We start from the raw sequence: 46,674 nt of genomic DNA on the forward strand, positions 1-46,674 counted from the left end.
GCCGGAGCAGATCACCAACCCCGAGTACGCCACCCTGGCGTTCGAGAAGGGCCTCAAGCAGATCGACGGCTGGCAGGACATGCCCCTCACGAAGGCCGCGCAGACGGTGCAGGTGTCGGCGTACCCGGACGCCTACGCCCAGTGGGAACAGCAGGCCGCCGACCTGGTCGCCCAGTACTGGAACAGCTGACCCAAGCTGACCAAGCAGACCAATTGAAGAACACGCACAACGCCGCTGGCCGGTACCCGAACACGGGTGCCGGCCAGCGGCGTCTCCAGACAGCGCCGTCTCCAGGCAGCGCCGCCTCAAGAGAGAGCCGTCCCCAGAGGCCGCCGTCTCCAGAGCGCGCCGTCTCCAGAGATCTTGAAAGTTGCCGTCTGCCGCGAACGGAAACTGTCCAAGATCGGAAAACGGCACGGGCTCGTGCCAGAGCAAGAACCGCGACCGGCGGCAGTTACCCGTCCGCCGTGAACGGCAACTGCCCAACGTCGGAAGACGGCGCGGGTTCGTACCGGAGGATGAACCGTGACCGGCGGGTGGGCAAGGCGCACGACGGGCTGGGGGCGAGGGTGACCGGCGCAGGGATCAAGCCTGACCGCCCGGAGCCGGTCACCCTCGCCCCCAGCCCCCAAGCGCAACCAGCGCCGGCCCACAAGCGCAACCACCGACCGGGACGTAGCCGACAAGCGCAACCAGAGACCGGGCCAAGCCCACGAGCGCAACCCCCAGCGGCGACCCGGCCGCGAACCCGGCGACCGCCGAGGAGAGCTGAGCGTAGAGTCGGGCGGTGGACCGTACCGAATCACTGCCGGCGCAGACCGTCCCACCTGGCGCGGCGCCCGTCGACCCGGGCAGTGTGCTGCTGCCGGGCCACGACGTGCCGCTGGGCCGTTACACCACGGTGCGGCGGCTGCTGCCGCAGCGGCAGCGCCGGATGGTGGGCGCCTGGTGCTTCGTCGACCACTTCGGACCGGACGACGTCGCCGAGCGGCCCGGCATGGAGGTGCCGCCGCACCCGCACACCGGGTTGCAGACTGTCACCTGGCTGCTCGACGGGGAGATCCTGCACCGGGACAGTCTGGGCAACGTCCAGCCGATCCGCCCGGGGCAGCTCAACGTGATGACCTCAGGGCACGGCATCGCCCACTCGGAGCGGTCGCCGGCGGCGCACCCGCCGGTCATGCATGGCGTCCAGCTCTGGGTGGCGCTGCCGGACCCGGCCCGGGCGGGCGGGGCGGACTTCGCCCACCACGCGGAGCTGCCGCGCTGGCGCGACGGCGACCTGGACGTGACGCTGCTGGTCGGCGAGGTGGGCGGCGAGCGTTCCCCGGCCGTGGCGCACACTCCGCTGGTGGGCGCGCAGCTCGAGGTCCGCGGTCCGGCGCCGGCCACCCTGCCGCTGCGCCGCGACTTCGAGTACGGCCTGCTGGCGATGTCCGGCTCCGCCGAGGTGGACGGGGTGCCGTTCGCGCCGGGAGCCCTGCTCTACCTGGGCTCCGGTCGGGCCACGCTGACCCTGCGCGCCGCCCCGGGCAGCCGACTGCTGCTGCTCGGCGGTACGCCGTTCGAGGAGCCGCTGGTCATGTGGTGGAACTTCGTGGGCCGCTCGCACGAGGAGGTGGCCGCCGCTCGCGAGGACTGGATGGCGGGCCGACGTTTTGGCACGGTCGCCGACGATCCGGCGCCCCCGCTGCCCGCCCCGGCGCTGCCCACCACCCGGCTGAAGGCGCGGGACCGCAGCGGCGGTGTCCTCGGCTGAATGTCCGGCCCCGGCGCGGGTAGACGCGGGTATGCCGACCAGTGCGATTTCCAGCATCGAGGACAAGAAGCGGCTGGTCCGCCGGCTCGCCGGGGACGGGCGGGGGTTCGCCGAACGGTACGGGTTCCGGGTCACCAACAACCCGGCCCAGCTGTTCCAGGTGCTCTACCTGTCCGTTCTGCTGGCGCGCCGGGGGGACTACCGCAAGGCGGTCGACAGCGCGGTGGCGCTGCGGGACAGCGGGTGGGAGAGCGCCGCCCGGCTGGCCCGGTCGTTGCACACCGACCGGGTACGCGTGCTGCGCGAGGCGGGGCAGCGCGGCGACGTGGACCAGTTGGCCACCGTGCTCGGTGACCTGGCCCGTGCCGTGGTGGACCGGTACCGGGGCGACCTGCGCCGGTTGCGGACGGCGGCGCAGCAGGATCCGGCCCGGGAACGGCGGTTGCTCGGTGACCTGCCCGGAGTGGACGACCAGGTGATCGACCTGTTTCTGCGCGAGGTCCAGGCGGTGTGGCAGGAGGTGGCGCCGGTGGCCGACAAGCGGGCGCTCGTCGCGGCGCGCCGGTTGGGGCTGGGCCGTTCCGCCGACGACCTGGCCGGGCTGGCCGGCGGACGCGAGTCGGAGCGGCTGGCCTGGCTCGTGGGTGCACTGGCCCGGGTGGACCTGGAGAAGCGGTACGCCGAGCTGACCGGGTGACCGGCCCGTGTGGCGGGACACAATTCTGCGATAGTCACCCGTTCGGCTGACGTCGCGTTGTATGGTGATCGTGGCAGCGATGCCCGCCCGGTTCGGGCGATCATCCACCGCTTGGCGGTCGCGACCCGGTTCGGGCGTGGACCATCAGGGACAGGTGTTGCGTGGCGCCCCAGGTCGCGGTTCGTGACCCGGGGCGCCCGCCTGTCGCCCCCCTCATTTCGTCAGGCTGGCCACGAGGTTGACGGTCGCCGCGATGATGATCGCTCCGAAGAGGTACGCCAGCAGTGCGTGCCGCAGCACGCTGCGCCGCATCTCGGAGCTGGTCAGGTCGGTGTCGGAGACCTGGAACGTGGCCCCGACGGTGAACGCCAGGTAGGCGAAGTCCGCATAGCACGGCGGTTCCGTCTGGTGGAAGTTCACCCCGCCCGGCGTGCCGGCGTAGTAGAGCCGGGCGTACCGGATGGTGAAGACGGTGTGCACCACGAACCAGGAGACCACCACGCTGAGCACGGCCAGCCCGGCGTACGCGTCCAGCGGCAGCCCATGGAGGGCGTGCGCGCTGATCAGCACCACCCCCACGGCGAGCAGGCTGGCCACGCAGGCGCCGAGCACCAGCACGTCCCGCATCGCGCGGTTCGGGTCCTCGAACACCGCCAGCCGCGCGGTCCGGTCGGCATCCAGCCGCCCGAGGCGAGCCCACACCAGAGCCAGCCAGCTCAGCGCGGCGGCGTCCCAGCCCACCAGCGGGGCGAGCGCCGGGGTGAAGAGCGCCGCGCACAGTCCACCGCACACCACCCCGACCACTCCCATGAGGACGAGCTGCACGGAAGCCGGAACGTGTCCGTGCAGATGGGGGTGTGCGCTGCGCACCGCGGCGGGGGTCAGATGCCGCGTACGTGCTGCGAGACCCGCTGGTGCTTGTCCCGGGCCTGCGCCGCGCGCTGCGACCGGTCGACCTCGGGGGCGGCTTCGATGCCCGCCGAGCGGGCCACCTCGTTGCCGTTGGCGTAGTCCACCGGGGGCAGCGCCCGCAGCGCCTTCAACACGTCCGGCGGCGCGCCCTCCCGTTCGGCCTCCCGGATGACGTCGTCCTTCCCGGCCGGATAGTCCAGCGCCGACAGGTAGTCAAGGACGTCGGTGTAACTCGCCATGAGTCGGGCTCCTCGCGCCTCGGTTGCGGTCACGACCGGCGGCGGTTACCCGCCGGGCCGCCGGTCACGCACGGGGCGACGGAAAATCCGCGTCGTTTCCGCCGCCCGTTGGCGGGTAGGCGGGTTCGCGCACCGAAAGGGGTACCACCGATGCAATACCTGACCTTCGTCGACCGCGTGGCACGGCGTACCGGGGCGTCCGAGGAGCGGGCGGCGGAGCTGACCGGGGCCACGTTGGAGACCCTGGCCGAACGGTTGACCGGCGGCGAGGTGCTGGATCTCGCCGCGCAGCTGCCGAAGGAGCTCCAGCGGATGCTCAAGCCCCACCCGCGTACCGAGGCGGCGGAACGGTTCGGGGCGGCCGAGTTCGTGGCCCGGGTCGCCCGCCGGGCCGACGTCGACGAGAACGCCGCGCGGGACACCATCCGGGCCGTGTTCACCACGCTGCGCGAGGCGATCAGCGGCGGGGAGTTCCAGGACGTGGCGGTGCAGTTGCCGCGCGACTACCGGGACATCGTGGAGCCGGCGCTCGCGCCGGCCCCGGCGCGGCGCGCCTGAGCCGGGTGGCCGTCAGGCGACCGTGCCCTCGGCACGCAGGGCCGCGATCCGGTCGGGGTCGAAGCCGGCCTCCGCGAGCAGTTCGTCCGTGTGCTCACCGGGGTGTGGGGGCCTCCGGCGTACGGAGGTGGGGGTGGCGGAGAAGCGTGGCGCGGGCGCCGGTTGGGTGACCCCGTCGTGGTCGACGAAGACGCCCCGGGCCGCCAGGTGGGGGTGTTCCGGTGCCTCCGCCCAGTCGAGCACCGGCGCGAGGCAGGCGTCCGACCCGGCGAGCAGCTCCGCCCACTCGTCCCGGGTCCGGGTGCGGAACAGTCGCGCCCACGCCGTACGCAACGCCGGCCAGTTCGCCGGGTCGGTCCGGTCCGGGGCTTCGTCGCCGTCCAACGGGAAACCGGTGAGCCGGACCAGCTCGTCGTAGAACTGCGGTTCCAGCGCACCCACCGCGAGGTACCGCCCGTCGGCGCACTCGTACGTGTCGTAGAAGGGTGCGCCGCCGTCGAGCAGGTTCACCCCGCGTGGGTCCTGCCACCTGCCGGACCGTCGGAGCGCGTGGATCTGGGTGGCCAGCACCGACACGCCGTCCACGATGGCCGCGTCGACGACCTGTCCGGGCGCGCCGGCGCGGACCGCGTACAGGGCGGCGACGACGCCGAGGGCCAGCATCATCCCGCCGCCACCGAAGTCGCCGAGCAGGTTCATCGGCGGTACGGGGCGTTCGCCGGCGCGGCCGACGCCGTGCAGCGCGCCGGTCAGCGCCAGGTAGTCGATGTCGTGGCCGGCGGTGGGGGCGAGCGGCCCGTCCTGGCCCCAGCCGGTCATCCGCCCGTACACCAGTCGGGGGTTGACGGCGAGGCAGTTGTCGGGGCCGAGGCCGAGCCGCTCGGTGACGCCGGGCCGGAAGCCTTCCAGCAGCGCGTCCGCCCCGGCCACCAGGGCCAGCACCACCTCCCGTCCCGCCGTGGACTTGAGGTCGACGGCGAGCGAGCGGCGGTTGCGGGTGAGCAGGTCGCCGGGGATGCCGAGGCCGGCCGGGGCGGTGCGGTCGACGCGGACCACGTCCGCGCCGAGGTCGGCCAGCATCATCGCGGCGAACGGGCCGGGGCCGATGCCGGCCAGCTCGATCACCCGGACGCCGGTGAGCGGGCCCTCGTTGGTCACCGCGTCACCATAGGGCGCGGGCCCGCCGGACACCATGCCTCGCCGGCACACTCAGCGGTTGACCAGGGCAATCATCCGATTCCGGACTTGGCGGTCGAGCTGAGGTTGCCCTAACCTGGAGCGCGCGAGGGGAGTACTTCCCACGAACCATTCCGGTCAGTACGGCGTGCCCGGCGCGCCTCGGGTGGTTGCCCACTGAGGGTGGGTGAAGGAGACCTCGAACATGACAGGGTGTTCGAGGAGACTCCATGACCGAATTGTCGTACCTGTCCGCGGCCGAACTGTCGACGGTCGGCACCCCCGCCCTGTGGGCGGTGACCATCGCCGGCGTGCTCGCCCTGCTGGTGCTCGACTTCCTGGTCACCCGCCGCCCGCACGAGGTGTCGCTCAAGGAGGCCCTGGGCTGGTCGGCCTTCTACGTCGCTCTGCCGCTGGCCTTCGGCGCCTGGGTCTGGTCCCGGTACGGCTCTGAACTGGGCGTCCAGTACCTGACCGGCTACCTGGTGGAGAAGTCGCTCTCGGTCGACAACCTGTTCGTCTTCATGTTGTTGCTGGCGGCGTTCGCGGTGCCCGCGGTGCTGGCCCAGCGCGTCCTGCTCTACGGCATTGCCGGCGCGCTGGTGCTGCGCGCGGTCTTCATCGCGCTCGGCGCCGCCGCCCTGCAGACCCTGGACTTCGCCTTCCTGCTCTTCGCGATCATCCTGATCGTCACCGCGGTCAAGCTGCTCCGCGACGCCCTCTCCGGGCACGAGCAGGAGGTCGACATCAACAAGATGCGGTCGGTGAAGCTGCTCCGCCGGGTCATGCCGGTGGTCGACGAGTACCAGGGCACCAGGATGACCGTGCGGCAGAACGGCCGCCGCGCGCTCACCCCGCTCGCCCTCGTGGTGGTCGCGGTGTTCGCCACCGACGTGGTCTTCGCCGTCGACTCGGTGCCGGCCGTCTACGGCATCACCGAGGACCCGTACCTGGTCTTCGCCACCAACGCGTTTGCCCTGCTCGGCCTGCGCGCGCTGTACTTCGTGCTGCACGCCGCGCTGAGCCGGTTGGTGCACCTCAGCTACGGCCTGGCCGTCATCCTCGCCTTCATCGGCGTCAAGCTCGGCCTGCACTGGGCGCACGGCATCTGGCCGGGCGTGCCGCAGATCCCGACCCTCGCCTCGCTCGGCGTGATCATCGGCATCCTCGTGGTGGTCACCCTGACCAGCCTGCGTGCCACCCGCGACCGCGAACCGGGCGACACGGGGGTCGTCGCCGAGCGCCACTGAGCCCACCGGGCGGGCCGGCCGCGGTGGTCACCCAGCGCGGCCTGTCCGGCCGAACCCCACGCCCGGTCCACCCGTCGGGTGGTACGACTGACGGGTGGGAATCGTGTCGCCGGGCTTCCAGGGCCGGCCCCGCTCGGCCGAGCCGGCCCTGCCGCCCGGGCAGTACCTCACCGAGGACTGGCCGGTGCTCTCCGCCGGCCCGACCCCGAAGGTGTCGCTGGACACCTGGGAGTTCGTGGTCACCACCGAGACCGGCGTCGAGTTCCGCTGGTCCTGGACCGAGCTGATGGGTCTGCCGCAGGAGACGCCCACGGTGGACATCCACTGCGTCACCCGCTGGTCCAAGCTCGGCACCAACTGGCAGGCCGTCTCGCTGGACACCCTGCTCGAAGGCATCGACACCGACGCGCGGTACGCGCTGGCACACTCGTACGGCGGGTACACCACGAACCTGCCGCTGGAGGACCTGCGCGGCGGGCGGGCCTGGGTGGCGCACGCGTACGAGGGCGGCCCGCTCCCCGCCGAGCACGGCGGTCCGGCCCGGCTGCTCGTGCCGCACCTCTACTTCTGGAAGTCGGCGAAGTGGGTGCGGGGCATCCGGCTGCTCGTCGACGACCAGCCGGGCTTCTGGGAGACCGCGGGCTACCACGACTACGGCGACCCGTGGCGCGAGCAGCGCTACCAGGGCGACTGAGGTGTCCGCGCCCCCGGCCGGCAACCGGGTCGCCGCGCCGTTGACCTGGCGGGTGGCCCGTCTCGCCGAGCGCCGGACCGAGACGCCGACCGCGCAGACCCTGGTCCTGGACGTGCCCGACTGGCCCGGGCACCTGCCGGGGCAGCACGTCGACGTCCGGCTCACCGCCGCCGACGGCTACCAGGCGGCCCGGTCGTACTCGCTGGCGGAGCCCGCCGACGCGGGCCGGATCGCGCTGACCGTGCAGCGGGTGCCGGACGGGGAGGTGTCGCCGTACCTGATCGACGTGTGGGCCGAGGGTGACCCGGTGGAGGTGCGCGGGCCGGTCGGCGGCTGGTTCGTCTGGCGTACCGAGGAGACCGCGCCGGTGCTGCTGGTGGCCGGCGGGTCCGGGGTGGTGCCGCTGATGGCGATGGTCCGGGCCCGCCGGGCCGCCGGCAGCCGGACGCCGTTCCGGCTGATCTACTCGGTCCGCACCCCTGACGACGTCTTCTACGCCGAGGAGTTGCGCCGGCGCGCCCGCGACGACCAGGGCTTGGACGTGGCGTACCTGTACACCCGCCAGGCGCCGGAGAGCTGGCGGGGTGAACCGCACCGGATCAACGTGGCCGACGTCAACACCCACGGCTGGCCGCCCGACCTGGATCCGCTCTGCTACGTCTGCGGCCCGACCGGCTTCGTGGAGACCGTGGCGGACCTGCTGGTGGGGCTCGGCCACCCGACCCGGCGGGTGAAGACCGAGCGCTTCGGCCCGACCGGGTGACCGAGGAGGACGCATGACCGACATGTCCTACCTGGACGGCAACATGCTGGACGGGCCGCTGCGGGAGATCTTCGCGGTGGACCTCAGCACGGCCACCGGGCGCTGCGCGTCCTGCGGCACGGCCGGCCCGATGGCCGGGCTGCACGTCTTCTCCCACGCCCCCGGCCTGGTGGGCCGCTGCCCGGTCTGCGGGCAGGTGATGCTGCGGCTGGTCCGGGCGCCCGAGCGCGCCTGGCTGGACCTGCGCGGGGCCACCGTCCTCGAGTTGCCGATGCCGCTCGACCAGCCGCATCCGGGCCCGCTGTAGCCCGGGTGCGGACACGGCCGGATCGCCGAGGTGGCGCGATCACCTGGGGCTCGACCGGCCCACCTCGGCGACGTGACCGCAAGAACCTCGGGCCGCGGGTGTGGCGCTGCTGACCCGACGCTGAGCCGTGCGCGGTTGCCGAGCCGGTCCGCGAACGGAGACGGGGCTCAGCCGGCCGTGTCCGACAGGCGCCGCCAGGCCAGTGTGGTGAGCGCCGCCAGCGCGGCCGCGGCCAGCCAGAACGGCGCCAGGATGCTTCCGGTCAGCTGGGCGACGAGGCCGCCGGTCACCGTGCCCACGGCCGCCCCGCCCAGATCGGCGAGGGAGTAGATGCTGTTCACCCGGCCGCGCAGCCGGTCCGGCACGAGGCGCTGCCGTAGCGACACCACGAGCACCCCCCACACCATCGCGTGCACCCCCCACACCGCGAGGGCGGTCCCGGCCACCCAGGGCTGCCGGGTGGTGGCCAGCACGACCTGAAGCCCGATCTCGACCAGCAGCCCGGCCCGCAGCAGCGTCGGGGTGCCGAACCGGGCCCGCAGCCGGGTCGCCAGGGTGCTCCCGGCGAGCCCGCCGAGCGCGGCGGCGGTCAGCAGCACCCCGTACCCGACCTCGGCGAGGCCGAGCCGCTGGCGGGCGTACAGCACGAACGCGGCGAACGCCGCGCAGAACGCCACGTTCATCACCGCGATGCAGCCGGCGAGGGTCCGCAGCACCGGTACGCCCCACAGGGCGCGTACCCCGGCGGCGATGTCCGCCCGCAGCGAGCGTCTCGGGCCGGCGTCCGGGGCGGCCGGGGGCGGGACCGGCCGCCAGCGCAGCAGGGCCAGCAGCAGCGCGGCCAGCCCGAAGGTGGCCGCGTCGAAGCCGAACGGCAGCGCCGCCGCGACCACGAAGAGGTACGCCCCGAACGGCTTCGCGGCGAACTGGTTGCCGATCACGAAGGTGGCGAAGAGGCGGCTGTTGGCCTGCTCCAGTCGCTCCGGCGGGACCACCGAGGGCAGCAGCGCCCCGGCGGCGGTGTCAGCCAGGGTCTCCCCGACGCCGGCGAGGAAGAACGCCAGGCAGATCAGCGGCACGGTGGCCACCCCGGCGAGCACCGCCCCGGCCAGGGCGGCGAGGACCAAGCCCCGGCCGAGGTTGACCCCGATGATCAGCCGGCGCCGGTCCAACCGGTCCACGAGCGCCCCGCTGACCAGGGCGAACAGCAGCCAGGGCAGCTGCGGGGCGAGGGCCGCGGCGGCCACCGCGGCCGGGTCCGGGGTGAGCGAGGCGACCAGCAGCGGGCCGGCGACCAGGGTGACGCCGTCACCCAGGTTGGAGACCGCGCTGGCGGTCCAGAGGTGGACGAAGTCCCGGCCGAGCCGGCCGGTAGGAACGGTGGCCGTCATGCCGGCCACCGGGCAGGGGTACGCGGTCCGGGCGCGACGGGGCGCCCGGACGGGTCGTCCGGAAACACGAGGAATCTCCCTCGGAAGCGATGTGTGGCGTACGCACGCCAGGACGGGGGACCCGCGCAGGGTCACCTGATCGCTTCGCGGCGAGAGGGTGGTGTCGAGGGGGCGGCCCGGGGAACCCGGGCTCGGGTCAGGACACGGTCCCCAGCGGCGAAGCGGAAACCAGCACCGTGCCGACCAGAACCTTCGCCATGACCGACCTCCCGTCGTCGGGCCTCACGCTAGGCGATCTCGATCCGCCGCGCGACCCCGGTTGGACAGCGGGTCGGCCGGTGGCCGAGAGTGGGGCACCGTGAGATACCTGCGTACCGACGGCCGGGTGGGCATCCGGCGACCCCGGCCAGCCGACGAGGCCGAGTTCATCGCGGCCGCCCGGCGCAGCCGCGAGCTGCACCACCCGTGGCTGTCCGCCGCCGATGACCCCGAGGCTTACGCCGCGTACCTGCGCAAGATCCGGGGGCGGGACAGCTCGGGTTACCTGTTCTGCGACGTGGCCACCGGGGGGATCGCCGGGTACGCCACCATCAGCGGCATCGTCATGGGCGCGCTGCGCGGCGGCTACCTGGGCTACGCCGCCTTCCTGCCGTACGCCGGCACCGGGCACGCCTCGGCCGGGATCCGCCTGGTCATCGGGCACGCCTTCACCGTGCTCGGGCTGCACCGGCTAGAGGCGAACATCCAGCCCGGCAACGAGCCGTCGAAGCGGCTGGCCCGCCGCCTCGGCTTCCGGTTGGAGGGCTTCTCCCCGGACTACCTCTTCATCGACGGAGCCTGGCGGGACCACGAGCGGTGGGCGATCACCGCACCGGAGCCCGGGCACGCCTGATGCCCCGGCGCGGGCGGGCGGCCGGACTGGACCAGATCCCGCGGCAGCGTGGAGGCGTGGGCTCTGGCCCGGCCAGCAACCACCTGAGCCCGCCAGCCACGAGGGGGCGGCCGCCGTCCCGGCGACCGCCACCGTTGTTGCTCGACTCAGCGCCCCGGGCCCCGCGCCTGCGGGCGCTGCCCGGTCGACCGCTCCAACTTCGCCTGCTTGTGGTCCACGCGCCGGCGCTGCCGCGCTGTGAGCCGCGGACGGCCGCTCTGCTGCTGGTAGTTGGCGATCCGTCGGTCGGTCGGCAGCATGCTCATAGCGGGTTCCCTCCGATGGACTTGACGGCCAGCGGGACGTCCCGCAGCGCCGGCACCTCCTGGCGCTGCGGCTCCCGGGTCAGCGTCGCGGTGCCCCGGTCCGCCCGTACGTCCAGGTAGGGCGGGCTGTCGCCGGCGGCCTGACCGGCCACCGCGACGGCGACCGGGGCACGGCACTGCCGGTCCGGCCGGACCTGGATGGTCTGCCCGGGGCGGACCAGGTACGAGGCCCGGTTGACCTTGCCGCCGTCGACGGTGAACGTGTTGTGCGCGACCAGGTCGCGGGCCTCGTTGATGGAGCGGGCGAAGCCCGCGCGGTGCACCAGCGCGTCCATCCGCTGCTCCAGCTCGCCGACCAGGTTCTCCGCCGAGTCACCGGGTTGGCTGACGGCCGCCACCAGGGCCCGGGCGAGTTGTCGGTCCCGCAGTTCGTAGCGGGCGCGTACCTGGTGCCGCGCGATGTCGTCCAACCACGGGCCCCCGGGGGCGGGCCGCGGCCCGCCGCGTACGCCCACCGGATGCCGTTGCCGCCGCATCCGGTAGCCGTACGCGGGGTGGATCGGGAACACGTCCTCGGGCGAGGGACGTACCGTGGTCCGGACCGCCATGTCGTTTCCTCCCTCGGCTCTCGCGGTCCGTCCACCCTCCGTCGCCACCGGGTGAGGCCGCCCCACCCGATTCGGGTGACCCTCAGCTGCCCGGCTTCGGGAAGGCGACCGGGCTGCGGTGCCCGTCCCGGTCCACCGCCCGGACGCCGAAGAAGACGTTGTCCTTGGACAGGTCGACGGTCACCTCGGTTACGTCACCGACCGGGAGCACCTTCTGCCACTCGGCCGCGGTGGTCTCCCGCCACACCACCTCGTAGCCGGCGAGGTCCGGCTCGGTGCCGCGCTGCCAGCGCAGAGTGGTGTCGTTGGTCAGGTTGGTGGTGACGATGGTGACCGCCTTCGGGGTGCCCGGCGCCTGGGCCAGCGACCAGAGCGTGGCGCCGTTCACCCGGGCCACCCGGGTGATGTAGTCGAAGTCGCAGAACTCCGGCAGGTCCCCGTACTGGACGCCGTCCACGACCCGGACGTCCTGGTGCTGGTGGGCGAAGTCCTCGTTCGGCTCGGTGAACCGGCCGGCCGGCCAGCCCTCGCGCAGGAACGAGATGTGGTCGCTGCCGCGCAGGTAGCGGTCCCGCCGATAGACCACCCGGACCTGCATCCCGGTGGCCCCGTTCTCGGCCACGTCGCTGACGAACCGGGCGAGCTGCCGGGACGGGGAGTCGTTCTCGCCGCCGACGGACTGCCGGGTGCTCGCCTCGGCCGGGGTCTCCGCGGTCGGCACCCCCTCGGCGAAGAGTCGGACAACTCGCGGGTCGCGGGTGCCGTCGTCGGCGGTGCTGCTGCCGACGATGTCGTTGCTGACCATGCCCTGGCAGTCCACGCCCGCCGCCTTGAGCTGCTTCGCCAGGTAGGTCGAGCCGTACAGGTTCTGCTCCTCGCCGGCGACCGCGGCGAACACGATGGTCGCCTCGGTGCGCCGGGTGGCCATCACCCGGGCCAGCTCCATCACCACCGCCACGCCGGAGGCGTCGTCGTCGGCGCCCGGCGCGTCGCTCACCGCGTCCATCACGTCGGTGGCCCGGGAGTCGTAGTGGCCGGTGATCACGTAGACCCGGTTCGGCGTGACGTCGCCGCGCAGGGTGGCCACCACGTTGGTGATCCGGGTGGCGGTGGGGATCCGGGAGGCGGGCTGCTGGACGTACGACTGGAGCTCGACGGTCATCCGGCCGTCCGATGCGGCGGCGTATCCGGAGAGCTGCTGGTGGATCCAGTCCCGGGCCGCGCCGATGCCCCGGACCGGGTCGTCCTGGCTGGAGAGGGTGTGCCGGGTGCCGAAGGCGGCGAGCCGGCGTACGGTGGCCTCGATCCGGTCCCGGTCGACCTCGCGCAGCAGCGCGGACAGCTCCCGGCCCGGCGGCTGGGGCAGGACCGGGTGGCCGGGGCCGGGCGGCGCGACCGCCTCCTCGGCGGCGGCCGGCGTGGCGGCGGCGAACGGTGCGGCGACGGTGGCGGCGGTGGCCGCGGCGGATGCGGTCAGGAAGGTGCGCCGGGTCGACCTCGTGGGCCGGTCGCCGGCGGTCTCGTGCGATCCCATCCGCGCATCCTCGCCGTTGACCGCGAGGTTTGTCTATATCGTCTGGAGTGGATGTGCTGGGGTGCGGATCCCGTCCGGGTCGCCGCTTGCCGGCCCGCCGTCGGCACCGACGGGCTGTCGGTCGCCGTCCCCGGGGAGGGGTCCGCTGCCCGTCGGCGCGTCGCCCGCCTCGCCCGGATCGCCGTCTGTGGGGGGCCGGTCCGTGGTGGCGGGTGCGGCGGTCGCCGTGGCGTGCCCTCGGCGGCGCAGCGCGACGACCCGGTCGGCGAGCCAGGCCAGCACGGCCTCGACCGCGGCGGCCGCCAGGATGACCAGACCGACCCGCAGCAGGACGGCCTCCTGGATCCCGAAGCGGGTGTACTCGCCGGCGGAGTACATCATGCCGGCCACCGCGCTCGCCGTGCTCGCCAACGCGACCACCGCACCGGCCGCCGCCAGCCAGCGGGCCCGCTTGAACGCCCTGGCCAGCAGGCCGACGCCGAGCGCCAGCAGGAAGACCAGGCTCGCCTGGGGCAGCACCCGGTGCCGGTCCGGGAAGAAGAGCTTCTCCGGGACGGCGGGTACGCCCGGCACGGCGGCGGCGTACCGTCCCTCGGTGCCGGCCAGCGAGATCGGCAGTACGGACAGCACCTGCTCGGTGTATTCGCTCGGGTGGGCCCGCGCGTACCGGTAGCCGACGGACCCCTGCTCCCGCGCCGCCCACGCCCTGAGCGCCGGGCAGTCCCGGTAGGCCTCGATGAACGGGCCCATCGACCAGGTCGAGCCCGCTGCCACCTGCTCCGCCCCGGCGCACCCGGGCATCCCGAACTCGTCCTGGTACGCCGCTTTGACCTGCGGGTTGTTCAACACCTGGAACCGCAGGCGGTAGACGAACGTCGCCTCGGAGAGGCTCAGGCCGCTGCCCCAGGAGCGGTAGCTGTGGTCGACGACCGGCACGATGGCGGCCTGCCAGCCGAGCGCGCCGAGCAGCACCACGGTGGCGAGCAGCGCGTGCCACCGGTGCCGCCGCAGCACCGCGTGGCCGGCCAGCACGACGACGAGCAGCAGAAGGTACGGCAGCACGTCCTGCCGGGTGAACGTCCACCAGAACGCGACCAGCGCCAGCGCGCCGAGCGCCACCCGGGAGCGGGTCGTGACCCAGATGGTGAGCAGCGCCAGCGCGGCGATGCCGAGGCTGATGGACAGCGACTCGGAGAGCAGGGCGTGGTCCCATGAGTAGACCGACCGGCTCAGGGCCAGGCAGAGCAGCGCGGTGACGGCCAGGATCCGCGCCGGCAGTGAGCGCAGCCGCGCCCAGCAGGCACCGGCCAGCAGGCACCAGGCCAGGGTGCTGATCGTCCACTGCAGGGCCACCCGGGCCGAGTCGCTGCCGACCAGCGCGTAGAGCAGCGGCACCCCCCACGGGCGCGGTGCATGGCCGGTGAACGACAACGTGTCGATCGGCACCTCGCCGGGGCGGGGGGCGTACGAGCGGGTGTCGGGCGCGGTGAAGAGGGTGTAACCGGTCAGGATCCGCACCCGGGCGGACAGGTAGCCGGCGAGCAGGACCACGAGCGGCAGATGCCGCCAGGGCAGGCGCCGCACCGACCAGCGGGGTGCCCGGGCCCAGGTGCCCAGATCGTCCGCGGCTTCGGGCGCCTCGATGGCCATGCGAAGTTCCTCACGTCCGTCGCGTTGATCATCGGAACCGTAGCGACGGGGCCTGGATCCTGTGTACCCCGGAGCGCCCCGGCGACCGAGAATGGGTCGCTTGGGCCGCCCTGACACGCCGTACGGGCGAGTGCGCCACTCCTCCGTACGGTGTTCGGCCGTCGCGGACCGGATGCCCACGTTTGTCGGGCGTGTCGACGGGAACGGCAATGGGCATGACGAAACCTCGTGTGGTGATCGTGGGGGCCGGGTTCGCCGGTTACCACGCGGCGAAGACGTTGAGCCGGCTGGCCAGCAAGCGGGCGGAGATCGTCCTGCTGAACACGACCGATTACTTCCTCTATCTGCCGCTGCTGCCCGAGGTCGCCGCCGGGGTGGTCGAACCGACCCGGATCTCCGTGCCGCTCGCCGGGACCCTCGACGGCGTCCGGGTGGTGATCGGCGAGGCGAACCGGGTCGACCTGCACAACCGGTGGGTCGGCTACCGGTCGCCGGAGGGCGACGAGGGCCAGCTGGCGTACGACCGGCTGGTGCTCTCCGTGGGCAGCGTCAACAAGCTGCTGCCGATCCCGGGGGTGACCGAGTACGCGCACGGCTTCCGCGGCCTGCCCGAGGCGCTCTACCTGCACGACCACGTGGTCCGGCAGATCGAGTTGGCCGAGGTGACCGACGACCCCGCCGAGCAGCGGGCGCGGACCACCTTCGTGGTGGTGGGCGCCGGCTACACCGGCACCGAGGTCGCGGCGCACGGGCAGCTCTTCACCGATCGGCTCATCGCCCAGCGACCGCACCTGAAGGTACGTCCGCGCTGGATGCTGCTCGACGTGGCGCCCAAGGTGCTGCCCGAGCTGGACCAGCGGATGTCGATCACCGCCGACCGGGTGCTGCGCCGCCGCGGCGTCGACGTCCGGATGGGCACCTCGGTCTCCGAGGCCACCCCGGACGGCGTCATGCTCACCGACGGCGAGTACGTCCCGACCTGCAGCCTGGTCTGGTGCGTCGGGGTACGCCCCGACCCGTTCGTCGCCGAGCTGGGCCTGCGTACCGAGCGGGGGCGCCTGGTGGTGGACGAGTACCTCAACGTCCCCGGTTATCCGGAGGTGTTCGCCTGCGGTGACGCGGCCGCGGTGCCCGACCCCAGCCGCCCCGGGCAGATCTGCGCCATGACCGCGCAGCACGCGCAGCGGCAGGGCAAGTTGGCGGCGCGCAACATCGCCGCCTCGTACGGCCAGGGCACCCGCACGCCGTACAAGCACCACGAGCTGGGCTGGGTGGTGGACCTGGGCGGCAAGGACGCCGCGGCGAACCCGCTGAACGTGTCGATGTCCGGCCTGCCGGCGAAGGCGGTCACCCGCGGCTATCACCTGTTCGCCATGCCGGGCAACCGGGCCCGGGTCGGCGCGGACTGGCTGCTCGACGCCACGCTGCCCCGGCCGGCGGTGCAGCTCGGGTTGGTCCCGGCGAACGCCGTACCGCTGGAGAGCGAGTCGCCCGAGGTGGTCCGCCGCCGGTGACACTCACTGGGCGGGGCGGCGGGCCGGGCGGCCGGCGACGCCAGCCCGCGTGGCGGGTTGGTCAATCCGGTCGTTTCTCGCCCGCGTCCTGCCCGCCGGGCGGCCGCCCGGTTGTGCCGTCCGTTCCGGCGGTTCGGCGGCCCGCCGACCCGGAGGCCCCGGGCGGGGCCGAGTCGGTGCCGTTGGCCGGCGCGTGGAGCGTACGCCGGCCGGCGGGGACGAACTCGCGGAGCAGGATCTGCACGATCCCGGCCACCGGGATGGCCAGCAGGGCGCCGAGCAGGCCGGCCAGTTCGGCGGCGAGCAGTCCGCTGACCAGCACGGTGAGCGGGTTGAGCCGGACCGCGCGGGCCATGATCACCGGTGCCAGGAAATGGTTCTCCGCCTGCTGATAGAGGATGAAGAAGACCAGCACCACCACGCCGGTGGTGGGCGATTTCAGGAAGCCGGCGCCGATGGCGAGAATGGCGCCGATCGTCGCCCCGACCAGCGGGATCAGGTCCGCGAGGGCGACCAGCAGGGCGATCACCGCGGCGAACGGCACCCCGGTGAGCAGGAGCAGCACGAACGTCATCCCGCCGAGGAGCACGCTGATCAGCAGATTCCCGCTGATGTAGCCGGTGATGGTGCGGGAGGACTCGCGGCCGATCCGGCGCAGCCGCTCCGCGTGGCCGTCGCCGGCCAGGGCCAGTGTCGCCCTGATGATCTTCGGAGCCTCCAGCACCATCAGGTACGCGAGCACCACCACGAGGGCGACCCCGGCGAAGGTCTCGACCACCCCCCGGAGCACCCCGAGGACCGGTTGGCCCAGCCGGGAGGCGTACTGCTCGAGCTGCCCGGCGTGGGAAGTGACGTACTGGAGGACGTGGAACCGGTTCAGCAGCTTGCCGACCGGTCCCTGGCCGGCCTTGGTCTCCCGCAGCAGCTCGGGCGCCCGTTCGGCGAACCGGCTCACCTCCTGGACGAGCGGCAGCACGATTGCCGCGAGTAGCGCGGCGACCAGCACGAAGGCGGCCACGAAGACCAGCAGGGTGGCCAGTGCGCGGCGCCGGACGAACCGGCGTTCCAGCCGGTCGACCAGCGGCTTCAGGGCCACCGCGAAGAACGCCGCGACGGCGATCAGGATCAGCACCTGCCGGGTCGCCCGAATCAGCGCCAGGGCGACCAGGGTGGCGAGCACCAGCCCGATGACGATCAGTGTGCGCCGGGCCGTCGACCGATCGTCGGCGTTGCTCATCCGGCGCGCCTACCCGGCCTGGTTGCGGCGAAACCCCGGCGGGTCAGTCCTCGGTGAGGTCGGCGTCGGTGGCCGGGCGGGTGCCGGCGACGAACGCGTCGAGCGCGGCCCGGTGCAGCACGCTGCCGGGCACTGGGTCCCCCGCGGCGCGGGCCACGAGCCGGCGTACCGGCAGCCCGTCGGGGCGCGGGGCGGCGGCGAGCACCAGGTTGCCGTACCGCCGGCCGCGCAGCATCCGTCGGTCGGCGATCAGGCACACGTCGGCGAAGACGGCGCGCAGGTTGGCCACCTGCGTGCGGGAGAAGACCAGCGGCGGCAGGTCGGTGACGTTCACCAGGTAGATGCCGTCGGGGCGCAGCACCCGGGCCACCTCGGCGACGAACTCGACGCTGGCCACGTGCCGGGGCATCCGGGCCGCCCGGTAGACGTCGGCGAGCACCAGGTCGTACGCCTCTGCCGGCGCGGCGGCCACCGCCTCCCGGGCGTCCCCGATCTCCACGGCGACCTCGGGCGGCACCGGGGGCAGCTCGCGGTGGACCAGTTCGATCACGGCCGGCTCCCGCTCGACGACCCGCTGCGTGGAGCCGGGGCGGGTGGCGGCCAGCCAGCGCGGCAGGGTGAGCGCGCCCCCGCCCAGGTGCAGGGCGGTCAGCGGACGTCCGGCGGGGGCGGCCAGGTCGACCACCGCGGCCATCCGCCGGACGTACTCGAAATGCAGGTGACGCGGGTCGGCGACGTCGACGTAGGACTGCTCGACCCCGGCCGCGAGCAGGGTACGCCCGCTCGGTCGGGTCCGGTCCACGACGATCTCCAGGCCCTCCGCGCCGCTGCCCACGGCGGGCAACGGTACCCGTACGGAGTGGGGCCGGCGGGCGCGGTGCCCGCCGGCCCTGCGGCGGCTCAACCGGCGTTCATGCCGGCGCCCGCCTCGTCGATCGCGGCGTCGACCCGCCGGGCCAGGTCCACGTCCTGCGCCGTCACCCCGTCGACCGGTCGGCTTCGTACGGTGATCATGGCGCTGTCCGGTTCCGGTCGGCCGATCTGCGGGCCGCGCCCGGTCTCGACGCGGAGCTGGTCGAGCTGGTCGAGCACCCGGTCCAGGTTGCCGGCCGGCAGCTCGATGGTGCGCACCAGCGACTGCCGGTCGCTGGACCAGTACGGCAGGCTGGCGAGCGCGTCGCGCAGCTCCTGCTCGTTCAGCGGCGCGGTGGCGGACGTCGGGCCCACCAGGCCGCCGCCGGGCTCCGGCGGCGCGAGCAGATCCCGCAACCCGTCCGGTACGCGCAGCGACTCGACCAGGTCACCGTCGGCGTCGGCCAACGCGGCCAGGGTCGCCTCGGCCTGGTAGCGCGCCTGCTCCGGGCTGAGCCGGCTGCGCCGGCCCACCTCGGCCAGGAAGCCGGGCAGGTCCCGGTGTCGGCCGATGCCGTCCACCGGCACCACGTCGTGCAGCTTCACCGGCACCGCCGCGAGCAGCCGTTCCCGCTCGGCCTCGTCGAGCGCCCAGGCCAGCGCGAGCACGGTCGCCTCCGCCGCGACCTTGGCGGTGGAGAAGTCCACCCCCGCGCGCCGGCTGACGTTGTCGACCAGATCCCGGTAGCCCACCGTGGTTACCCCCGGGGCCTCCGGGGTCCGCTCCGGCAGGGGCCGGGGACGCTCCGGCACACCGCCCGGCGGGGGCGCGGGACCGCCCCGGGTGGTGTCCGGCTTGTGGCGCCCGGCCGGCGCCGGCCCGGACCGTTCGCGCTGGTCCAGCGAGGTGATCTGCTTGGACGCGCTCAGGCTGGCGCCGGTCTGGCTCGGCCGCCGGCCGCGTTCCCGGGCCTCCCGGGCCAGGGTCCGGCGGCGCTGGTTGTCGCCCTCCATCTGCTTGCGCATCGTCGCACCTCGTTCCTCTTCGGGTTGCGCCTTCCGCCGCCCGCCTTCCCGGTGCTCCCAGGAAGGAAACGGGGGCGTTCCGGCGGCCGGCCGGGCTGGCCGACGAGCTTCATTCGCTGGGGGTGAGGGTCGCTCACCCGGTGCGGTTCCACGATCGGGATGGACCGAAAGACTTCCGACGCACGCGGAAGGGAAGGTCGCCATGAAGAGGATCGCCGAGATCGTTCCCGCCCGACCCGGCTGGTACGCCCGGTGGCAGGTCAGCCCGGAAACCACCCGCTGTTACCCGGTCACCCTGTGGGCGCTCCTTGAGGAGGCCGACGGCACCGGTCGCGAGGTCGTCGGCGTCGACTGTGTGGGGCAGTGGCCCGGTGCGGACGACAACGACGCGGCTGGGACATTCGTCCGCTATCTCTTCCAGACGCCCGACACCGGCGCACCCGAGGACGCCGAGTCCCCCACGCTCGGCGAGCTGCGGGAAGCCGGTCCGCGGCTGCAACCGGTCACCGCGGCCTGAGCCACCCTCCCCGGCCCCCGGCCCCTGGTCCCAGGGTCGGGGGCCACCCCTGTCTCCGGGTGGCCACTCAACCCGCGTCGCGGGTCTCGTCGGTCACCGGGACCGCCGCCCGACCCAGCTCACCCGAGCCGGCCGGTGCGGTCGGCCGCACCCTCAGCCACTATGGACGGCGGCGCCCCGACGTTCCCCGGACGGCGCGCTGCCTCGACCGGGCCTGTGGGCTGGTCGACGAGCTGGCGGCGCGGCCGGAGCGGTGACCGGTCGGATGCGGGCGCCGGCGGCGAACCTGCGTACACTTGCTGCACTGCAAACGTCCGCCGCTGGTTGAGCGAGGAGGGGGCCCCGGTGACGTTCACCGTCACGTACGCCCAGCGGGACGGGGGTGCGGCCCACCTCCGGCTCGCCGGCGAGCTCGACCTGAGCACCGCTCCGGAGCTCAACGCCGCCATCGACCGGCTGGCCGCCGACGGGCAGCGGGAGCTGCTGGTGGACCTCAGCGAGCTGACCTTCTGCGACTCGTCGGGCATCGCGGCCTTCGTGCGCGGCGACAACCGTGCCGCGGCCGAGGGTGGCTGGTTGCGCATCACCGGGGCGACCGGCCGGGTGGCCCGGGTGCTCCAGGTGACCGGGGTGGCCGAGCTGCTGCGGTACGAGGCGGACGTCTCCGGCCCGGCCTCGTCGTCCGGCCCGTGATCGGATAGATTTCCCCGCCATGGGTGACCCGCGCGGTCCCGTTCCGCAGTCGAGACGAAGCAGGTAGGTAATGGGTCCAGGCACCTCGAACCCTGTTCGCATTCTCGTGGTGGACGACGACCCGGGTGACGTCCTGATGATCGAGGAAGCCCTGGTGGACTCGGACGTCGACAAGGTCATCGACGTGGTCAACGACGGCCAGGAGGCGATGGAGTTCCTCCGGCGCGAGGGCCGGCACACCGAGGCCCGGCGTCCGGACATGATCCTGCTCGACCTCAACATGCCCCGGATGGACGGGCGGCAGGTGCTCGGCGCGGTCAAGGGGGACGAGGACCTCCGAACCATCCCGATCGTCGTGCTGACCACCTCCAACGCCGACACCGACATTCTCGGCAGCTACACCCTCCAGGCCAACGCGTACGTGACGAAGCCGATGGACCTGGACGCCTTCAACGACGTGGTGCACCGCATCGACGAGTTCTTCGGCCGGGTGGTCGTCCTCCCCAAGCGCCCCTGAGCGCGCGGATACTGAACATTTTTTCGGAACCGCCGCGGCGGCGGCCGGCAGCCCGCAGGATCGGCAGGTGGGGACGTGACACCAGCTGCCTGGGGGGCGACAGAATGAGGTTCTCGGTCGTTGAGGCCGGCTACGACCAGCGGCAGGTGGACGCCTGCCTGGACGAGCTGGCGATCCGGTTGGTCCGGCTCGCGGCCCGCGCGGAGAGCGCGGGCGGCGCCGGCCGCGAGTGGGACCAGATCCGGCAGGAGGCGACGCAGCTCTGCGATTTCCTGCACCGGCGCACCGCGCCGGTCGAGGTCGACGTGGCCGCCGTGCGGGCCGGGGCGTCGGCGGTGGAGCGGGAGGCGGCGGAGCTGCTGGCCGAGGCCCGCAGCGAGTTGGAGGCCGCCCGGCAGGAGGCCCGCCAGGTGCGCGAGCAGGCGTACGCCGAGGCGGTGCGGGCGCGCCGGGACTTCGAGGCGGCGCTGCTGGCCCGCCGGCGGCGCGCGGCCCAGGTGGAGGAGATTCTGGCCGGGGCACCCGGCGACGTGGTGCCGGCGGACACCCCGACCGCCGCCGCCGGGGTGCCGGCGACCCGGGTCGGCGCGGGCGGTCCCGGGCCGGCCGAGCGGAGCGCCGCCTGAGCGCTGCTCAGACCAGGGCCGCGACCACCGTGGTGGCCCGTTCCTCGTGCTGGGCGTACGCGTCGGGGAAGGCGGACACCTGCACGGCCTGGGCGGCCTGGGTGAGGCTCAGGTCCGCCCAGCCGGGCACCTCGTTGAGCGCGGTGAAGAAGGCGCGGGCCGCGTACGCCGGCCGCATCAGCTCGGCGACCGTGCCCCAGCCGCTGCTCGGCCGCTGCTGGAACAGCCCGACCGAGTCGTGGTCGGACCCGCTGCCCTGGTGCGGGTAGTCGTAGGACTCGGGCAGCACGTCGCTCGCGAGGTTGTAGAGGTTGCTCTCCTGCATGGCCGTGGCGACGGCGATGACGAGCGCCCGGCGCGGCAGCTTCATGGCCCGGCCGACGTCGACGATCACCTTGGCGTTGTCCATCTGGAGCTGGTCGAGTCCGGCGACCGGGCGGGGGCGCTTGGGCTTGGTCGGCTTCTTCGGCGTCTTCTTCTTCGTCGGGGTCGGGCTGGGCGTGGCGACCGGGACCGGGGTGACCGGCACGGCGACGGGCGGCGCCGTCCGGGTGAAGTCCCGGGAGGCGCGCTGCTCCGTGGCGGCGCGGTCGGTCAGCACCTCCCGGACGGGCTCGTGCCGCTGGCCGGTGTCCTGGACGCCGACGAAGCCGATCAGGCCGAGACAGCAGGTCACGCCGGCGGCCAGCGCGACCCGGGCGGGCGTCGACCGGAGCGGGCCGCGACGGCGCGGCGCGGCCCGATGCCGTCCGCTCCTCCGTTCGGCCGATGCGCCGTCGGTCGTCAGGCCACAGACGCACGTCTCGGTCAGGTTCTGCTGCGAGGGGTCGTCGGGGTGCACCCGGAGAGGTTAGAGACCTTCGCGCCGGTTGCCACCAGGGTGATTGGTGGCATGCGCCACAATTTGCCATGATCCACGGGCCCATTACGCTCGGTGGATCACGAAAGCCGCCCTTCTTTCTTTTCGCATTTGTCGGTTATAACGGAAAGACCAGGACGAGGTCGGCAGATGATCATCTTTGCGATGGTTCGACCGTGCCTCCTCCGTTCGGCCCATGCCAAGCCCGGCCGCCTGCGGCTCGTGTTTCAGCCGGGAGGCCCAAGCGGGCCGTGGCCGCGGTATGCCGGGATCGCGCCCACGGGGCGTGGGCCGGCTCGATACGATGCGGACGGTGACGGAGCAGATGGTGGATGAGCGGGCCGCCGGTGACCCCACCGGTCGTCCCGGCCGGCGGGGATTGTTGGTCAGCCTCCTCGCCGTGCTGCTCGCCGTGCTGCTCGCCGGCCACCGGGCGGTGCCCAACGTACGCGGCCTGGGCAGCCTCGTCGACAGCGTCACTCCGCTGCTCGGTCTGGGCGTACCGCTGCTCGCGCTGGCGGCGCTGTTGCGCCGGTCCCGGCGGGCGCTGCTGGCCGTGCTCCTTCCGGCGGTCGTGTGGGCCGCGCTCTTCGGCAGCGCCTGGCTGCCGTCGGCGGCCGGCGCCGGGCCGACCTCGGTCCGGGTGGCCAGCCAGAACCTGCGCTCCGGCAACCCCGACCCGGCGGCCACGGTCGGCGCGCTCGCCGGCGCCGAGGCGGACCTGATCGGGCTCCAGGAGGTCGACGACGACTCCCGCGTCGACGCGGCGCTGCGGGAGCGGTATCCGCACCGGGCCGCGGTGTCGACGGTGGCGCTGTGGAGCCGGTGGCCGATCCGCGACTCGGTGGGCGTGGACACCGGCCTGGGCTGGGACCGGGCGCTGCGGGCCGTGGTCGCCGCCCCGCAGGGCGACCTGGTGGTGTACGTGGTGCACCTGGGCTCCGCCCGGGCCGGGCACACCGCCACTCGCGACGAGACCCTCGCCGCACTGGCCGCCATGGTCCGGACCGACCCGGCCCCCCGGCTGGTGGTGCTCGGCGACCTGAACACCGCCACCACCGACCGGGTCTTCGCGCCGCTCACCCGGCTGCTGCACGACGCGCAGGCCGACGCCGGTCAGGGCTTCGGGTTCACCTGGCCGGCGGAGCTGCCGGTGACCCGCCCCGACCACGTGCTCTACCGGGGGTTGACCCCCACCGCGGCCGGGGTGCTGCAGACTCCGGACAGTGACCACCGGGCGGTGACCGCCGGCTTCCGCTGGTGAGAGCGGTCAGTGCCGGCCGCCGTCCGCCGGCGTGACGGTCAGCCGGTGCCGGCTGTTGTCGCCGCTGGAGAACGGCCACAGCCGGTCAGCGTGCACCACCAGGTCGGCCAACTGCTCGCGGGTCAGGCCGGCGGAGGAGATCTCGGCGTGCACGTCGGCCCGGTACCGGCCGTCGTCGTCGCGGCCGAGCCTCGCCTCTGCGGTCACCTCGACGGTGTGCGCCTCGTCGGTGATCTCGGCGGCCGCCTCCACCGCCGCGTGGTGCAGGCAGGACGCGAACGCGGCGGCGAGCAGCTGTTCCGGGGTCAGCCCGGTGCAGTGCGGCGCCAGCGGGGACGCCAGGGCCGTGGAGAGCCCGCCGTCGTCGGTGCGTACGTGACCGCCCGCGGCGGTCGCCGTGGCCTTCTCGTGCAGCCCGGAACTCGGATCCGACATCGCGTTCCTCCCGTCGCTCACCCGCCCGGCTACCCGGCCGCCGCCCGGCGAAACCGGCCCGGAACGCGCTGCCGAGCGGCGGCGTCAACAGGGCGTACGGCTCGTCCAGGTCAACTCGTCGAGGCCCACCGCCTCGGTCGACGCGGCGGCGGCCTGCTCGGTCCACGGGGACACCGGGCCGGGCCGCTGCCGGGGCGCGGCCGGCTGCATCATCGGCACGTACACCCGGGCGTCGACCGCCTCGGCCAGCAGCAGCGCGGCCATCAGGCTGGTCGGGCGCCGGGCCGGATCCTCGGACAGGCACCGGTGGCAGAGGTCGGCGACCTCCGGCGGCAGGCCCTCGATCTCCGGCAGCGGCTCCGGCGCCTGCCGCCGGCGGCTGCCCAGGTACTCGGTGGTGCTGTTCGCGGCGTACGGCAGCCGGCCGGTCAGGCAGTAGTAGAGGAGCACGCCGAGGGCGTACATGTCGGCCGCGGGGGTGGCCGGCTGCCGGTCCAGCTGCTCGGGCGCCAGGTACGCGGGCGTGCCGATCACGATGCCGTCCGGGGTCTCGTCGGGGGTGCCGGCCGGAGTGGCGATGCCGAAGTCCAGCACCTTCACCCCCGCCGGAGTGAGGATCACGTTTGCCGGCTTCACGTCCCGGTGCACGATGCTTTGCGCGTGCGCGGCGGCCAGCGCGGCGCTCACCTCGGCGCACACCCGGACCCCGATCCGCCAGTCCAACGGGCCGCCGCGCAGGTGCGCGGCGAGCGTCTCGCCCTCGGCCAGCTCCATCACGATGTACGGCAGCTCGCACCCGCCCGGGGCGTCGGCGGTGCCGAAGTCGTGCACGCTGGCCACGTTCGGGTGGACGAGGCGGGCCGCGGAGCGCGCCTCGGCCCGGATCCGCTCGACCGACGTGGCCTCGTCGTCCAGCCCTGGAGAGATCAGCTTCACCGCCACGGTCCGGTCCAGCACCAGGTCGTGCGCCCGCCAGACCTCCGACATGCCGCCGACGCCGACGCGCTGTTCGAGCTCGTACCGCCCGCCCAGCGTCCGCATCGGCCTCTCCTCGCCCTCGTCCGGCCCCGGGCGCCCCGGGTCATGCGGGTCGCGGTACCCGGGCCCCGAGCAGGGCAAACCGCCGGGGTTCGCGCGCCGGGCCGGGCGGCGCGGGTAGCGTCCCCGGCAGAGGGTCGGGCCGGCGGGAAACGGAGGGGCGGGGTGGCTCTGGTGCGCGTGCGGTTCGTCGGCGGGCCCGCCCACGACCTCGTCCGGGAGCTGCCGGCCGAGCCGGACGGGGAGCCGCCGCGGCGGTGGATCATGCGGCACCCCGGCGAGGCGAGCGCCCCGCCCGGCGACGAGACCGACCACCTCTACGAGCGGGACCACCGGGACGGCTGGGGCACCTGGACGATGCGGTACGTGCGCACCGAGCCGTTCGGCGCCACCGAGTGAGCGGGCTCGGGCCGGGTGCCGTCACCACCGGGCGGCCGGCTGGGGAAGATCCGCCGGCCGGGCCCGCGGCCAGGCGGGTACGCCCTGGCCGGCGAGCCATTCCGGGCCGTGCGCGCCGTGCACCAGCGCCGCCACCGCCAGCATCGCCGCCCGCGCCGCGTCGGGCGCGGCGACGGTCACGGCAGCCCACGGCGAGGGCGGCCCGTCCCCGGTACGCGGGTCGCGTACCCCGCCGCCGTCCGGGCGCAGCACGTCGGCCGTGACCAGCGCGCCGTCGGTCAGCGTCAGCGGACCCTGCGCCACCCGCCAGCCACCGGCCGGCGCCGGCCCGGCCACCGCCAGCCGGGAGCCGACGGCGACCAGCACCCCGGTGCCCTGCCGCGCGGCCACATGCTCGGCGCACCGCTGCACCAGGTACGCGGTGCCCGTACCGCCCAGGTCCAGCCAGAGCGGCGGCGGCACCGCCAGCAGCTCACCCCGCAGCGACACCGCTCGCCAGTCGGCGGTCCGGCCGACCCGGCCCCACCCGGAGCCGCACGCCGGCAGCGGTCCCGCCGTGCCGCGCAGCCGCGCCGTGCCGACGGTCGGGTCCACCGCGCCGCCGCTCGCCTCCGCCGCCCCCAGCGCCACCGCCACCATCTCGCGCAGCAGCGGGCCGACCGGCGCCGGTCGGCCGGCGGCCCGGTGCGCCCGGGCCAGCTCCAGATCGGCGGCGCGCAGCCCGGCCAGCCGGCGGGCCACCGCGCGCCGGGCCGCCGGCAGCGTCCGACGGTCGGTCACCGCCACCCGCACCGCCCGGGCCCGCCACCACCAGCGCACCTCGAAGGTCCCGTTCCCGCCCATGGGGGTAGCGTGCCGGCGCCGCCTGGAGACGACGTGGGGCGCACCTGTGGTCCCGCTGTGCGTCCCGGCTGCCCTCGCGCCCGCGCGGTGACGCCGTGGCCGGCCCCACAGCTGGTACACAGGATCGGGACAGGCGCGGCACAGCGGGGCGGCCCACGATGGGGGCATGGGGATGGACGGGCAGACCATGCGGGGCCGGATCGAGCTGCGCCGACCGGACGGCGAACCGGTGCGCGTCCTGGTGGTCGACGACGAGCCGACGCTGACGGATCTGCTCACGATGGCCCTGCGCTATGAGGGCTGGGAGGTGGCTACCGCCGGCAACGGGACGGCCGCGATCAGCACCGCCCGGCAGGTCAAGCCCGACGTGGTGGTGCTCGACGTCATGCTCCCCGACCTGGACGGCTTCCAGGTGCTGCGCCGGCTGCGCGAGGAGAGCCCGAGCGTGCCGGTGCTCTTCCTCACCGCTCGGGACGCGGTGGAGGAGCGGATCGCCGGGCTCACCGTCGGCGGGGACGACTACGTCACCAAGCCGTTCAGCCTGGAGGAGGTGATCGCCCGACTGCGTGCCCTGCTGCGCCGCTCCGGGTTCGCGGTCGCCGCCCGCGAGGAGGCCGTGCTCACCGTCGGCGACCTCAGCCTGGACGAGGACAGCCACGAGGTACGCCGCGCCGGCGACCTGATCACCCTCACCGCCACCGAGTTCGAGCTGCTGCGCTACCTGATGCGCAACCCGCGCCGGGTGCTGAGCAAGGCGCAGATCCTCGACCGGGTCTGGAACTACGACTTCGGCGGCCAGGCCAACGTGGTCGAGCTGTACATCTCGTACCTGCGAAAGAAGATCGACGCGGGCCGCGAGCCGATGATCCACACGCTGCGGGGTGCCGGCTATGTCCTCAAGCCGGCGGAGTGACCTGGCCGGGCGGCTGCGTCGCTGGTTCGCCGGCTGGTCGCTGCGCCGCCGCCTGGTGCTCTCCGTGGTGGCGCTGCTCGCGCTGGTCAGTGTCGGCATCGGCGGGCTGACCACGGTCGCCCTGCGGCACTTCCTCGTGAACCAGGTCGACGACCAGCTCACCATGAACGATCGGCGCTCTGGCGACCTGCCGCCCTGGTTCCGGCAGCCCGGCGATTCGCGGCGACCCGGCCCCGGCGCCCAGCGGCCGGAGCCGCCGCCCGGCTTTCCCACCGGCTCGATCGCGATGCGGACCACCGACGGAGTGCCGATCGCGAACGCCCGAGGCGAGTCGGGGGGCGTGGAGCCGCTGTCCGCCACCGACGTCACCGCACTCGTCGCGCTGCCGACAGACGCCCAGCCGCGCACTGTCGAGCTCGGCGACCGAGGGGACTTTCGCGCGGCGGCGCACCGGATGGCCAACGGTGACGTGCAGGCCGTCGCCATCCCGCTCGCCGAGGTCGAGGAGACGGTCATGTGGATGGCCATCGCCCAGGCCGGCGTGATCGGCGCGGGTCTGATCATCGCCGGGGGCCTCGGCGCGCTGATCGTCCGGGCCACGTTGCGCCCGCTGAACCGGGTCGCCGCCACCGCCACCCGGGTCACCGAGCTGCCGCTGGATCGCGGCGAGGTGGCGCTGTCGGTCCGGGTGCCGGCGGCCGACACCGACCCGCGGACCGAGGTGGGGCAGGTGGGCGGCGCGCTCAACCGGATGCTCGGCCACGTCGCCGCCGCGCTCGCCGCCCGCCAGGCCAGCGAGACCCGGGTACGCCAGTTCGTCGCCGACGCCAGCCACGAGCTGCGCACCCCCCTGGCGGCGATCCGGGGGTACGCGGAGGTGGCCCGGCGCGGCCGGGACGAGGTGCCGCCGGACGTGGCGCACGCGCTGCGCCGGGTGGAGTCGGAGAGCACCCGGATGACCAGCCTCGTCGACGACCTGCTGCTGCTCGCCCGGCTGGACTCCGGCCGGCCCCTCGCGGCCGAGCCGGTGGACCTCACCGCGCTCGTGGTGAACGCGGTCAGCGACGCGCACGTGGCCGGCCCCGACCACCGCTGGCAGCTCGACCTGCCGGACGAGCCGGTGACGGTCACCGGGGACGCCCACCGGCTGCACCAGGTGGTGGCCAACCTGCTCGCCAACGCGCGGGTGCACACCCCGCCGGGCACCACCGTGACCGCCCGCCTCACGGCGGTCGCCGACGGTGTCGAACTCAGCGTCACCGACGACGGTCCCGGCATCCCCGCCGACCTCCAGCCGGAGGTCTTCGAGCGCTTCGCCCGCGGCGACAGCTCCCGCTCCCGGGCGCACGGCAGCACCGGTCTCGGCCTGGCCATCGTGGCCGCCGTGGTGGAGGCCCACCACGGCCGGGTCGACGTGAGCAGTCGTCCCGGCCGTACCGCCTTCACGGTGCGGCTGCCGGATTCCACAGCCGACGCATAGGTCGTTCATGGGGCCGGACCAGCGGCCCGCCGGAGGCTGGCCGGCATGGACAGAACAGAGAGCCTGCTGACCGCGCCCGCGGCCGGGTCGGCCGATCCGGCCGCCGCGCCCGCTTCCGTGCCCGCCCCCGATCCGGTCCGGACGGCGGCGGCATCCGCGCCGCCCGCGCCGCCCCGCCGTGACCCGCGTTGGGCGCGACCGGCCCTGGTCGGGCTCCTGCTGGCCACCGCCCTGCTCTATCTGTGGGGGCTGGGCGCCTCCGGCTGGGGCAACGCGTTCTACTCGGCCGCCGTGCAGGCCGGTTCGGAGAGCTGGCAGGCCTTCTTCTACGGATCCTCCGACGCGGCCAACTCGATTACCGTCGACAAGACCCCTGCCTCGCTGTGGCTGATGGCGCTCTCCGTCCGGGTCTTCGGGCTGAGCAGCTGGTCGATCCTGGTGCCGCAGGCGCTGCTCGGGGTGGCCACGGTCGGTGTGCTGTACGCCGCCGTCCGCCGCTGGTACGGCCCGGCCGCCGGTCTGCTCGCCGGCGCGGTGCTCGCGGTCACCCCGGTGGCCACCCTAATGTTCCGGTTCAACAACCCGGACGCGCTGCTGGTGTTCCTGCTGGTCGCCGCCGCGTACGCGACCGTTCGCGCGGTCGAGACGGCGAGCACCCGGTGGATCGCGCTGACCGGCGTGCTGGTCGGGCTCGGTTTCCTCACCAAGATGCTCCAGGCGTTCCTGGTGATCCCGGTCTTCGCCGGCGTCTACCTGCTGGCTGCGCCGACCGGCGTCGGGCGGCGGATCCGCCAGCTGCTGCTGTCCGGGCTGGCCGTGGTGGTATCCGCCGGCTGGTGGGTGGCCGTCGTGGAACTGGTGCCGGCGAGCGCCCGCCCCTACATCGGCGGGTCGCAGCACAACAGCATCCTGGAGCTCACCCTCGGCTACAACGGTCTCGGCCGGATCACCGGAAACGAGGAGGGCAGCGTCGGCGGCGGCCGGATGGGCGGCGGTGGCGGGGGACCGTTCTCCGGCCAGACCGGCTGGCTGCGGATGTTCGACACCGAGGTCGGTGGGCAGATCTCCTGGCTGCTGCCGGCCGCGCTGATCCTGCTGGTCGCCGGGCTGGTGCTGGCCGGGCGGGCGGCGCGGACCGACCGGACCCGGGCCGGGCTGCTGCTCTGGGGCGGCTGGCTACTGGTCACCGGGCTGATCTTCAGCTTCATGTCCGGGATCTTCCACGCGTACTACACGGTGGCCCTGGCCCCGGCGGTCGGCGCCCTGGTCGGCATCGGCGTGACCCTGCTGTGGCGGGCCCGGACCGCCCCGGACCGGCGCCGCGCCCGGGCGGCGAGCGCCGCGCTCGCGGTCGCCCTCGCGGTCAGCGCCTGGTGGTCGTGGCACCTGCTGGCCCGCAGCGCCGACGGGTACCCGTGGCTGCGCCCCGCCGTGCTGGTGGTCGGCCTGGCCGCCGCCGCGCTGCTGCTCCTGGCTGGCCGGCTGCCGCGCCGGGTGGCCCCGGTGGTGCTGGCGCTCGGCGCGCTGGCCGCCCTCGCCGGCCCGGCGGCGTACGCGCTGCAGACCGCCGCGACGCCGCACACCGGCTCGATTCCCAGCGCCGGGCCGTTCGTGCAGGGTGGCTTCGGCCCGGGGCGCGGCGGGTTCCCCGGCGGCCGGATGCCCGCGGGCATGGAGTTCCCCGGCGCCCCGAACGGCGGCGGCGGCTTCCCTGGCGGCCAGGGTCAGTTCCCGGCCTTCCCGGGCGGCCCGAACGGGACCCTGCCCGGCGGCCAGACCGGCGGAACCGGCCAGGACGGCACCGGCTCGAACGGCGCGGCCGGCCAGAACGGCACCGGCCGGGACGGCGGGGCAGGGCAGTTCCCCGGCGGCGCGTTCCCCGGCGGCGACGGGCGGTCGCAGCGGACCGGCGGCGGGATGGGCGGGCTGCTCGACGCCCGCGAGCCGAGCGCGGAGCTGACCGCGCTGCTGACCGCCGACGCGGACCACTACACCTGGGTGGCCGCCACCGTCGGCTCGAACAACGCCTCCGGCTACCAGCTGGCCACCCACAGGCCGGTGATGCCGATCGGCGGCTTCAACGGCAGCGACCCGTCCCCGACCCTCGCCCAGTTCCAGGAGTACGTCGCCACGGGAAAGATCCACTACTTCATCGGCGGCGGCGGGTTCCGGGCGAACGGCGGCAGCAACGCGTCCCAGGAGATCGCCACCTGGGTCGCCGAGCACTTCACCGCCAAGACCGTCGACGGGGTCTCGCTGTACGACCTGAGCAGCGGAAAGCAGGGCTGACCATGACCTGGACGAGCGAACCCCGGGCCGCGGTGCAGGCCCGGCCGACGACGCCGACAGCGGTGCTGGACGTGGTGGTCCCCGTCTACAACGAGGAGGCCGACCTCGGGCCGTGCGTCCGGCGGCTGCACGCCCACCTCACCGCGCACTTCCCGTACCCGTTCCGGATCACGGTGGCCGACAACGCCAGCGTCGACGGCACCCTCGCGGTGGCCCAGGCACTCGCCGCGGAGCTGTCCGAGGTGAGCGTGCTGCACCTCGACGCCAAGGGGCGGGGCCGGGCGCTGCGGGCGGCCTGGTCCGCCTCCCCGGCGCCGGTGCTGGCGTACATGGACGTGGACCTCTCCACCGACCTGGCGGCGCTGCTGCCGCTGGTGGCGCCGCTCATCTCCGGCCACTCCGACCTGGCCATCGGCACCCGGCTGGCCCGGACCAGCCGGGTGGTCCGGGGCGCCAAGCGGGAGGTGATCTCCCGCGGCTACAACCTGCTGCTGCGGGGCACCCTCGCGGCGCGCTTCTCCGACGCGCAGTGCGGGTTCAAGGCGATCCGCGCCGACGTGGCCGCCCGGCTGCTGCCGCTGGTCCAGGACACCGGCTGGTTCTTCGACACTGAGCTGCTGGTCCTGGCGCAGCGGGCCGGCCTGCGCATCCACGAGGTGCCGGTGGACTGGGTGGACGACCCGGACAGCCGGGTGGACATCCGGGCCACCGTGCTGGCGGACCTGCGCGGTATCGGGCGGCTGGGTCGGGCGCTGGTCACCGGCGCGCTGCCACTGGCGGAGCTGCGCACGCAGCTCGGCCGGGCGCCCCTGCAGTCGCCGCCGGCGCAGGTGCCGGTCGGGCTGCCCCGGCAGCTCGCCCGGTTCGCCGCGGTCGGGGTGGCCAGCACGCTCGCGTACCTGCTGCTGTTCGTGCTGGCCCGAGGCTCGCTGGGGGCGCAGCCGGCGAACCTGCTGGCGCTGCTGCTCACCGCGGTGGCCAACACGGCCGCCAACCGGCGGCTCACGTTCGGCGTCACGGGCCGCCGGCACGCCGGCCGGCACCACCTCCAGGGACTGCTCGCCTTCGCCCTCGGCCTGGCCCTGACCAGCGGCTCCCTGGCGGTCCTGCACGCCGCCGTGACCAGCCCACCCCGCCCGCTGGAACTGGCCGTGCTCGTCGCCGCGAACCTGGTCGCCACCGCGCTGCGCTTCCTCCTGCTCCGCCTGGCCATGCACCACCGCCGCCCCTGACCCGCCCGCGCCCACCTCGTTGATCATGAAGTTGTTGTCCCGACACGCCGGGCGGTCGGGCAACAACTTCATGATCAGCGGGGGTCGGTGGGGGCGTGGCAGGGTGAAGGGATGTATCGGGAGCGGGTGGTGGCGGGGTTGCGGGGGGCGGTGGTGTGGGAGAGCGTCGCCGCCGGGCTCGGGCCGACCCGGGTGCTGCCGGACGGGTGCCTGGATCTGCTCTGGTCCAGCCGGGCCGGGCTGCTGGTCGCCGGTCCTGATCGGACCGCCCACCTCTCCGTCAGCGGGCCCGATGAGCGGTGGGTCGGGCTGCGGCTGCCGCCCGGCACCGGTCCCGCCGTCCTCGGCGTCCCCGCCGACGAACTGCGGGACCGACGCGTCCCGCTCGCCGACCTGTGGGGCCGGGCGGCCGCCGAGCTGACCGACCGGCTGGCGGCGGCCGTCGAGGCCGGCCCGCGGCGGCCCGCCCGCGCCGCAGGTGCGGGCACATCGGCCCCACTCGCCGCGTCGGCCGTCGCGCCGGAGTGGCCGGGCTGGGCCGAGCCGGTGGCCGCGGTGCTGGAGTCGGTCGCGATGGCGCGGCTGCGCGCCGCCGGCGGGCCGGACCCGCTCGGTACGCGGGTCGCCGCCCGGCTGGCGGCCGGCGCCACGGTGGCGGCCACCGCCGCCGAGGTCGGCCTCGGCGGGCGGGCGCTGCACCGGCGCAGCCAGGCCCTCTTCGGGTACGGCCCGAAGACCCTCGCCCGCATTCTGCGGATGCGCCGGGCCCTCGACCTGGCCCGGGCCGGTACCCCGCTGGCCGAGGTCGCCGCCCGGGCCGGGTACGCCGACCAGGCCCACCTCACCCGCGAGGTGAAGGAGTTCGCCGGGGTGCCCCCGACCCACCTGCTGCCGGGCCGCCGCGCCTGACCGTCCGCCCCGCCGGTCCGCGTCCCGAGGTCAGTCGTCCTTGAGCGGGGCGAACAGGTCGACGCCGTTGCCGTCCGGGTCGTGCAGCACCGCGTACCGCTGGCCCCAGAAGGCGTCCCAGGGCGGCAGGTGGCCGTGGTGGCCGGCGGCGGTCAGCTCCGCGTACCAGCGGTCGACCTCGGCCGGATCGGCGCAGCGGAAGGCCAGGCCCATCCGGGGACTGCCGGTGGCCGGGGTGAAGCCCAGGTCGAAGGTGCGCACCGTGTCGACCGTGTCCCAGGCCAGCCGGACCCCGTTGTCGAGGGTGATCTCCACGTGCGGTTCCCGTTCCGCGCCGGGCGGGATCGCCAGGCCCAGCTGGCGGTAGAAGTCGAGCGTGCGGCCCATGTCGGTGACGACCATGCCGATCAGATCGAAATGCGGTGTCATGGCCGCCACGGTAGGGGCGGGCGGGCCGGGATGTCTTGAACGGAACGGACGTGGGTCGAGTGGCGGGTGTGCCCGACACGGATCGCCTTGGCGGCGTACGGTGAGGGACAAGTCCGGCTAAAAGGCCGAAAGCCCCTTTACCGGGCTGGCCTCCATCAACGGCGAGGGAAGGGGGCAGCCGTGACGCACCTGGCCTACCTGGATGCGGGATCCGGCAGCCTGATCGTGCAGGCGGTGGTCGGTGGGGTGGCCGGCGCGGCGGTTGCCGCCAAGCTCTACTGGCGCCGGTTGGTGGCCCGGTTCCGCCGGCAGCCCACCGACCGGGGCTGACCGGCGTGGCCTTCTCCGACACCGGCGTCCAGGCCGAGCCGGGGTCCTTCCGCGACCCCGGCAACCGGGTCTTCCACCGCAACGGCGAAGTGCTGCGCGGGCTCGACGAAGGCTCCGCCGGCGACTGGCGGGCGCTGGCCGCCGCCGACTTCTTCCGCGACCTGCTCGCCGCGGGCAAGGTCTGCGGCACCGAGGAGCTGACCCCGACCCCGGCGGAGCTGCCCTGGGCGGCGGTGCTCCGGCACGAGCGCATCCCGTTCGTCTCCCACCCGTACGAGTGGACGTACGGCATGCTGCGCGACGCCGCCCTGCTGCATCTGGACGTCCTGCGGATGGCGCTGGCCGACGGCTTCACCACCAAGGACGGCTCGGCGTACAACCTCCAGTGGCGGGGCGCCACGCCGGTCTTCATCGACGTCGGCTCGTTCGAGCCGGCCCGCGACGGGGAGCCCTGGGCCGGGTACCGGCAGTTCTGCCAGACCCTGCTCTACCCCCTGCTGCTCCAGGCCCACCTCGGGATCGATTTCCAGCCCTGGCTGCGGGCCCGGATCGACGGCATCGAGCCGGATCAGATGCGGCGGCTCTTCGGCGGGACCCGGCGCTGGCGGCCCGGGGTGCTCACCCACGTCCACCTGCACGGCGCGATGCAGGCCCGCAACGCCCGCGCCAGCACCGCCGACGTCCGCGCCCAGCTGCGGGCCGCCGGCTACTCCCGGGAGCTGGCCCTGGCCACCGTACGCGGACTGGAGAAGCTGGTCCGCCGGCTGGACCACCGGCCGGGGGAGAGCTACTGGTCGGACTACCAGCGCACCTGCGCGTACTCGGTGCCGGACCGGCAGGCCAAGGAGCAGTTCGTCGACCAGGCGGTGGCCGCCGCCGCGCCCGGGCTCGTCCTCGACCTGGGCGCCAACGACGGCCGGTACGCCCGGATCGCCGCCCGGCAGGCCGGCTACGTGGTCGCGGTCGAGCAGGACCCGGTGGTGGCCGACGGGCTCTACCGCGCCCTGCGGGCCGCCGGGGAGCCGCGCATCGTGCCGCTGGTGATGGACCTGGCCGACCCGTCGCCCGGCGGGGGCTGGCGCGGCGTCGAGCGGGCGGCCTTCGGCGACCGGGCACGGGCCGACCTGGTGCTCGCGCTGGCGGTGGTGCACCACCTGGCGATCGGCCGGAACGTGCCGCTGGCCGAGGTGCTGGACCAGTTCGTGGCGCTGACCGCGCCCGGCGGCAGCCTGGTCGTGGAGTTCGTCCACCCCGAGGACCCGATGGCCCGCCGGCTGCTGGCCAACAAGCCGGACGGGCTCTTTCCCGACTACCGGCGGGCGGCGTTCGAGCCGCTGCTCGCGGCGCGCGGGCGGATCGTCCGCCAGGCCGAGCTGCCGTCCGGCACCCGCACGCTCTACCAGGTGGTGGTGCATGGCTGAGCAGACCCTCGTACCACCCGAGGTGCGCCCGGTCGCCCCGGCGCCGACCGGGAGCCGGCGGGTGTGGCGGGGCGAGCTGGGCCGGCTGCTGGAGGTGGCGGCGCTGGTCGGGCTGGTGGTCACCCAGCCGCTGCTGGACGTGCTGGGGCGCAGCCCCGACTTCTTCCTCTTCCACCGCGCCTCCCCGGCGGACGTCCTGCTCCTGGTGGGCCTGATCGCGATCGCGCCGACCGTGCCGCTCGCCCTGCTCGGCGCGGTCAGCCTGTGCGCCGGGCGGGTCACCCGGGCGGTCGTGCACACCCTCGTGGTGGGGCTGCTGCTGGCCGCCCTCGCCGTCCAGGTCGGGCGGCACACCACACCGCTGCGCGGCGTACCGCTGCTGCTGGCGGCGGCCGTGGCCGGCGCCGCCGGGGCGGCCGCGCACCGCCGGTGGCGGGCGCCGGCGCGGGTGCTGCGGGTGGCCGCCGTCGGGCCGGCGGTCTTCGTCGGTCTCTTCCTCTTCGCCTCGCCGGCCTCGGCGGTGGTGCTGCCCCGCGGCCACACGGGTGCCACCGGGGTGGCCGGCGCGGGGGTCCACCCGCCGGTGGTCATGATCGTCCTGGACGAGCTGCCCCTGGTCTCGCTGCTCGGACCGGACGGGCGGATCGATGCCATCCGCTATCCGAACTTCGCCGAGCTGGCCGCCGGCTCCACCTGGTACCGCAACGCCACCGGGGTCAGTGGCTGGACCCCGTACGCGCTGCCGGCCATGCTGACCGGTCGCTACCCGGCCCAGTCGGTCGCCCCGCACTATTCGCAGTACCCGGACAACCTGTTTACCGCCCTCGGCGGGCTGTACGAGATCAGGGCGGAGGAGAGCATCACCCGGCTCTGCCCGCCCAGTCGCTGCGAGCAGCCGGCCACCCCGCCGCAGGGTCTGGGCGTGCTGGTCCGGGAGAGCGGCAAGCTGCTGCGGCAGGTCACCGCGCCGGTGGACATCCGGGTCGACCCCGAGACGTCGTACCGGGAGCTGACCCGGGCCGAGGCGGGGCTGGACGCCGCCGAGCCGGTCCCGGCCGACCCGAAGTTCCGCTGGGACGCGCTCAACGCCAACCAACCGGCCCGGTTCACCAGCTTCCTCGCCGGGCTGCGCCCCACGTCCCGGCCCACCCTGCACTTCCTGCACCTGCTGATGCCGCACGCGCCGTGGGCGTACCTGCCGTCCGGGGCCCGGTACGCCGCGCCGGAGGACCTGCCCAACGACGGCGCCGGCTGGGTGGACCTGGCCCGCCAGCGTCACCTGGCCCAGCTCGGCTACACCGACCGGCTGATCGGCGAGACGCTGCGGACGTTGCGGGCCACCGGCCTCTACGACAAGGCCCTCGTCCTGGTCACCGCCGACCACGGGGTGAGCTTCCTACGTGACTGGCAGGGCCGCGGGATGGACGCCATCAACCACGCCGCCGACCAGGTCGCCTGGGTGCCGATGTTCCTCAAGGAGCCCGGCCAGCGGGACGGCCGGATCGACGACCGGAACTGGCAGCACGTCGACCTGCTGCCCACCATCGCCGACGAGACCCACGTGCGGATCCCCTGGCGGATGGACGGCCGCTCGGCGAAGCAGGCCGCCCGGACGGGAGCCGACAAGCGCTTCTACGACCGGCCCGGGGAACCGGTGCCGATCACCGGCGGGGTGCCCTCGCCGCCCGCCACGCCGGCCCCGGACCGGCTGGTGGGCACCCGGCCCGGCAACAAGCCCGCCGGCGGTACGGCCACGGTGGCGAACCTCGCCGCGTTCCGCGCCGTCGACCCGGCGACCGGCGATCTGCCCGCCCTGGTGTGGGGCACCCTGCCCGCCTCGGTGCCAGACGGGACGAAGCTCGCGGTGGCGGTCAACGGCACCATCGGCGCCGTGGTGCCGGTCGTCCCACCGGACAAGGGCGGCCGGCGGTTCGCGGCGCTGCTGCCCGACGACCGGCTCTTCGCCGCCGGGGCCAACCGCCTGGACATCTACCGGGTGGGCACGGACGGCTCGCTGCGCCGGCTCACCCTGTCCTGACCCGCCACCATGACCCGCCGACCGCCCCGGCCCACGGCCGGGGTGGTCGCGCTTCCATGGGGTTTCCCAGCCGGCAAGTCGGGAATCGCGTGACGCATACCTCACCGAAGAACCACGGCGAGCGGTGTCCTCCGCACCGCGATTACGGTAAAAGCGAAGGCAATTCAACGAAGATCTTGCCGGCGAAGCGAGGAACAGATGACGGAAGTCAAGCTCGACCACCCCGGTGGGCAGCTGTCGATGCCGGTGCAGTCCGCGGTCGAGGGCCCCGCCGGCATCCGGGTGGGTAACCTGCTCAAGGAAACCGGGATGACCACCTACGATCCCGGGTTCGTCAACACCGCGTCCTGCTCGTCCGCGATCACCTACATCGACGGTGACGCGGGCATCCTGCGCTACCGGGGCTACCCGATCGAGCAGCTGGCCGAGAACTCCTCCTTCCTGGAGGTCTCGTACCTGCTGATCTACGGCGAGCTGCCGACCCCGCAGCAGCTCACCGAGTTCAGCGAGCGGATCCGGCGGCACTCGCTGCTGCACGAGGAGATGCGCCGCTTCTTCGACGGCTTCCCGCGCGACGCGCACCCGATGGCCGTGCTCTCCTCGGCGGTCAGCGCCATCTCGACCTTCTACCAGGACAGCCTGGACCCGTTCGACTCCGAGCACGTGGAGATGTCCACGGTGCGGCTGATGGCGAAGGTCCCCACCATCGCCTCGTACGCGTACAAGAAGTCGATCGGCCAGCCGCTGCTGTACCCGGACAACTCGCTGGGCTACGTCGAGAACTTCCTGCGGATGACCTTCGGCGTGCCGGCCGAGTCGTACGAGGTCGACCCGGTGGTGGCCCGGGTGCTGGACATGCTCTTCATCCTGCACGCCGACCACGAGCAGAACTGCTCCACCTCGACCGTGCGGCTGGTCGGCTCCAGCAACGCCAACCTCTTCGCCTCGGTCTCGGCCGGCGTGAACGCCCTCTTCGGCCCGCTGCACGGCGGCGCCAACCAGGCCGTGCTGGAGATGCTCCAGCGGATCCAGGCCGACGGCGGCGACGTCCGCTCCTTCGTGCAGAAGGTGAAGGACAAGCAGGACGGCGTGAAGCTGATGGGCTTCGGCCACCGGGTCTACAAGAACTACGACCCGCGCGCCGCGATCGTGAAGAAGGCCGCCCAGGACGTGCTCGGCCGGATGGCCAAGCCGGACCCGCTGCTGGACCTCGCGGTGCAGCTGGAGGAGATCGCCCTGGCGGACGACTTCTTCGTCTCCCGCCGGCTCTACCCGAACGTGGACTTCTACACCGGCCTGATCTACAAGGCCATGGGCTTCCCGACCAAGATGTTCACGGTGCTCTTCGCCCTGGGCCGGCTGCCCGGCTGGATCGCCCAGTGGCGCGAGATGATCAACGACCCGGAGACCAAGATCGGCCGTCCGCGCCAGATCTACACCGGCTACCCGAAGCGGGACTACGTACCCGTCGCGGAGCGCTGAGCCCGGTCCTGACGGCGAAGGCCGCCGACCCCGTGGGGGTCGGCGGCCTTCGCCGTATCGGCTGGTGCGTCAGGCCACCAGGGAGCGCAGCGGGATCTGCGCGTCCCGGAGGGCCTGCACCATGTCCCGCAGGAACGGGTGCTCGTCGGCCTGCAGGCCGTCCCGGTTCGGGATCACCAGGTAGGCCGACCCGTCCACCACCGAGACCCGGGCGGTGTCGGTGTACCGGGCGACGATCGCCGCGGCGCGGTCGCGGTCACCGGCCGCCACCTCGACGCTGATCGGCCGCCACTCGCCACCCAGGTCATCCGCCACCGGCGCCGCCGCGGCGGCCGCCCGGGCCGGGTCGATCCCGGTCGTGCGGCTCAGGGCGGCGCGGTTCGGCGCCGCGCCCGCGCCCGACGGGTAGAGCAGCGCGTTGGCCACCAGGTGCTGCGCGTTCTCGGTGTACGCCCGGAAGAGCGGGTTGAACGCGAACAGCACCGCCCGGCCGGCGCCGGTCGGCTCGTCCACCAGCGCGACCGTCCCCTTCAGCGCGTCGCTGCCCACGCTGTAGCCGTTCGACCAGAAGGTGTTGTCGGACGGGTAGCTGAGCACGTTGGTGCCGGTGCTGCTCGGGTTCAGGATCGAGTCCTCGTTGTTGAACGCGAAGTCCTCCGCCGGGCGGCCCAGCGCGACCGGGCTGTCGTGATCGACGTCGACCCGCAGTTGCGAGCCGGGCACCTGGTAGCCGCCCGGCTTCGCCTTCTCCGTGGTCGAGGTCAGCCCGGCGGCCCGGGCCATCCGGGTGCCCTCGTTCCGCAACCCGATGTAGGTGTGGCCCTGGGCGATCCAGTTCCGCAGGTTGGCCTGCCCGGCAGCGGTGAGCCCGCCGGTCGGGCTGCTGCCGTCCGGCACGAGCAGCACGGTGCGCCCGGTGAACGCCGGGGTGTTGTCGTTGATGTCGGCGGTGGTCACCGGCTTCAGGTCCAGGCCCCACCGCTTGCCCAGCACGTACCGGGCCTCGCCGTGCGAGCCGGAGGTGGTGGAGATGCCGGTGCCCTGGAACAGTCCGACCTCCGGCAGGTTCACCGGGGTCCCGCTGGCCGCCGCGTCATGCGGGTTCAGGGTCACCCCGAGCGACCGGGCGAGCTGGTCGAGCTCCGGGGTGAGGCTCTTCGCCGGGAAGCCCACCACGCTGGTCTCGAGGTCACGGACCAGCGGCACGCCCTGGCCGAGCAGCCGGAAGGTGAGCTCGGCCGCCGCCGCTGAGTCCAGCGGGTAGGCGTACGAGCCCTTCGCCCCGGCCGCCGCGGTCTTGCCGCCCGAGATCCCACGGACGAGCTGGGCCTGGGGCCGGACGTCGTCGCCGGTGTAGATGGTGTCCACACCCATCAGCAGTGGGTTGCTCCAGGCCGACACGTCGTAGAAGTACGGGAACGGCACGTACGCGTCCTCGCCCATGATCGCCTGGATCCAGTGCTTCTGCGGCTGGTCCATCGGGATCCAGTACGCGCCCACGGGCACCGTGACGTCGGTCGCGGCGCGACCGCCGGGAATCCGCGCGCTGGGCACCGTGGTCGGCTTGGTCACCTCGTACACCTCGACGTCCATCCGGCGCAGCCGCTCGACCAGCTGGCGTACGTCGCCGAGCTGGCGGTCGGGGAGCAGGAAGTACGAGCGGATTTTGACGTCCGGCACCGGGAACTGGACGGTGTTGGTCGGCTGGACGACCTCGTTGGGCTCCAGCGTGCCGGCCTTGCCCTCGGCGAGCGCGTCCGTCCAGATCTTGAAGTAGCCGCTCAGCACCTCGTGCTTGTTCGCGGCGGCCCAGCCGAGGGTCGACCACTGGGTGTGGAACTGCTGCTGGACCCGGTCGGCCACCGCCGACGCGCTGCCCTTTTCGAAGGTCATGCCGGCGGCGCCGAAGCCGGCGGCCGGGACGGTGTCGCCGTACCCCATGTAGAACAGGTCGTACCGCGCGTAGTTGAAGTAGCACTCGGTGGTGACGGTCTCGCCGCAGGCGCCGTTGAACCCGAAGCCGGCCTTGTTGGCCTCGCCGATCCGGTTGATCCAGTCGACGTTCTCGCTGGAGATCTCGTGGTGGATCGGGTCGGCGTTCGGCGGGAAGAAGTACTGCCGGCCGCCCATCTCGTGGGCGTCGATGAAGACCTGCGGCGGATACTGCCGCAGCAGTTCGATCTTGCCGTCGGTCTCCTGCTGGGTGCGGGCGAACCAGTCCCGGTTCATGTCGAAGCCGTACTCGTTCTGCCGCCGGCTGGCGTCGCGGCCGTCCGGGTTCTGCGTCGGCACGATGACGGTGACCAGGTTGTCGTTCCGCTCCGCGACCGCGCAGGACAGGCCGGAGGCCAGCTCGTACAGCGTCTTGAGGGCGGCGTCCGTGCCGCTCTTCTCGCCGCCGTGCACGTTCGCGGTCACCCAGACGATGGCCGGGCGGTCGGTCGCGGTTTCGGCGGCCTTCTTCGCCGTGGTGCGGCGCGGGTCCCGAAGGTCGCGGATGTCCCTGGCGATCTGCTGCAGGGCGCCCTGCTGGACGTGCCGCTCGTTGGAGACGATCGCGTACGGCAGTGGTTGGCCGAGCACGCTGGTCGCCATGACGCCGGTGACCACCCGGTCGGAGGCGTCGTCGACGGCCTTCAGGTAGCCGCGGACCTCGTCGTTGGTGACGACCCGCTCCTGGCCGGTGCCCAGCGGGAAGCCCAGCGCGGACTCCGGGCTGGGCACGGTGGACAGCCGAGCGGTCGGGTCGGTGCTGCAGTTGGGGGGCGTGGGGGCGGCGCCGGCCGGGACGCCACCGAGCAAGGGCGTCAGGCCGGCCAGCAGCAGCGCCGTGGCGACGCCGGCCGTTCTTCTCGTGGGGACCGCCCCGGGGGGACGCTTCGACAGGCGCATCGGAATGCCTCTCTTCGCTGATTGGGGGAGATCAACTGAGTGGATCGAAACCCTACGATCTGGGTTTCCTGCGGTCAAGGTGCAGCTCGTGCCGGTCAGTGCGCGCGGTGCCCGCCCTCGGTGGCGGTGGTGGGCAGGTTGCCGAGCACCCGGTTGATGATGTGGATCCGGGCGTTGGCCGCCTGGTAGTCGGCACAGACCGTGTCGGCCTGGCCGGCCAGGCGGGCCGTTTCCCCGCCCCCGCTGACCGTCAGTTTGGTGCCGGCGAGGGTGGTGACCCCGCCGGCGGCCACCATGTCGGACAGCGTGAGCGAGCCGGCGACGAGGTGTTCGCGGAGCAGGCCGCGGAGCTTGTCCTTGTCGGTGAGGAACAGCTGGTCCAGGTTGTCCTCGGAGAACTTGGCCGCGAAGGCGTCGTCGGTCGGGGCCAGGATGGTCAGCCCCGACCCCTCGTCCAGGTCGGCGGCCATCCCGGACGCCCGCACCGCCGCCTCGAACGTGGTGAGGACGGGAAGCCACTGCAGCGCCGCCTCGGGCGGCTGGCCGGTGAGGGCGGTGGGGTTGCCCGGATCGCTGCCGGAGGGCAGCAGGTCGCACAGGGGGCCGTGCACGACGGGCGCCGCCTTCGGTGCGGCGGCTCCGTCGGCCGCCGGTGAACCGGTGCCGGCACCGGAGCAACCTGTGCCGGCGAGCACCAGGGACAGGGCGGCCGCGGCGAGCGCGGCCCTCCGTCGCCGGCCGGCCGGCCACCGGAGCCGGGGAAGGGATCGGGATCGCGGGCGGATGACGGGCTGGTCCACGACGTTCTCCGGGGAATCGGGTCGTACCGGCAGGCCCGGGAGGCCGGGCCTGCCGGTACGACGATCAACGGGTCAGAGGCTCGCGCACTGGCCGCTCTTCGGGCCCTCCACGGAGTTGCTCAGCCCGAGGTTGACCGGTGCCTGGGTGTTGCCGCCGCAGCTCAGCGGGCCGGTCACGGTGTTGGCCGCCACCAGAGGCGCCTCGCCGCGGTTGCCCGACACCTCGACCGGGCCGGTGACCTTGGTGTCGACGACCACCACCGGGCCGCTGGTCTGGGCGACCCGGACCGGACCCTCCACGGCGGTGTCGGTCAGGAAGACCCCGGCCGCGCCGCTGGCGTCCACCGGGCCGGTGATCGACGAGCCGGTCGCGATCAGCGTCCCGCCCGGCCGGACCCGGACCGGGCCGGTCACCGTGGCGTCCCGCAGGCAGGCCACCCCGGAGACCACCAGCTGACCGTCGTGCTTACCGGTCAGGGTCGGGTACACCCGCTCGCCGTCCACCAGCTTCTCCACCGCCTGCCCGTCGAGCAGCAGCGGGATCAGTCCCCGCTCCGGCTGGGCCAGCGGGACCACGTACCCGTCGGCGACCTTGACCACCTTGTGGCCGTGCGCGGCGAGGCGCTGGGCCACGGTGGTGCGCTGGCCGGCCGGGCCGTCGGTGCGCTCCCCGTGGTACTGCTCCTCGGTGAGCTTGTACGCGCACGGCACGTTGTCCAGGATCTGGCCGTCGCGCGGCGCGTCGAGCGGCGGCGGGGCCTCACCCGGGTGCGGCGCCGGGTGCGCCGGGATCGGGCGGGAACCCCGGAAGACGATCCGGCCGGTGTTCGAGACCTGGAAGGTGATCGCGTCGGCCCGCGCCGTGGTGATCTCCTTCAGGTTCGCCCGGTGGTAGTCGAGGAACTGGTTGAAGGTCCACATCGCGGAGTAGGTCTTGCGGCGCCGGTTGTTCGCCGTGTTGCCCTCGTCCGGCCGGGTGGTGCCGCCGGAGCTGCGCAGCTCGAGCAGGGAGTTGACGACGTTCTTGAGGCCCAGCGTGTTGCGCAGGATCGTCTCCTCGCTCAGGCCCACGTTGCCGCCGCCGTTACACCCGTACGGGCACGGCCACCAGCCGTCCTTGGCGCCCTGGGTGTACATGTGGCCCTCGATCATGTGCTGCGACTCGTCGAAGATCGACTGGGGCACGTTCTGGTGCCGCGGCGGCAGCATCGGCAGGTCGCCGGCGCTGGAGTTGCCGAACTCGTGCCCGTCGTAGCCGGCGATCGGGCGGTACTGGCGCAGCATGTTGACCAGCGCGAACGTCTCCGGCTGGCGGATCAGCGAGTAGTCGCGGTTCAGGTCCTGCCCGGTGGAGTTGCCCCGGGTGTTCGCCGCCCGGCCGTCGCCGTTGATGGTCGGGACGATGAGGACGGTGGTGTGCGACAGCAGGTCGATCGTCCGGGCGTCATTGCTGAAGGCCAGCTTCCGCGCCATGATCAGGCAGCCCTCACGGTCGCCGGGCTCGTTGCCGTGCACGTTGCAGTTGACCATCAGCGGCGAGGTGGCCGCCACCGCCTCCGGGGTGGCCGGCGGCGTGGGGTAGCCGATGACGAACATGTTGATCGGCCGGCCGAGGGCGGTCTTGCCGATCTCGGTCACCCGGACGCGGTCGCTCAGCTCGTCGATCGCCGCGGTGTAGGCGTACTCGTTGACGTCGCTGGTGTACTGCGCCGCGAGCGTGGTCTCCCACTGGGTCCGCAGGTTCTCGCCCGGCACGTTCGGGTCGCCCCACGGCGCCGAGGTGGTGCCGGCCACCGGCGCCGAGTACGGCTGCGCGTCGGTCCCGAAGCGGGCGCGTACCCGCCACTGGAACCGGGTGCCCGGGTTGAACCCCGCGTCGGCGAAGGTCGGCGAGGAGTTGTTGATCTGGCGGTTCGGCCGCCACACGCCGGTGACCACGGCGGGGCCGGTGGCCGTGTCGTCAGCGGCGACCGGGGTGCGCTCGATCTGGTAGTCGGTGGCGCCCTCGACCGGCGTCCAGGCGAGGGTGGCGTAGCCGTCGCCCTGCGCGACGGTGAGGCCTTGAACCTGGTTGGGTTCGGCAGCGTATGCGGGCGTGGGCCCGGTGATCGCCGCGAGGCTCGCGGCGAGCAGGACGGAGAGAATCGCCGTCGTCCGTCTGTCTCTCATGGAAGCTCCAGAACAGGTGGGATGACACGGTCGGCACAGCACACGCCAACCACGCCGGTCGCGGTAGACGGCGCGGGAATTCTTGAGGATGATCTGAGGATTGGTCGAGCTAACCTGACCGGAGCCGGTAGCCCACCCCGCGGACGGTCTCCACCAGGCCGGCGTCGTCGAGCTTGCCGCGCAGGGCCGCGACGTGGACGTCGAGGGTGTGCCCGGAGTTCCAGGTGGTCTGCCAGACGTCCATCAGCAGCCGGTCCCGGGGCACCACCGTGCCCGCCTGCCGGGCCAACGCCATCAGCAGCTCGAACTCCTTGCGGGTCAGGCTGACCTCCCGATCGGAGAGCCAGACCCGCCGGGCGTTCAGGTCGACCCGCAGGTCGCCCACCTCCAGCGTCGTCTCTACCCGGGTGGCGCGGGCCGTCCGGCGCATCACCGCCTCGATCCGGGCCTGCAGCTCCGCCATCGAGAACGGCTTCACGACGTAGTCGTCGGCACCTGCCCGCAGCCCCGCCACCCGGTCCCGCTCCTCGGAGCGGGCGGTCACCGCGATGAGGGCGACGTCCTCGTTGCGCCGGCGGATCTGCCGGCACAACTCCAGGCCGTCGCGGTCGGGCAGGTTGAGGTCGAGCAGGATGAGATCGACGGGTCCGGCTGCGGCGGCTTCCGCCGCGGTGGTGGCCGTGATGACCGTGTAACCCCGCCGGCGCAGCGCCGCGGCCAGCGCGGACGCGACTCGCAGGTCGTCTTCGACCAGAAGCACCCGCACCGCGTCTCCTCGGACCTCGTCCCGACAGGTCCACGCGAGTCTGTCCGATGGGCACCGGCCGTGACCAGCCCGGACGGAAGATCGTGACCGCATGATGACGTGCCTCGACCCATCCCGGTGATCCTCGCCGTCGGGCGGGCGACCCACGGTCGCCCGCCCACGGGGTACGCCTCAGCGCAGCCCGGCGGCGGCCAGCAGGTTGCCCTCCGGCAGCGGCGGCAGTGCCCGGCCGCGGGCCATCCGCTGCTCGGCCCGCTCGGCGGTGAACGCGGTGTCGCCCGCGATGGCGGCCGCGTACGTGGCGGCGGTGCGGGACGCGATGGCCGACCAGCCGTACTGCTCGTGGACCATGGCGCGGGCGCGGCGGGCGAGGGCCCGGGCGTGCTCCGGGTCGGCGAGCAGCGCGTGCACCGCCTCGGTCAGCCCGTCCGGGTCCTGCGGGGCGAAGGTCATCCCGGTCACGCCCGGTTCGACGATCTCCGCCAGCCCGCCGGTCCGCGACACCGCGAGGGGCGCGCCGGCCGCCGCCCCCTCCAGCGCGACCATGCCGAACGGCTCGTAGATGCTCGGCACCGCGAAGCAGTCCGCGGCGGCCATCACCGCGGGCAGGTCGGCGCCGCCGAGGAAGCCCGGCATGCTCACCGTGTCACCCAGGTCGAGCCGCTGCACCTCGGCCGCCAGGGTGGCCCGATAGGGCCCGTCGCCGACGATGACCGCGCGGAGCCCGGGGTGCCGCTCGCGCAGCCGGGGCAGCCCCGCGAGCAGGTGCTGCACCCCCTTCTCGTAGACCAGCCGGCCGGCGAAGGTGACCAGGGGGCCGTCCCCGGCGAAGCGGGCCCGGGCGGCGGCGACCGCGGCCGCCGGAACGTGCCAGCGGTGCGGCTCGACGCCGTTGGGCACCACGTCGACCCGCCCGGTCGGCACGCCGAACAGGGCGCCCACCTCGTCGCGCATGTAGCCGGAGCAGA

At 73.9% G+C, this 46,674-nt stretch carries 46 protein-coding genes and 1 pseudogene; 26 read left to right on the plus strand and 21 right to left on the minus strand.

The annotated features are described in order from the left end of the window. The 3 genes and pseudogenes from ACY34I_RS30535 to ACY34I_RS30545 all read left to right on the plus strand — a co-directional run. A pseudogene (locus ACY34I_RS30535) lies at positions 1 to 190 on the plus strand (hypothetical protein); the annotation flags it as partial. 598 nt (positions 191 to 788) lie between these two features. Then, entirely contained in the window at positions 789 to 1,760 is a 972-nt protein-coding gene (locus tag ACY34I_RS30540) for a pirin family protein (RefSeq protein WP_462758518.1), read from the plus strand. A gap of 31 nt (positions 1,761 to 1,791) precedes the next feature. Continuing rightward, positions 1,792 to 2,457 carry a hypothetical protein gene (locus ACY34I_RS30545; protein WP_462758519.1) on the plus strand — a complete coding sequence of 222 codons (666 nt, stop codon included), beginning with the start codon at positions 1,792 to 1,794 and terminating at the stop codon, positions 2,455 to 2,457. A 213-nt stretch (positions 2,458 to 2,670) separates the two neighbouring features. Here the strand turns inward: ACY34I_RS30545 and ACY34I_RS30550 are convergent, their stop codons facing one another. Both ACY34I_RS30550 and ACY34I_RS30555 read right to left on the minus strand, forming a co-directional pair. Then, complete coding sequence (locus ACY34I_RS30550; protein WP_462758520.1) at positions 2,671 to 3,282, minus strand: DUF1345 domain-containing protein; 612 nt, start codon at positions 3,280 to 3,282, stop codon at positions 2,671 to 2,673. A 56-nt stretch (positions 3,283 to 3,338) separates the two neighbouring features. After that, positions 3,339 to 3,608, minus strand: coding sequence for a DUF2795 domain-containing protein (locus ACY34I_RS30555; RefSeq protein WP_148799262.1), 270 nt, complete (start codon positions 3,606 to 3,608; stop codon positions 3,339 to 3,341). A gap of 150 nt (positions 3,609 to 3,758) precedes the next feature. On the opposite strand from ACY34I_RS30555, the gene ACY34I_RS30560 reads away from it, so the two are divergent. Next, positions 3,759 to 4,166: a DUF2267 domain-containing protein gene (locus tag ACY34I_RS30560; protein WP_462758521.1), complete on the plus strand. Its 408-nt coding sequence runs from the start codon at positions 3,759 to 3,761 to the stop codon at positions 4,164 to 4,166. Between the two features lie 12 nt (positions 4,167 to 4,178). Here the strand turns inward: ACY34I_RS30560 and ACY34I_RS30565 are convergent, their stop codons facing one another. Next, positions 4,179 to 5,360 carry a CaiB/BaiF CoA transferase family protein gene (locus ACY34I_RS30565; RefSeq protein ID WP_462758522.1) on the minus strand — a complete coding sequence of 394 codons (1,182 nt, stop codon included), beginning with the start codon at positions 5,358 to 5,360 and terminating at the stop codon, positions 4,179 to 4,181. A 212-nt stretch (positions 5,361 to 5,572) separates the two neighbouring features. On the opposite strand from ACY34I_RS30565, the gene ACY34I_RS30570 reads away from it, so the two are divergent. The 4 genes from ACY34I_RS30570 (at position 5,573) to ACY34I_RS30585 (ending at position 8,356) form a co-directional block, all read left to right on the plus strand. Beyond that, positions 5,573 to 6,592, plus strand: coding sequence for a TerC family protein (locus tag ACY34I_RS30570; RefSeq protein WP_462758523.1), 1,020 nt, complete (start codon positions 5,573 to 5,575; stop codon positions 6,590 to 6,592). A 103-nt stretch (positions 6,593 to 6,695) separates the two neighbouring features. Further along, positions 6,696 to 7,286 carry a sulfite oxidase-like oxidoreductase gene (locus ACY34I_RS30575; protein WP_462758573.1) on the plus strand — a complete coding sequence of 197 codons (591 nt, stop codon included), beginning with the start codon at positions 6,696 to 6,698 and terminating at the stop codon, positions 7,284 to 7,286. A 1-nt stretch (position 7,287) separates the two neighbouring features. Further along, positions 7,288 to 8,049: a ferredoxin reductase gene (locus ACY34I_RS30580; RefSeq protein ID WP_462758524.1), complete on the plus strand. Its 762-nt coding sequence runs from the start codon at positions 7,288 to 7,290 to the stop codon at positions 8,047 to 8,049. A gap of 13 nt (positions 8,050 to 8,062) precedes the next feature. Then, the gene (locus ACY34I_RS30585; protein ID WP_148799274.1) at positions 8,063 to 8,356 is read left to right on the plus strand and encodes a DUF6510 family protein; all 294 of its coding nucleotides are present in this window, start codon (positions 8,063 to 8,065) and stop codon (positions 8,354 to 8,356) included. Between the two features lie 167 nt (positions 8,357 to 8,523). Here the strand turns inward: ACY34I_RS30585 and ACY34I_RS30590 are convergent, their stop codons facing one another. Then, positions 8,524 to 9,747 (minus strand): MFS transporter, encoded by a 1,224-nt coding sequence (locus tag ACY34I_RS30590; RefSeq protein ID WP_462758525.1) that lies wholly within the window; start codon positions 9,745 to 9,747, stop codon positions 8,524 to 8,526. Positions 9,748 to 10,105: 358 nt separating this feature from the next. Between ACY34I_RS30590 and ACY34I_RS30595 the strand changes: the two genes are divergently transcribed. Further along, a complete protein-coding gene (locus tag ACY34I_RS30595) occupies positions 10,106 to 10,639 on the plus strand; it encodes a GNAT family N-acetyltransferase (protein WP_462758527.1) in 534 nt (177 codons plus the stop codon). Positions 10,640 to 10,785: 146 nt separating this feature from the next. Here the strand turns inward: ACY34I_RS30595 and ACY34I_RS30600 are convergent, their stop codons facing one another. From ACY34I_RS30600 to ACY34I_RS30615, 4 genes are all read right to left on the minus strand, one after another. Then, on the minus strand, positions 10,786 to 10,944 hold the full coding sequence (locus ACY34I_RS30600) for a hypothetical protein (RefSeq protein WP_462758528.1): 159 nt from the start codon (positions 10,942 to 10,944) through the stop codon (positions 10,786 to 10,788). After that, a complete protein-coding gene (gene rpsD / locus ACY34I_RS30605) occupies positions 10,941 to 11,552 on the minus strand; it encodes a 30S ribosomal protein S4 (RefSeq protein WP_462758529.1) in 612 nt (203 codons plus the stop codon). The genes ACY34I_RS30600 and rpsD overlap by 4 nt, the downstream gene beginning before the upstream one ends. Before the next feature lie 82 nt (positions 11,553 to 11,634). Next, positions 11,635 to 13,086: a M20/M25/M40 family metallo-hydrolase gene (locus ACY34I_RS30610; protein WP_462758530.1), complete on the minus strand. Its 1,452-nt coding sequence runs from the start codon at positions 13,084 to 13,086 to the stop codon at positions 11,635 to 11,637. Positions 13,087 to 13,119: 33 nt separating this feature from the next. Then, positions 13,120 to 14,736 (minus strand): hypothetical protein, encoded by a 1,617-nt coding sequence (locus tag ACY34I_RS30615; RefSeq protein ID WP_462758532.1) that lies wholly within the window; start codon positions 14,734 to 14,736, stop codon positions 13,120 to 13,122. 215 nt (positions 14,737 to 14,951) lie between these two features. Here ACY34I_RS30615 and ACY34I_RS30620 point away from each other — a divergent pair, with 215 nt between their 5' ends. Next, a complete protein-coding gene (locus tag ACY34I_RS30620) occupies positions 14,952 to 16,250 on the plus strand; it encodes an NAD(P)/FAD-dependent oxidoreductase (RefSeq protein ID WP_462758533.1) in 1,299 nt (432 codons plus the stop codon). A gap of 61 nt (positions 16,251 to 16,311) precedes the next feature. On the opposite strand, the gene ACY34I_RS30625 is transcribed toward ACY34I_RS30620, so the two are convergent. The 3 genes from ACY34I_RS30625 to ACY34I_RS30635 form a co-directional block, all read right to left on the minus strand. Beyond that, positions 16,312 to 17,487 (minus strand): AI-2E family transporter, encoded by a 1,176-nt coding sequence (locus ACY34I_RS30625; RefSeq protein ID WP_462758534.1) that lies wholly within the window; start codon positions 17,485 to 17,487, stop codon positions 16,312 to 16,314. 43 nt (positions 17,488 to 17,530) lie between these two features. Beyond that, entirely contained in the window at positions 17,531 to 18,322 is a 792-nt protein-coding gene (locus ACY34I_RS30630) for a spermidine synthase (RefSeq protein WP_462758535.1), read from the minus strand. Positions 18,323 to 18,387: 65 nt separating this feature from the next. After that, positions 18,388 to 19,365, minus strand: a complete 978-nt coding sequence (locus ACY34I_RS30635; RefSeq protein WP_148799292.1) for a DUF2267 domain-containing protein — start codon at positions 19,363 to 19,365, stop codon at positions 18,388 to 18,390. A gap of 202 nt (positions 19,366 to 19,567) precedes the next feature. Here ACY34I_RS30635 and ACY34I_RS30640 point away from each other — a divergent pair, with 202 nt between their 5' ends. The 5 genes from ACY34I_RS30640 to ACY34I_RS30660 all read left to right on the plus strand — a co-directional run bounded on the left by ACY34I_RS30640 (position 19,568) and on the right by ACY34I_RS30660 (position 21,718). After that, entirely contained in the window at positions 19,568 to 19,882 is a 315-nt protein-coding gene (locus ACY34I_RS30640) for a hypothetical protein (protein ID WP_148799293.1), read from the plus strand. A 59-nt stretch (positions 19,883 to 19,941) separates the two neighbouring features. Continuing rightward, entirely contained in the window at positions 19,942 to 20,139 is a 198-nt protein-coding gene (locus ACY34I_RS30645; RefSeq protein ID WP_462758536.1) for a hypothetical protein, read from the plus strand. A gap of 88 nt (positions 20,140 to 20,227) precedes the next feature. After that, positions 20,228 to 20,575: an STAS domain-containing protein gene (locus ACY34I_RS30650; RefSeq protein WP_148799295.1), complete on the plus strand. Its 348-nt coding sequence runs from the start codon at positions 20,228 to 20,230 to the stop codon at positions 20,573 to 20,575. 70 nt (positions 20,576 to 20,645) lie between these two features. Continuing rightward, complete coding sequence (locus ACY34I_RS30655) at positions 20,646 to 21,092, plus strand: response regulator (protein WP_148799297.1); 447 nt, start codon at positions 20,646 to 20,648, stop codon at positions 21,090 to 21,092. A 104-nt stretch (positions 21,093 to 21,196) separates the two neighbouring features. Further along, a complete protein-coding gene (locus tag ACY34I_RS30660) occupies positions 21,197 to 21,718 on the plus strand; it encodes an ATPase (RefSeq protein ID WP_462758538.1) in 522 nt (173 codons plus the stop codon). A 7-nt stretch (positions 21,719 to 21,725) separates the two neighbouring features. Here ACY34I_RS30660 and ACY34I_RS30665 read toward each other — a convergent pair whose 3' ends face one another. After that, the gene (locus ACY34I_RS30665) at positions 21,726 to 22,559 is read right to left on the minus strand and encodes a hypothetical protein (protein WP_462758540.1); all 834 of its coding nucleotides are present in this window, start codon (positions 22,557 to 22,559) and stop codon (positions 21,726 to 21,728) included. A 331-nt stretch (positions 22,560 to 22,890) separates the two neighbouring features. On the opposite strand from ACY34I_RS30665, the gene ACY34I_RS30670 reads away from it, so the two are divergent. Continuing rightward, complete coding sequence (locus ACY34I_RS30670) at positions 22,891 to 23,841, plus strand: endonuclease/exonuclease/phosphatase family protein (protein ID WP_462758542.1); 951 nt, start codon at positions 22,891 to 22,893, stop codon at positions 23,839 to 23,841. Positions 23,842 to 23,847: 6 nt separating this feature from the next. Here the strand turns inward: ACY34I_RS30670 and ACY34I_RS30675 are convergent, their stop codons facing one another. After that, the gene (locus ACY34I_RS30675) at positions 23,848 to 24,276 is read right to left on the minus strand and encodes an OsmC family protein (RefSeq protein ID WP_148799301.1); all 429 of its coding nucleotides are present in this window, start codon (positions 24,274 to 24,276) and stop codon (positions 23,848 to 23,850) included. Between the two features lie 84 nt (positions 24,277 to 24,360). Next, positions 24,361 to 25,317 carry a serine/threonine-protein kinase gene (locus ACY34I_RS30680; protein WP_462758544.1) on the minus strand — a complete coding sequence of 319 codons (957 nt, stop codon included), beginning with the start codon at positions 25,315 to 25,317 and terminating at the stop codon, positions 24,361 to 24,363. 162 nt (positions 25,318 to 25,479) lie between these two features. Here ACY34I_RS30680 and ACY34I_RS30685 point away from each other — a divergent pair, with 162 nt between their 5' ends. Next, a complete protein-coding gene (locus ACY34I_RS30685) occupies positions 25,480 to 25,713 on the plus strand; it encodes a hypothetical protein (protein WP_148799305.1) in 234 nt (77 codons plus the stop codon). Positions 25,714 to 25,734: 21 nt separating this feature from the next. Here the strand turns inward: ACY34I_RS30685 and ACY34I_RS30690 are convergent, their stop codons facing one another. Continuing rightward, the gene (locus ACY34I_RS30690) at positions 25,735 to 26,556 is read right to left on the minus strand and encodes an FAD:protein FMN transferase (RefSeq protein WP_462758546.1); all 822 of its coding nucleotides are present in this window, start codon (positions 26,554 to 26,556) and stop codon (positions 25,735 to 25,737) included. 166 nt (positions 26,557 to 26,722) lie between these two features. Here ACY34I_RS30690 and ACY34I_RS30695 point away from each other — a divergent pair, with 166 nt between their 5' ends. The 5 genes from ACY34I_RS30695 (at position 26,723) to ACY34I_RS30715 (ending at position 33,379) form a co-directional block, all read left to right on the plus strand. After that, positions 26,723 to 27,469: a response regulator transcription factor gene (locus ACY34I_RS30695; protein ID WP_462758548.1), complete on the plus strand. Its 747-nt coding sequence runs from the start codon at positions 26,723 to 26,725 to the stop codon at positions 27,467 to 27,469. After that, complete coding sequence (locus ACY34I_RS30700) at positions 27,447 to 28,949, plus strand: sensor histidine kinase (RefSeq protein ID WP_462758550.1); 1,503 nt, start codon at positions 27,447 to 27,449, stop codon at positions 28,947 to 28,949. The genes ACY34I_RS30695 and ACY34I_RS30700 overlap by 23 nt, the downstream gene beginning before the upstream one ends. A 45-nt stretch (positions 28,950 to 28,994) precedes the next feature. Then, a complete protein-coding gene (locus ACY34I_RS30705; RefSeq protein ID WP_462758552.1) occupies positions 28,995 to 31,238 on the plus strand; it encodes an ArnT family glycosyltransferase in 2,244 nt (747 codons plus the stop codon). A 2-nt stretch (positions 31,239 to 31,240) separates the two neighbouring features. Continuing rightward, positions 31,241 to 32,470 (plus strand): glycosyltransferase, encoded by a 1,230-nt coding sequence (locus ACY34I_RS30710; RefSeq protein WP_462758554.1) that lies wholly within the window; start codon positions 31,241 to 31,243, stop codon positions 32,468 to 32,470. Between the two features lie 111 nt (positions 32,471 to 32,581). Beyond that, positions 32,582 to 33,379 carry a helix-turn-helix domain-containing protein gene (locus ACY34I_RS30715; protein WP_462758556.1) on the plus strand — a complete coding sequence of 266 codons (798 nt, stop codon included), beginning with the start codon at positions 32,582 to 32,584 and terminating at the stop codon, positions 33,377 to 33,379. Between the two features lie 30 nt (positions 33,380 to 33,409). On the opposite strand, the gene ACY34I_RS30720 is transcribed toward ACY34I_RS30715, so the two are convergent. Then, complete coding sequence (locus tag ACY34I_RS30720) at positions 33,410 to 33,808, minus strand: VOC family protein (protein WP_462758558.1); 399 nt, start codon at positions 33,806 to 33,808, stop codon at positions 33,410 to 33,412. A 180-nt stretch (positions 33,809 to 33,988) separates the two neighbouring features. Between ACY34I_RS30720 and ACY34I_RS30725 the strand changes: the two genes are divergently transcribed. The 4 genes from ACY34I_RS30725 (at position 33,989) to ACY34I_RS30740 (ending at position 39,079) form a co-directional block, all read left to right on the plus strand. Next, on the plus strand, positions 33,989 to 34,138 hold the full coding sequence (locus ACY34I_RS30725) for a hypothetical protein (protein WP_167402629.1): 150 nt from the start codon (positions 33,989 to 33,991) through the stop codon (positions 34,136 to 34,138). A gap of 5 nt (positions 34,139 to 34,143) precedes the next feature. Further along, positions 34,144 to 35,559: a class I SAM-dependent methyltransferase gene (locus ACY34I_RS30730; protein WP_462758560.1), complete on the plus strand. Its 1,416-nt coding sequence runs from the start codon at positions 34,144 to 34,146 to the stop codon at positions 35,557 to 35,559. Beyond that, entirely contained in the window at positions 35,552 to 37,597 is a 2,046-nt protein-coding gene (locus ACY34I_RS30735) for a sulfatase-like hydrolase/transferase (RefSeq protein ID WP_462758562.1), read from the plus strand. Before ACY34I_RS30730 ends, ACY34I_RS30735 begins: the two co-directional genes overlap by 8 nt. Positions 37,598 to 37,795: 198 nt before the next feature. Then, positions 37,796 to 39,079: a citrate synthase gene (locus ACY34I_RS30740; RefSeq protein ID WP_148799321.1), complete on the plus strand. Its 1,284-nt coding sequence runs from the start codon at positions 37,796 to 37,798 to the stop codon at positions 39,077 to 39,079. A gap of 69 nt (positions 39,080 to 39,148) precedes the next feature. On the opposite strand, the gene ACY34I_RS30745 is transcribed toward ACY34I_RS30740, so the two are convergent. The 5 genes from ACY34I_RS30745 to ACY34I_RS30765 all read right to left on the minus strand — a co-directional run. Further along, positions 39,149 to 41,971, minus strand: coding sequence for a M14 family zinc carboxypeptidase (locus ACY34I_RS30745; protein WP_462758565.1), 2,823 nt, complete (start codon positions 41,969 to 41,971; stop codon positions 39,149 to 39,151). Positions 41,972 to 42,066: 95 nt separating this feature from the next. Next, entirely contained in the window at positions 42,067 to 42,582 is a 516-nt protein-coding gene (locus ACY34I_RS30750; protein ID WP_462758566.1) for a fasciclin domain-containing protein, read from the minus strand. 261 nt (positions 42,583 to 42,843) lie between these two features. Next, positions 42,844 to 44,940: a M14 family zinc carboxypeptidase gene (locus ACY34I_RS30755; protein WP_462758568.1), complete on the minus strand. Its 2,097-nt coding sequence runs from the start codon at positions 44,938 to 44,940 to the stop codon at positions 42,844 to 42,846. Positions 44,941 to 45,049: 109 nt separating this feature from the next. Continuing rightward, the gene (locus ACY34I_RS30760; RefSeq protein ID WP_148799329.1) at positions 45,050 to 45,706 is read right to left on the minus strand and encodes a response regulator transcription factor; all 657 of its coding nucleotides are present in this window, start codon (positions 45,704 to 45,706) and stop codon (positions 45,050 to 45,052) included. 171 nt (positions 45,707 to 45,877) lie between these two features. Next, positions 45,878 to 46,674 (minus strand): glycosyltransferase family 4 protein (locus ACY34I_RS30765; protein ID WP_462758571.1); only part of this gene is annotated, 797 nt, incomplete at its 5' end.

The organism is Micromonospora sp. RTBAU3-60, from assembly GCF_054963695.1.

Coding starts and splice junctions, on each gene's coding strand:
- ACY34I_RS30615 (WP_462758532.1), bottom strand. CDS start 14,736: ATGGCCATCGAGGCGCCCGAAGCCGCGGACGATCTGGGCACCTGGGCC.
- ACY34I_RS30720 (WP_462758558.1), bottom strand. CDS start 33,808: ATGACACCGCATTTCGATCTGATCGGCATGGTCGTCACCGACATGGGC.
- ACY34I_RS30745 (WP_462758565.1), bottom strand. CDS start 41,971: ATGCGCCTGTCGAAGCGTCCCCCCGGGGCGGTCCCCACGAGAAGAACG.
- ACY34I_RS30700 (WP_462758550.1), top strand. CDS start 27,447: ATGTCCTCAAGCCGGCGGAGTGACCTGGCCGGGCGGCTGCGTCGCTGG.
- ACY34I_RS30655 (WP_148799297.1), top strand. CDS start 20,646: ATGGGTCCAGGCACCTCGAACCCTGTTCGCATTCTCGTGGTGGACGAC.
- ACY34I_RS30715 (WP_462758556.1), top strand. CDS start 32,582: ATGTATCGGGAGCGGGTGGTGGCGGGGTTGCGGGGGGCGGTGGTGTGG.
- ACY34I_RS30690 (WP_462758546.1), bottom strand. CDS start 26,556: ATGGGCGGGAACGGGACCTTCGAGGTGCGCTGGTGGTGGCGGGCCCGG.
- ACY34I_RS30590 (WP_462758525.1), bottom strand. CDS start 9,747: ATGACGGCCACCGTTCCTACCGGCCGGCTCGGCCGGGACTTCGTCCAC.
- ACY34I_RS30555 (WP_148799262.1), bottom strand. CDS start 3,608: ATGGCGAGTTACACCGACGTCCTTGACTACCTGTCGGCGCTGGACTAT.
- ACY34I_RS30585 (WP_148799274.1), top strand. CDS start 8,063: ATGACCGACATGTCCTACCTGGACGGCAACATGCTGGACGGGCCGCTG.
- ACY34I_RS30620 (WP_462758533.1), top strand. CDS start 14,952: ATGACGAAACCTCGTGTGGTGATCGTGGGGGCCGGGTTCGCCGGTTAC.
- ACY34I_RS30735 (WP_462758562.1), top strand. CDS start 35,552: ATGGCTGAGCAGACCCTCGTACCACCCGAGGTGCGCCCGGTCGCCCCG.
- ACY34I_RS30660 (WP_462758538.1), top strand. CDS start 21,197: ATGAGGTTCTCGGTCGTTGAGGCCGGCTACGACCAGCGGCAGGTGGAC.
- ACY34I_RS30635 (WP_148799292.1), bottom strand. CDS start 19,365: ATGCGCAAGCAGATGGAGGGCGACAACCAGCGCCGCCGGACCCTGGCC.
- ACY34I_RS30545 (WP_462758519.1), top strand. CDS start 1,792: ATGCCGACCAGTGCGATTTCCAGCATCGAGGACAAGAAGCGGCTGGTC.
- ACY34I_RS30560 (WP_462758521.1), top strand. CDS start 3,759: ATGCAATACCTGACCTTCGTCGACCGCGTGGCACGGCGTACCGGGGCG.
- ACY34I_RS30755 (WP_462758568.1), bottom strand. CDS start 44,940: ATGAGAGACAGACGGACGACGGCGATTCTCTCCGTCCTGCTCGCCGCG.
- ACY34I_RS30640 (WP_148799293.1), top strand. CDS start 19,568: ATGAAGAGGATCGCCGAGATCGTTCCCGCCCGACCCGGCTGGTACGCC.
- ACY34I_RS30570 (WP_462758523.1), top strand. CDS start 5,573: ATGACCGAATTGTCGTACCTGTCCGCGGCCGAACTGTCGACGGTCGGC.
- rpsD (WP_462758529.1), bottom strand. CDS start 11,552: ATGGCGGTCCGGACCACGGTACGTCCCTCGCCCGAGGACGTGTTCCCG.
- ACY34I_RS30695 (WP_462758548.1), top strand. CDS start 26,723: ATGGGGATGGACGGGCAGACCATGCGGGGCCGGATCGAGCTGCGCCGA.
- ACY34I_RS30675 (WP_148799301.1), bottom strand. CDS start 24,276: ATGTCGGATCCGAGTTCCGGGCTGCACGAGAAGGCCACGGCGACCGCC.
- ACY34I_RS30705 (WP_462758552.1), top strand. CDS start 28,995: ATGGACAGAACAGAGAGCCTGCTGACCGCGCCCGCGGCCGGGTCGGCC.
- ACY34I_RS30680 (WP_462758544.1), bottom strand. CDS start 25,317: ATGCGGACGCTGGGCGGGCGGTACGAGCTCGAACAGCGCGTCGGCGTC.
- ACY34I_RS30600 (WP_462758528.1), bottom strand. CDS start 10,944: ATGAGCATGCTGCCGACCGACCGACGGATCGCCAACTACCAGCAGCAG.
- ACY34I_RS30625 (WP_462758534.1), bottom strand. CDS start 17,487: ATGAGCAACGCCGACGATCGGTCGACGGCCCGGCGCACACTGATCGTC.
- ACY34I_RS30565 (WP_462758522.1), bottom strand. CDS start 5,360: ATGGTGTCCGGCGGGCCCGCGCCCTATGGTGACGCGGTGACCAACGAG.
- ACY34I_RS30710 (WP_462758554.1), top strand. CDS start 31,241: ATGACCTGGACGAGCGAACCCCGGGCCGCGGTGCAGGCCCGGCCGACG.
- ACY34I_RS30740 (WP_148799321.1), top strand. CDS start 37,796: ATGACGGAAGTCAAGCTCGACCACCCCGGTGGGCAGCTGTCGATGCCG.
- ACY34I_RS30610 (WP_462758530.1), bottom strand. CDS start 13,086: ATGGGATCGCACGAGACCGCCGGCGACCGGCCCACGAGGTCGACCCGG.